This window comes from Enterococcus sp. 3C7_DIV0644 (genome assembly GCF_002141235.1).
Classification (GTDB): Bacteria; Bacillota; Bacilli; order Lactobacillales; family Enterococcaceae; genus Enterococcus_D; species Enterococcus_D entomosocium.
This window is the reverse complement of record NZ_NGLK01000001.1, coordinates 190,264-247,934: the sequence shown is the minus strand read 5'-3', so window position 1 is coordinate 247,934 and position 57,671 is coordinate 190,264. Positions and strand designations below refer to the sequence as shown.

The 57,671-nt window shown below is 42.3% G+C and carries 47 protein-coding genes and 1 pseudogene (2 of these 48 only partly in view); 36 read left to right on the top strand and 12 right to left on the bottom strand.

Translation table 11 applies throughout. From position 1 onward, the window contains the following. Positions 1-230 carry the beginning of a phosphatase PAP2 family protein gene (locus A5877_RS01185; RefSeq protein WP_005235629.1) on the bottom strand. Its footprint begins 349 nt before the window's first position, so the window shows 230 of its 579 coding nt (coding positions 1-230); its start codon is at positions 228-230; its stop codon lies off the left edge, out of view. Positions 231-352: 122 nt separating this feature from the next. On the opposite strand from A5877_RS01185, the gene truB reads away from it, so the two are divergent. From truB to iadA, 4 genes are all read left to right on the top strand, one after another. Next, positions 353-1,279, top strand: coding sequence for a tRNA pseudouridine(55) synthase TruB (truB, locus tag A5877_RS01180; RefSeq protein ID WP_086316195.1), 927 nt, complete (start codon positions 353-355; stop codon positions 1,277-1,279). Positions 1,280-1,281: 2 nt separating this feature from the next. Next, positions 1,282-2,235: a riboflavin biosynthesis protein RibF gene (ribF, locus tag A5877_RS01175; protein WP_008378129.1), complete on the top strand. Its 954-nt coding sequence runs from the start codon at positions 1,282-1,284 to the stop codon at positions 2,233-2,235. A 239-nt stretch (positions 2,236-2,474) separates the two neighbouring features. Further along, positions 2,475-4,166 (top strand): putative basic amino acid antiporter YfcC, encoded by a 1,692-nt coding sequence (gene yfcC, locus A5877_RS01170; protein ID WP_176273503.1) that lies wholly within the window; start codon positions 2,475-2,477, stop codon positions 4,164-4,166. A 30-nt stretch (positions 4,167-4,196) separates the two neighbouring features. After that, positions 4,197-5,381 carry a beta-aspartyl-peptidase gene (iadA, locus tag A5877_RS01165; protein ID WP_086316193.1) on the top strand — a complete coding sequence of 395 codons (1,185 nt, stop codon included), beginning with the start codon at positions 4,197-4,199 and terminating at the stop codon, positions 5,379-5,381. 136 nt (positions 5,382-5,517) lie between these two features. Here the strand turns inward: iadA and A5877_RS01160 are convergent, their stop codons facing one another. Next, a complete protein-coding gene (locus tag A5877_RS01160) occupies positions 5,518-6,384 on the bottom strand; it encodes an aldo/keto reductase (RefSeq protein ID WP_005235638.1) in 867 nt (288 codons plus the stop codon). Positions 6,385-6,501: 117 nt separating this feature from the next. Here A5877_RS01160 and A5877_RS01155 point away from each other — a divergent pair, with 117 nt between their 5' ends. From A5877_RS01155 to A5877_RS01105, 11 genes are all read left to right on the top strand, one after another. Then, positions 6,502-7,149: a hypothetical protein gene (locus tag A5877_RS01155; protein WP_005235640.1), complete on the top strand. Its 648-nt coding sequence runs from the start codon at positions 6,502-6,504 to the stop codon at positions 7,147-7,149. A gap of 443 nt (positions 7,150-7,592) precedes the next feature. Beyond that, positions 7,593-8,783, top strand: coding sequence for a radical SAM family heme chaperone HemW (gene hemW / locus A5877_RS01150; protein WP_086316192.1), 1,191 nt, complete (start codon positions 7,593-7,595; stop codon positions 8,781-8,783). Between the two features lie 182 nt (positions 8,784-8,965). Beyond that, complete coding sequence (gene hrcA, locus A5877_RS01145) at positions 8,966-10,009, top strand: heat-inducible transcriptional repressor HrcA (protein WP_005225934.1); 1,044 nt, start codon at positions 8,966-8,968, stop codon at positions 10,007-10,009. A gap of 38 nt (positions 10,010-10,047) precedes the next feature. Further along, the gene (gene grpE, locus A5877_RS01140) at positions 10,048-10,635 is read left to right on the top strand and encodes a nucleotide exchange factor GrpE (protein ID WP_005235647.1); all 588 of its coding nucleotides are present in this window, start codon (positions 10,048-10,050) and stop codon (positions 10,633-10,635) included. A 52-nt stretch (positions 10,636-10,687) separates the two neighbouring features. Further along, the gene (gene dnaK / locus A5877_RS01135) at positions 10,688-12,517 is read left to right on the top strand and encodes a molecular chaperone DnaK (RefSeq protein WP_005235649.1); all 1,830 of its coding nucleotides are present in this window, start codon (positions 10,688-10,690) and stop codon (positions 12,515-12,517) included. Between the two features lie 126 nt (positions 12,518-12,643). Then, entirely contained in the window at positions 12,644-13,813 is a 1,170-nt protein-coding gene (dnaJ, locus tag A5877_RS01130) for a molecular chaperone DnaJ (protein ID WP_086316191.1), read from the top strand. 187 nt (positions 13,814-14,000) lie between these two features. Then, positions 14,001-15,101, top strand: coding sequence for a glycerol dehydrogenase (locus A5877_RS01125; protein ID WP_086316190.1), 1,101 nt, complete (start codon positions 14,001-14,003; stop codon positions 15,099-15,101). 409 nt (positions 15,102-15,510) lie between these two features. Next, positions 15,511-16,476 (top strand): PLP-dependent cysteine synthase family protein, encoded by a 966-nt coding sequence (locus A5877_RS01120; protein WP_086316189.1) that lies wholly within the window; start codon positions 15,511-15,513, stop codon positions 16,474-16,476. Continuing rightward, a complete protein-coding gene (locus tag A5877_RS01115; RefSeq protein WP_086316188.1) occupies positions 16,466-17,611 on the top strand; it encodes a cystathionine gamma-synthase in 1,146 nt (381 codons plus the stop codon). The genes A5877_RS01120 and A5877_RS01115 overlap by 11 nt, the downstream gene beginning before the upstream one ends. A gap of 2 nt (positions 17,612-17,613) precedes the next feature. Then, complete coding sequence (locus A5877_RS01110; RefSeq protein WP_086316187.1) at positions 17,614-18,258, top strand: class I SAM-dependent methyltransferase; 645 nt, start codon at positions 17,614-17,616, stop codon at positions 18,256-18,258. Between the two features lie 12 nt (positions 18,259-18,270). Continuing rightward, positions 18,271-18,726 carry an S-ribosylhomocysteine lyase gene (locus A5877_RS01105; protein ID WP_008382180.1) on the top strand — a complete coding sequence of 152 codons (456 nt, stop codon included), beginning with the start codon at positions 18,271-18,273 and terminating at the stop codon, positions 18,724-18,726. Between the two features lie 94 nt (positions 18,727-18,820). Here the strand turns inward: A5877_RS01105 and A5877_RS01100 are convergent, their stop codons facing one another. Together A5877_RS01100 and A5877_RS01095 are read right to left on the bottom strand one after the other, a co-directional pair. Continuing rightward, positions 18,821-19,576 (bottom strand): Tat pathway signal sequence domain protein, encoded by a 756-nt coding sequence (locus A5877_RS01100; protein ID WP_086316186.1) that lies wholly within the window; start codon positions 19,574-19,576, stop codon positions 18,821-18,823. A gap of 105 nt (positions 19,577-19,681) precedes the next feature. Beyond that, positions 19,682-20,224: a hypothetical protein gene (locus tag A5877_RS01095; protein WP_086316185.1), complete on the bottom strand. Its 543-nt coding sequence runs from the start codon at positions 20,222-20,224 to the stop codon at positions 19,682-19,684. Positions 20,225-20,614: 390 nt separating this feature from the next. Between A5877_RS01095 and A5877_RS01090 the strand changes: the two are divergent. After that, positions 20,615-20,854, top strand: a pseudogene (locus A5877_RS01090) (hypothetical protein). Positions 20,855-20,906: 52 nt separating this feature from the next. Here A5877_RS01090 and A5877_RS01085 read toward each other — a convergent pair. Beyond that, positions 20,907-21,644: an amino acid ABC transporter ATP-binding protein gene (locus A5877_RS01085; RefSeq protein WP_005235668.1), complete on the bottom strand. Its 738-nt coding sequence runs from the start codon at positions 21,642-21,644 to the stop codon at positions 20,907-20,909. A 1-nt stretch (position 21,645) separates the two neighbouring features. Beyond that, positions 21,646-23,799 carry an amino acid ABC transporter substrate-binding protein/permease gene (locus tag A5877_RS01080; protein ID WP_008382186.1) on the bottom strand — a complete coding sequence of 718 codons (2,154 nt, stop codon included), beginning with the start codon at positions 23,797-23,799 and terminating at the stop codon, positions 21,646-21,648. A gap of 270 nt (positions 23,800-24,069) precedes the next feature. On the opposite strand from A5877_RS01080, the gene uvrB reads away from it, so the two are divergent. From uvrB to whiA, 7 genes are all read left to right on the top strand, one after another. Beyond that, positions 24,070-26,061, top strand: a complete 1,992-nt coding sequence (gene uvrB, locus A5877_RS01075) for an excinuclease ABC subunit UvrB (RefSeq protein ID WP_086316184.1) — start codon at positions 24,070-24,072, stop codon at positions 26,059-26,061. Positions 26,062-26,074: 13 nt separating this feature from the next. Beyond that, positions 26,075-28,891 carry an excinuclease ABC subunit UvrA gene (uvrA, locus tag A5877_RS01070; RefSeq protein ID WP_086316183.1) on the top strand — a complete coding sequence of 939 codons (2,817 nt, stop codon included), beginning with the start codon at positions 26,075-26,077 and terminating at the stop codon, positions 28,889-28,891. Between the two features lie 308 nt (positions 28,892-29,199). Beyond that, on the top strand, positions 29,200-30,453 hold the full coding sequence (locus tag A5877_RS01065; protein WP_086316182.1) for a carboxylate--amine ligase: 1,254 nt from the start codon (positions 29,200-29,202) through the stop codon (positions 30,451-30,453). Positions 30,454-30,456: 3 nt separating this feature from the next. Next, positions 30,457-31,167: an amino acid racemase gene (locus tag A5877_RS01060; protein ID WP_005235674.1), complete on the top strand. Its 711-nt coding sequence runs from the start codon at positions 30,457-30,459 to the stop codon at positions 31,165-31,167. Between the two features lie 113 nt (positions 31,168-31,280). Further along, a complete protein-coding gene (gene rapZ, locus A5877_RS01055) occupies positions 31,281-32,171 on the top strand; it encodes an RNase adapter RapZ (protein ID WP_005235675.1) in 891 nt (296 codons plus the stop codon). Further along, a complete protein-coding gene (gene yvcK / locus A5877_RS01050) occupies positions 32,168-33,169 on the top strand; it encodes a YvcK family protein (protein ID WP_008382192.1) in 1,002 nt (333 codons plus the stop codon). Before rapZ ends, yvcK begins: the two co-directional genes overlap by 4 nt. An 18-nt stretch (positions 33,170-33,187) precedes the next feature. Next, positions 33,188-34,123: a DNA-binding protein WhiA gene (gene whiA / locus A5877_RS01045; protein ID WP_005235679.1), complete on the top strand. Its 936-nt coding sequence runs from the start codon at positions 33,188-33,190 to the stop codon at positions 34,121-34,123. A gap of 88 nt (positions 34,124-34,211) precedes the next feature. Here whiA and A5877_RS01040 read toward each other — a convergent pair whose 3' ends face one another. Beyond that, complete coding sequence (locus A5877_RS01040) at positions 34,212-34,727, bottom strand: DsbA family protein (protein WP_005235682.1); 516 nt, start codon at positions 34,725-34,727, stop codon at positions 34,212-34,214. A gap of 227 nt (positions 34,728-34,954) precedes the next feature. On the opposite strand from A5877_RS01040, the gene nifJ reads away from it, so the two are divergent. From nifJ to glmM, 4 genes are all read left to right on the top strand, one after another. Then, positions 34,955-38,638, top strand: a complete 3,684-nt coding sequence (gene nifJ, locus A5877_RS01035) for a pyruvate:ferredoxin (flavodoxin) oxidoreductase (protein ID WP_086316181.1) — start codon at positions 34,955-34,957, stop codon at positions 38,636-38,638. Between the two features lie 270 nt (positions 38,639-38,908). Continuing rightward, complete coding sequence (cdaA, locus tag A5877_RS01030) at positions 38,909-39,790, top strand: diadenylate cyclase CdaA (RefSeq protein WP_005235688.1); 882 nt, start codon at positions 38,909-38,911, stop codon at positions 39,788-39,790. Beyond that, positions 39,787-40,878, top strand: a complete 1,092-nt coding sequence (locus A5877_RS01025; RefSeq protein ID WP_086316180.1) for a YbbR-like domain-containing protein — start codon at positions 39,787-39,789, stop codon at positions 40,876-40,878. Before cdaA ends, A5877_RS01025 begins: the two co-directional genes overlap by 4 nt. A 39-nt stretch (positions 40,879-40,917) precedes the next feature. Further along, positions 40,918-42,273, top strand: a complete 1,356-nt coding sequence (gene glmM / locus A5877_RS01020) for a phosphoglucosamine mutase (RefSeq protein WP_008382200.1) — start codon at positions 40,918-40,920, stop codon at positions 42,271-42,273. A gap of 289 nt (positions 42,274-42,562) precedes the next feature. On the opposite strand, the gene glmS is transcribed toward glmM, so the two are convergent. Next, complete coding sequence (glmS, locus tag A5877_RS01015; protein WP_008382201.1) at positions 42,563-44,374, bottom strand: glutamine--fructose-6-phosphate transaminase (isomerizing); 1,812 nt, start codon at positions 44,372-44,374, stop codon at positions 42,563-42,565. A 445-nt stretch (positions 44,375-44,819) separates the two neighbouring features. Between glmS and A5877_RS01010 the strand changes: the two genes are divergently transcribed. The 8 genes from A5877_RS01010 (at position 44,820) to A5877_RS00975 (ending at position 52,573) form a co-directional block, all read left to right on the top strand. Beyond that, entirely contained in the window at positions 44,820-45,110 is a 291-nt protein-coding gene (locus tag A5877_RS01010; RefSeq protein WP_005235701.1) for a hypothetical protein, read from the top strand. 32 nt (positions 45,111-45,142) lie between these two features. After that, complete coding sequence (gene sppA / locus A5877_RS01005; protein WP_005235703.1) at positions 45,143-46,174, top strand: signal peptide peptidase SppA; 1,032 nt, start codon at positions 45,143-45,145, stop codon at positions 46,172-46,174. Between the two features lie 2 nt (positions 46,175-46,176). Next, entirely contained in the window at positions 46,177-47,007 is an 831-nt protein-coding gene (locus tag A5877_RS01000; protein WP_086316179.1) for an RDD family protein, read from the top strand. A 37-nt stretch (positions 47,008-47,044) separates the two neighbouring features. Next, positions 47,045-47,992 (top strand): hypothetical protein, encoded by a 948-nt coding sequence (locus A5877_RS00995; protein ID WP_086316178.1) that lies wholly within the window; start codon positions 47,045-47,047, stop codon positions 47,990-47,992. Positions 47,993-48,111: 119 nt separating this feature from the next. Next, positions 48,112-49,395: a trigger factor gene (gene tig, locus A5877_RS00990; RefSeq protein ID WP_005235710.1), complete on the top strand. Its 1,284-nt coding sequence runs from the start codon at positions 48,112-48,114 to the stop codon at positions 49,393-49,395. Between the two features lie 226 nt (positions 49,396-49,621). After that, complete coding sequence (gene clpX / locus A5877_RS00985; RefSeq protein WP_005235713.1) at positions 49,622-50,866, top strand: ATP-dependent Clp protease ATP-binding subunit ClpX; 1,245 nt, start codon at positions 49,622-49,624, stop codon at positions 50,864-50,866. Positions 50,867-50,936: 70 nt separating this feature from the next. Then, positions 50,937-51,521 (top strand): ribosome biogenesis GTP-binding protein YihA/YsxC, encoded by a 585-nt coding sequence (gene yihA / locus A5877_RS00980; protein ID WP_008382206.1) that lies wholly within the window; start codon positions 50,937-50,939, stop codon positions 51,519-51,521. 170 nt (positions 51,522-51,691) lie between these two features. Next, positions 51,692-52,573, top strand: a complete 882-nt coding sequence (locus A5877_RS00975) for a helix-turn-helix transcriptional regulator (RefSeq protein ID WP_086316177.1) — start codon at positions 51,692-51,694, stop codon at positions 52,571-52,573. 111 nt (positions 52,574-52,684) lie between these two features. Here A5877_RS00975 and A5877_RS00970 read toward each other — a convergent pair whose 3' ends face one another. After that, complete coding sequence (locus A5877_RS00970; protein ID WP_008380128.1) at positions 52,685-52,864, bottom strand: SPJ_0845 family protein; 180 nt, start codon at positions 52,862-52,864, stop codon at positions 52,685-52,687. Between the two features lie 130 nt (positions 52,865-52,994). Between A5877_RS00970 and A5877_RS00965 the strand changes: the two genes are divergently transcribed. Next, positions 52,995-54,326, top strand: a complete 1,332-nt coding sequence (locus tag A5877_RS00965; RefSeq protein WP_086316176.1) for a hypothetical protein — start codon at positions 52,995-52,997, stop codon at positions 54,324-54,326. A gap of 42 nt (positions 54,327-54,368) precedes the next feature. On the opposite strand, the gene A5877_RS00960 is transcribed toward A5877_RS00965, so the two are convergent. The 3 genes in view from A5877_RS00960 to A5877_RS00950 are tightly spaced (at most 12 nt apart) and all read right to left on the bottom strand, a layout consistent with a single transcriptional unit that may run on beyond the window. Continuing rightward, positions 54,369-56,294, bottom strand: coding sequence for a fructose-specific PTS transporter subunit EIIC (locus A5877_RS00960; protein WP_005235722.1), 1,926 nt, complete (start codon positions 56,292-56,294; stop codon positions 54,369-54,371). 12 nt (positions 56,295-56,306) lie between these two features. After that, the gene (gene pfkB / locus A5877_RS00955; RefSeq protein ID WP_016620054.1) at positions 56,307-57,224 is read right to left on the bottom strand and encodes a 1-phosphofructokinase; all 918 of its coding nucleotides are present in this window, start codon (positions 57,222-57,224) and stop codon (positions 56,307-56,309) included. After that, positions 57,221-57,671, bottom strand: partial view of a DeoR/GlpR family DNA-binding transcription regulator gene (locus tag A5877_RS00950; RefSeq protein WP_005235726.1) — the 3' portion only. The gene runs 305 nt beyond the window's last position; the window shows 451 of its 756 coding nt (coding positions 306-756); the start codon falls outside the window, past its right edge; its stop codon occupies positions 57,221-57,223. The genes pfkB and A5877_RS00950 overlap by 4 nt, the downstream gene beginning before the upstream one ends.

Below are 57,671 nucleotides of genomic sequence, written 5' to 3'. Positions count from 1 at the left end.
GCAAGATCCGCCCGCGATGATGGAAAGACAAACAATAGTAAAGCGATCGCAACTGTCGGAAAGGCTTTTCCTAAATTGGTAAAAAAGTGCATCATGCGCGTCAAAGAAGGCGTACGGCTTTGGATGATCTGCAAAGCAAACGCTTCTTCCCAACGCTGCATCGTGCCGAGCTGAATCATGATCAAAAAGATGGCAAATCCAATAAATGACCCTATCGTTAAAACAACCATTTTAGGACCTCCTTATATGCTTAGTTTATCATGTAATGAGAAGGAGCGAAAAGGATTTTGTCGTGCAATGAATTTTTTTTATATGTTATAATAAGCAAGTTGAAGTGAAATGGAGGAATACGATGGACGGGATTTTACCATTATGGAAAGAGCGTGGACAAACAAGTCACGACTGCGTGTTTAAATTACGAAAAATATTAAAGACAAAAAAAATCGGACACAGCGGCACACTAGATCCTGACGTGGATGGTGTCTTGCCCATTTGTATCGGAAAAGGAACGAAGATCGTCGAATACTTGGTTGATTCTGGAAAAGTCTACACCGGGGAAATCACCTTGGGCTTCAGTACCACTACAGAAGATCGGTCGGGGGATATCGTTGAACAACAAGCACTAACTCGTCCGTTAACGAAGACAGAAATCGATCAGGCAATGAAACAGTTGACGGGGACGATTACCCAGATCCCGCCGATGTATTCGGCGGTCAAAGTCAATGGCAAACGACTTTACGAATATGCTCGCAACAATGAAACTGTCGAGCGACCACAGCGCAAAGCAGAAATTTATTCCTTCAAACGAATTTCAGAGCCGGTTTTTCATGAGGACAATATGCAAAGCTGGCGTTTTGAAGTTTCTTGTGGAAAAGGGACTTATGTTCGCACGTTAGCGGTCGACACAGGAAAATTGCTGGGTGTACCCGCGCATATGTCTGATTTGACTCGCTTAAAAAGCGGTGGTTTTTCTAAAGAACAATCTTACACGATTGCAGAGGTGCAAAAGGCAGTCGATGAACAACGTGTTTCGGAACTACTGCTACCGGTGGAATATGGGGTATCGGAGTTTGTTCAAGTGACGATCGATGCGGACCTCTGGCAGAAAGTAAAAAATGGCATGCGCTTGCCTTTCAGCGTGTTTGGATTACAAGAGCGCCCAGAGGAATTAGTGGCGATTTTTTATCGAGAACAATTGATCAGTATCTATAAAGCTCATGACAAATACCAAGATATGATGAAACCGGTAAAAGTCATCCGTACAGAAATAGGAGAATGAACATGGAAATCATTGAAATGAGACACCCTTATGATCACGAAACGATTCCTGATGAGGAGATCGTCTTAGTGTTAGGCTTTTTCGATGGCGTACATCTAGGTCATCAGAAAGTCATTGAAACAGGACGAAAGATCGCAGAAGAAAAAGGGTTAAAATTGGCATTAATGACCTTTAATCAACATCCCTCGATCGTTTTTCAAAAAGTCGATCCTGAAAAAATGCAATACCTGACCAGCTTGGCTCAAAAGGAAGCGCATATGGAAAAGCTTGGAGTAGATATTCTTTATATCATTGAGTTTACTTCTGCTTTTGCAAATCTGGCACCACAGGTGTTTGTGGATGAATACATGATCGGTCTGCATGCAAAAGTTGTTGTTGCTGGATTCGACTATACCTACGGCAAGAAAGAGATAGCCAACATGGCGCTGTTACCAACATATGCAGAAAATCGTTTTGAAGTTGTGACTGTCGCGCAAGAATCGTTTGATGAAGAAAAGGTTAGCTCCACACGCATTCGCTCTGCCCTACAAAATGGCGATATGGCACAAGTCAATCGCTTGTTAGGGTATATTTATGAATTTGAAGGAACCGTCGTTCACGGTGATGCTAGAGGACGAGAACTTGGGTTTCCAACCGCGAATATCAAAGTAAAGAGCACCGTTCGGTTGCCAAAAGAAGGCGTCTATGTGACGGAAATCAAAGTCGGTGACAAGTGGTATCCATCGATGGGATCGATTGGTCACAATGATACGTTTGGTCAGGGGCGCCAGTTAACAGTTGAAATCTATATTCTCGATTTTCACCAAGATATCTATGGTGAAACCGTGGCGATCCGCTGGCATCATTTCTTACGTGATCAAGTCGCTTTCAATGGCGCACAAGCGTTGATCGAACAATTAAAGCAAGATGAACGAGACACTGAAACTTATTTTGATGGGCTTTCTGAAGAAAACTAAGCATTCGTAGTGAAAAGAAGCGTTTCTGGCTTCTTTTCATTTTTTCTTTTTCTTTCTTTTTATAACGTAGTTTATTTGAATTCTAATGCTTTCCCCATGAGGAAAAAACGTTTTTTCGATATACTAAAAAATAGGCAAAAATGATAATTTATGCAGAACGCTGCAAAGGGAAAGGGAGAGAAAAAGTGACAATTGGAAAAAAAGCGAAAAAGGGGAAAGAAAAGAAAGATTTAACTAAAATGAAAACGCCTCATACGTATGTCATCATCTTTGGGGTCGTATTGTTGGCGTGGTTGCTGACTTTCTTAGTTCCCGCTGGAAAATTCAGTACACAAGAAATCGAGTATACCGATGCAAATGGGGAAATAAGTACCAGAACGGTCTTGATGCAAGATTCGTTTCGTTATGCCTACCCGTTAGATAACGAATACGTCTATCAACAGTTGAATCAATTGGAAGACGATCCACAAGAGTTGGAAGAATTAGATGTCGATCCTGAGGCTTTAGCAGCTGTTCTAGCTGAAGGGCCTAAAGAGTTGTCCCAGAGTCAATTAGATGAGGTGGGACTGACCGATGACACGCTTTACAGTCTTTACGGCGAAAAAATTTATGATACTTCTGAAAAACTGCACAAAACAGCCAAGGTTTGGGGAACTGATGACTTTAACGGTTTCGGCTTCTTAAATTTTGTTTTTGAAGGATTGGTTTCTGGTGATAAATACGGCTCAGCAGTTGGGATCGCAGCACTGATCCTAGTGGTCGGTGGTGCGTTTGGTATTATCATGCAAACCGGAGCGATTGATGCGGGGATCTTTGCATTTATCAGCAAAACTCGTGGATTAGAACGCTTGGCATTGCCGCTGTTGTTCTTTGCTTTTTCATTTGGGGGCGCTACCTTTGGGATGGCAGAAGAAGTCATTCCGTTTTCGATGGTCATGGTGCCTTTCGTGATCGCATTGGGGTATGATTCGATCGTGGCGGTCACCGTCACCTATGTCGCCTCCCAGATTGGAAATGCCACCTCGTGGATGAGTCCGTTTAGTGTGGCAGTAGCTCAAGGGATCGCAGGTATTCCCGTTCTTTCAGGCGCAACGTTCCGAATCATCATGTGGGTCGTGGTTACCGCACTATCCGCAGGGTACCTCATGATCTATGCCGAAAGAATTCGCAAGAATCCTGAGAAATCGCTAACGTATCAATCGGATGCGTATTTTAGAAATCATCTTGAAAAAACCTCCAGTGAGCAAAAACCATTTTTATTAGGTCATAAATTGATCTTGGTTGAAATGCTGGCGGTTTTGATCTGGATCGTATGGGGTGTGACGCAGAAAGGCTACTATATTCCCGAGATTGCTTCTCAATTCTTTGTTATGGGCTTAGGGGCAGGAATCATAGCGGTTCTTTTCAAATTAGAAAATATGGGCTTGAATGATGTGGCGAGTGCCTTTCAATCTGGTGCCTCAGAATTGGCAGGAACTGCAATCGTTGTAGGGATGGCCAAAGGGATTCTTCTGGTTCTCGGCGGTTCTGATGCCAATGTGCCGTCAGCGTTGAATACGATTTTGCACAGCATCGGCGGATTGTTAAGCAATGTTCCAGCTTTTATTGGTGCCTGGTTCATGTACATTTTCCAAAGCTTCTTCAATTTGATCGTGACTTCAAATTCAGGTCAAGCTGCATTAACCATGCCGATCATGGCGCCATTAGCCGATCTTTTAGGTGTCTCTAGACAGATCGCTGTCTTGGCTTATCAATTAGGCTCGGGCTTTATGGATGCCTTCACTCCAGTATCGGCAAGTCTGATCGGTGTCTTAGGTGTCGCAAGAATCGAATGGGTGAAATGGGCGAAATTCCAGATCAAAATGCAAGGTTTCTTATTTGTATTAGGAACGATTTTTATCTTTATTGCGGTCGCAATCGGCTTGCAATAAGAAGTAATCAGCCACAAGGAGGAAGCACTTATGAAGGTGATACGACAAGCAGAGGTTTACGCTCCTGACTATTTAGGAAAAAAAGATATTTTATTAAATGAAGACAAGATCATTGCTATTCAAGATTCGATTGAAGGAGGATTCTCAGGTGTTCCTCTTGAAGAAATCGATGGCACAGGGTTACTCGCTGTGCCCGGCTTTATTGACTGCCACTTTCATATCTTAGGAGGTGGCGGGGAAGGCGGCTTTCAAAACCGGACACCAGAAGTGAAATTGAGTCAATTGACCTCTGCAGGAGTAACGACAGTGGTTGGCTGTTTAGGTACTGACGGAGTAGGCAGAGATATGACTGCCTTGATCAGTAAGGCGCGTGGACTAGAGGCGGAAGGCATCACGACTTATCTTTATGACGGTTCGTATCGATTGCCTTTGGCGCCCGTCACGGATTCCATCATCCAAGATTTTTTGACTATCGATAAAATTATTGGTATCGGTGAAATTGCCGTTTCTGACCATCGTTCTTCACAACCGAGTTTCGAAGAATTTACCCGTGCGGTGGCGGATGCCCGTGTTGGTGGGATGCTTTCTGGAAAAGCAGGTATCGTAAACATCCACTTAGGTGGAGGAAAGAAAAAATATGAGCTGCTTTTACGAACCATCGAAGAGACAGAGATTCCAATCAGCCAATTTTTACCGACACATGCCAATCGGACCAGCGAGCTTTTCGAAGCAAGTATTGCTTTTGCAAAAATGGGTGGAACGATTGATTTTACGGCGAGTGAAGATCCTGATTTCTGGGAAAAAGAAGACGATGAGGTTCGCTTCAGTAAAGGATTGAAACGTTTGTTAGCAGAAGGGATCGGCCTGGATCAATTTACCATGACCTCTGATGGGCAAGGCAGCCTCCCGTACTTTGATGAAAACAATCAATTCATAGGTCTGGGTGTCGGCAGTTCGCGAGCGCTGATGGTAGGCATTAAAGAAGCAGTCCAAAAAGAGCAGATTCCATTGGAGATCGCCATTCGAGCAATCACTTCCAATCCAGCGAAAGTATTGAAGCTTGATCAAAAGGGACGTCTTGCAGCAGGGATGGATGCTGATATTTGCTTGCTGAACAAAGACTCATTAGCAGTAGAAACGGTTCTAGCAAAAGGCAGAACAATGGTAGAAGAACAAGAAGTAAAAGTGTGGGGTACCTTTGAACAACTAACATAAGAAGAATTCAGTTTTAACAGACTAAGAAACGGTTGTTTTTCTAAACAGAGTTGTAGAAGAAAATAAGCAGCCCGATCCATGACCAGCATTTACTGGACTTGATCGGACTGCTTTTTTCAATTAAACGCAAGTATTCTTAAGCTTGCAACTCATCCAATTTCTTCATGTCTTCTTCAGAAATTTCAAAGTCAACTTTGGCATTGTCAGCAATGTATTCTTCATGAACGGATTTTGGCAATGGCAGAATGTCTTTTTGTAGCAAGTAACGAATTGAAAGTTGTGGAATAGATTTTCCATAGGCTTCAGCAATCGTCTTCACTGCATCGTTATCGAGTAAACGACCAGTAGCGATTGGTGAATAGCCTTCCACTAAAATTTCGTGCGCTTTGCAAAATGTCAATAGTTCTTCATTTGTGCGGCCAATATGGTAAATAAACTGGTTGACCATCGGTTTCACATCGCAATGATCAAAAATATTTTGCAAATCTTTTTGATCGAAGTTGGAAACACCAATCGATTTTACTTTTCCACTTAAGTAGGCTTCTTCTAATGCTTTCCAAACATCGATGTTTTCAAGATAAAAATCTTTGTTTTCTGGATTGTTTCCCATGATTTTCCAAGGACGAGGGGCATGGATCAAAATCAAATCGATATACCCTAAGTCAAGTTTTTTTAGAGAAGCATCAATGCTATCAACCGCTTCTTGGTAGGTCTTTAACTCAGCAGGTACTTTCGTGGTAACAAAAATTTCATCGCGGGCAACGCCTGAATCGCGCACAGCTTTCCCAACCGCTTCTTCGTTTTTGTAAGCTGCCGCTGTATCGACATGTCGATAACCATTTTGAATGGCAAATTTTGTTGCGTTGTAAGCATCTTCTGGAGAAGATTGCCAGGTTCCAAGGCCAATCTTAGGAATTGCCAGTTTGTTCTGCAAGGTAAATGTTTCTTGTAATATCACGTATCTCAACCTACTTTCATCGCTTTTTTTTGTTACATCTTCCATTATAAAACGTTTTCTTGTTTGAAACAAATCAGACGCTGAAACTTTTGAGGGAAATTGACTTTCAAAAGGATCTTTGATACATTATCAGCAACCTAAACACAGAAAGATGTGGAAAAAATGGATTTTGTTAAAGAAGATTTTGCCTATTATCGGCGCTCTTTTGAATTGATGTATCGCAGTTATTTCCGTAGAAGAATGATTGCCCTTGGTGTGGCGATTTTGATTATCTTAGGTTATTTACTTTTGTTACAAGAAAGTTTGCTTTTAAATATCATTTTGCTAGTTATATTGCTAGGCATAATGGCGTGGTTGGTTTCACTTTATCAGCGAGCGAGTGAGGTCGTACTTGCTTTCGAAGAAGAAAATCAGGTGCCGCAAATTCATCAACTGACAGAATTTGAGGATCATTATGCGTTCCAAATGAATGATGGAACAACGATGCGCGTGAAGAAAAACGGCAATCGCAACTTTCCTTCCAATAATAAGCAGTACACGTTGATGGCAGGCTATAAAAAAGTTTTCTTTGTGCAACAACCCTTGATGATTTTTTATTATGACCTCTTGGAGATGAAGTATGATGAAGCGTATCGTTTGAAACGAAACCGCCAAAACGGGTTCAATCGTTGGTCGCGTTATTTCAGTTTTCGCTCCTTTAAGGGATCGATTGGCAATGTCTTTCAATTCTTGCTGGGAAATATTTTCTTCTTATTTATTGCGTATCGGTTGATCCGCTATCTGATCGATATTTTGCTGCACATTTTATAACTGTTACCAAGGTGAAGATTCTCATCGTTTTCATAGACTGGTGAAAAAGATGATAGGACTTAATTTTTTTAAAAAGGTATACTTAAGTCAGATAAGACAAGCAATTGTCTTTCATGAATAAGAGTCCTGCTCTTGTTAAGTAAGCCGTCAACAACAGCTTATCTATTGTGGCGCTAACAGTTTGGGGGAAGTGTTAGTTCTTGTAACAAACAGATTTTTTTCTGGGCGGGATAAGAACAAAAGCGGTATTTTACCGTACTTAATAAGAGTAGTGCTCTTTATTTTTTCTATGAATATTTGAAGACATCACTTCTTGGAAGTGGTGTTTTTTCTTGCTTAAAAATAGTCCAAGTGATAGGAGAATTCTAAGAACTATGCTACAATGAGTGCCGGTGCTCTCAGCGGTGGGAGCAAAAAAGAAGGTAGAGGAGAATTACTTAGGAATGCCTGAAGGTCAAACAATAAACGATCCATCTACAAAAAGCGCGCAAAATATTTCTGCGTATATACATATACCTTTCTGTGAACATATATGCTACTACTGTGACTTCAACAAAGTGTTTTTAGAAGGGCAGCCAGTGGATGAGTACATCGAAGCGTTACTAAAAGAAATTGAGCTGACCCTCTTGCGTCAGCCTCTCAATGAGGCGAAAACGATTTATATCGGCGGCGGGACGCCAACGTCGCTTTCGGCGAACCAACTGGATCGATTGCTGTCAGGTGTGCATGAATTGCTGCCAACACACACAACCAAAGAGTTTACAGTGGAAGCAAATCCTGGTGATTTGAGTGAAGAAAAAATGCTGGTTTTGAAAAACCATCAAGTCAATCGCTTGTCGATGGGGGTCCAGACCTTTGATAATCGCTTGCTTAAAAAAATTGGCCGCAAGCATACCGCTGAAGATGTTTATTCAACTATTCAGCTGCTGGAAAAACATGATTTTCAGAATGTGACGATCGATTTGATTTATGCACTTCCGGGACAAAGCATAGAAAGCTTCGGTGATACACTGACGCGAGCGATTGATCTCGGGTTGCCTCACTATGCGATGTATTCTTTGATTTTAGAAAACAAAACCATGTTTATGAACTGGGTTCGCCAAGGGAGAATGGCACTGCCTTCTCAAGAAGCTGAAACGCAGATGTTTGATGAGGCGATCGCCGCGATGACAAAAGCTGGATTGAACCAATATGAAATCAGTAATTTTGCACGACCAGGGTATGAGTCCTTACATAATCTAGTGTATTGGAACAATGAACATTATTTTGGCTTTGGGGCAGGCGCCAGCGGGTATCTTGGACAGACTCGCTACAAGAACAAAGGTCCAATCCAGCATTATTTGAAACCATTACAGGAAAATCAGTTGCCAATCCACGAAATCGAAGAATTGACAACCAGCAATCAAATGGAAGAGGAACTGTTTTTAGGCCTTCGTAAAAAGGTCGGCATTTCAAAAATACAGTTTGCAGAAAAATTCGGGAAGTCTTTTCAGGAAATCTATGGTTCAACGAGCGAACAGTTGATTCAAAAAGGCTGGTTGGCTAGTCAAGGTGACCGTGTCTTTTTAACGAAAGCTGGGATGTTTATTGGCAACGAAGTGTTTGAAGCATTTCTCTTGGATGCAGAAAAATAAGAAAGAACGAGTAAGAGAAGTAGCCATTTCGTGCTGCTTCTTTTTTTGATTTCTTTTTTAGCACTCTCTTAGAAAGAGTGCTAAAAAAGTGATGCAAATACTTGACATTCCTAGCAAATATGGTATATTTATAATCGTGTTAGCACTTAATAGGAATGAGTGCTAACGGAGGAGTGGATAAAATGTTGACACCTAGACAACAAATGATTTTACACCTCATCATCCAAAATTATACGAATACTGGTCAGCCCACGGGCTCGAAGCGATTGATGGAAGATGGGGTTGAAGCTAGCTCTGCCACCATTCGTAATGAGATGAAGGCGCTGGAAGAAGCTGGACTTCTGTTAAAGACACATTCATCTTCAGGGCGTGTGCCGTCAATAAAAGGGTATCGCTATTACGTTGATCACTTATTGAAGCCATCGGAAGTTGACCAAAACGAAATTCAAACCATTCGTCATTCTTTTGGAAAAGATTTTCATGAAATCAATGAAATCATCCAGCAGTCTGCCACGATCTTGTCCAACTTGACTAGCTATACAGCGTTGTCTCTCGGGCCAGATATGAAGGAAAGGAAATTGACCGGTTTTCGAATCGTCCCATTGAATGCACGACAGATCATCGCGATCATCGTGACGGATAAAGGGAATGTCGAAAATCAAGTCTTTACTCTTCCTGAATCGATGAGCAGCGAAGATTTGGAAAAAATGGTAAGGATCATCAACGACAAATTGATCGGTGAGCCTCTAATGACGGTCTACCATCGTTTAAGAACAGAGATTCCTATGATTCTGCATAAGTATTTTCAAACGACTGACGGAATCGTTGATCTCTTTGATACGATGCTGAGCCACATTTTTGAAGAAAAAATCTTCGTCGGCGGGCGAATGAATCTTCTGGATTTTGAACCGACGCAAGATGTTAGTCAGTTCAAATCGATGTATTCATTTATGAAAAATGCAGATCAGCTGACACAGCTGCTGGCGCCAAGAGATTCTGCGATTCAAATCAGAATCGGCTCTGAGCTTGGCAATGACTTGTTACAAAATATGAGTCTGATCCAAGCTAGCTATGAAATCGAAGGTCATGGACAAGGAACGATCGCTTTATTAGGTCCATCAAGTATGCCGTATTCACGGATGTTTGGTTTGATGGAAGTTTTTCGAGGCGAGTTAGCAAAAAAATTGGCCGATTATTATCGCGCATTAGACGCTGCCAATGAATAAGCGGCAATGAAACAAATCGTAGAAGGGATGGTTGAAACGTGACGGAAAAAGAAGAGCGTTTAGATGAAGAATTAGATAAAACTGCTGAAGAAACCGCAGAAACAACTGAATCTTCAAATGAATCAACTGAAACTGAAGCACAGACTCCTCAACCAGAGGAAGAAACAGTGGAAAAAAGCGAATTGGAACTTTTGCAAGAAAAGAATAATGAATTGGAAGATCAATTCCTGCGTGCTCGTGCAGAGATCGCAAATATCACTTCACGTAACCGCAACGAGCGGGAACTTTTACAAAAATACCGCTCGCAAGATCTTGGCAAAAAACTGTTGCCAGCAATCGACAATTTGGAACGAGCGATGGCAGCAGATGTCGATCAAGACCAAGCGGCGAATTTGAAAAAAGGCGTTGAAATGGTTCTTGAAAGTCTGCGTCAAGCCTTAAAAGAAGAGGGAATCGAAGAGATTCCTGCTGAAGGTGCAATGTTCGATCCGAACTTGCATCAAGCGGTGCAGACTGTACCTGCCTCTGATGAAACACCGGCAGACACAATCGTTACTGTCTTGCAAAAAGGGTATAAATTGCATGATCGTGTCTTGCGTGCAAGCATGGTCATCGTTGCACAATAGTTCTTTCTATCTATAAGTAGATGTTTAAATTAAAAAAGGGAGTGTATTACTTATGAGTAAAATTATCGGTATCGACTTAGGAACAACAAACTCAGCTGTTGCTGTCCTTGAAGGCGGCGAAGCAAAAATCATTACGAATCCAGAAGGAAACCGTACCACACCTTCTGTTGTCTCATTCAAAAATGGTGAGATCCAAGTAGGGGAAGTTGCAAAACGCCAAGCAGTGACAAATCCTAATACGATTTCTTCTATTAAACGCCATATGGGTGAAGCTGGATACAAAGTAGAAGTTGAAGGCAAATCGTATACACCACAAGAAGTTTCCGCAATGGTTCTTCAATACATCAAAGGATTTGCTGAAGACTATTTAGGGGAAAAAGTTGAAAAAGCAGTCATCACTGTTCCTGCATACTTCAACGATGCACAACGTCAAGCAACCAAAGATGCTGGTAAAATTGCCGGTCTTGAAGTAGAACGGATCGTCAATGAACCAACTGCCGCAGCTTTAGCTTATGGGTTAGATAAAACAGATAAAGATGAAAAAATCTTGGTCTTTGACTTAGGTGGCGGTACTTTCGACGTATCGATCCTTGAATTAGGTGATGGCGTCTTTGACGTATTATCAACTGCTGGGGACAACAACCTAGGTGGGGATGACTTTGATAACAAAATCATCGATCACATGGTAGCAGAATTCAAAAAAGAAAACGGCATTGATCTTGGAAAAGACAAAATGGCTTTGCAACGTTTGAAAGATGCTGCTGAAAAAGCGAAAAAAGACTTGTCAGGTGTAACAAGTACACAAATCAGCTTACCGTTTATCACAGCTGGCGATGCTGGTCCATTGCACTTGGAAATGACCTTGACTCGTGCGAAATTTGATGAATTAACAGCAGACTTAGTAGAACGTACAAAAATTCCAGTACGTCAAGCTTTGAAAGATGCTGGTCTATCACAATCAGAAATCGACGAAGTGATCTTAGTTGGTGGTTCAACTCGTATTCCGGCAGTAGTTGATGCTGTACGTAAAGAAACCAATAAAGAACCAAACAAATCAGTAAACCCAGATGAAGTGGTAGCGATGGGGGCTGCGATCCAAGGTGGCGTGATCACTGGGGATGTGAAAGATGTTGTCTTACTAGACGTTACACCATTATCATTAGGTATCGAAACGATGGGTGCTGTCTTCACAAAACTGATCGATCGTAACACAACGATCCCTACAAGTAAATCACAAGTCTTCTCAACTGCAGCAGACAATCAACCAGCCGTTGATATCCATGTCTTGCAAGGGGAACGTCCAATGGCTGCTGATAACAAAACATTAGGAAGATTCCAATTGACGGATATTCCACCAGCACCTCGTGGCATCCCTCAAATCGAAGTAACATTTGATATCGATAAAAATGGGATCGTTAATGTTTCTGCAAAAGATTTAGGTACACAAAAAGAACAAAAAATCACGATCAAATCATCTTCAGGTTTATCAGATGAAGAAATCGAACGTATGGTAAAAGATGCTGAAGCAAATGCTGAAGCCGACAAACAGCGCAAAGAAGAAGTTGATCTACGCAATGACGTCGATGCATTGTTGTTCACTGTTGATAAAACATTGAAAGAGCTTGAAGGCAAAGTGGATGCAGACGAAGTCAAAAAAGCGGAAGAAGCTCGTGATGAGTTGAAAGCTGCGGTTGAAGCAAACAACTTAGAAGAAATGAAAACGAAACGTGATGCTTTGAATGAAATCGTACAAAACTTAACCGTTAAATTATACGAACAAGCAGCACAACAACAAGCACAAGAAAATCCAGAAGCTGCACAAGGCGGCGCAGACGATGTGGTTGACGCCGACTTTGAAGAAGTAGACGGTGACGATAAATAATCGCTGTTTGTGAAAAAGCCAAAGTCACCGCTTTGGCTTTTTCTTATGAATTTGCGAAACGTATTTTTCTAGAGCGAATTATATGCTAAAATACGAGAGACGCAAGAATAGAGTGGAGGGAAGCCAATGGCAGACAAAAGAGATTATTATGAGGTCTTAGGTCTACAAAAAGGGGCTTCGGATGACGAAATCAAAAAAGCTTATCGTAAGCTTTCAAAACAATATCATCCAGACATCAATAAAGAACCTGATGCAGAAGCAAAGTTTAAAGAGATTTCTGAGGCCTATGAAATATTAAGTGATTCCCAAAAAAGAGCTGCTTATGACCAGTATGGTCATGCTGGTACCGATCCGAACTACGGAGGCGGTTATGGCGGTGGATTCGGCGGCTTTAACAGTGGCGGATTCTCCGGTGGCGGTTTTGGTGGATTTGAAGACATTTTCGAATCGTTTTTTGGTGGTGGAGGCGGCAGAGCAGCCAATCCTAATGCACCTCGACAAGGAGCAGACTTGCAATATGCGGTTGATCTTTCCTTTGAAGAAGCGATTTTCGGAGTGGAAAAAACTGTTCAATACAATCGTGAAGAAACCTGTCATACCTGCGGCGGGAACGGGGCAAAACCAGGTACTTCACCAGAAACCTGTCATAAATGTCATGGTGCAGGTACTATCAATGTTGAACGTCAAACACCGCTTGGTCGTGTAATGAGCCGTCAAACCTGTGATGTTTGTCATGGAACTGGGAAAGAAATCAAAGAACCATGTACAACCTGTCATGGTACTGGCCATGAAAAGAAAAAACATAATGTAAAAGTCAACGTGCCTGCAGGTGTCGAAGATGGACAACAAATGCGTTTATCTGGCCAAGGGGAAGCTGGAACCAATGGTGGTCCTTATGGGGACCTATACGTTGTTTTCCGTGTGGAAGAAAGTGATATTTTTGATCGTGACGGTTCAGAGATTTATTACGAGTTGCCGTTGAACTTTGTCCAAGCAGCTTTAGGAGATGAGGTCAATGTGCCAACCGTTCACGGGAATGTGAAGTTAAAAATCCCAGCTGGGACCCAAACAGGTACGAACTTCCGCTTACGCGGTAAGGGAGCCCCTCGCTTACGGGGAGGCGGCAATGGCGATCAACAGGTCAAAGTGAAGCTGATCACACCTAAGAACTTAAATGAGGAACAAAAAGAGGCATTGCGGGCTTATGCAAAAGCCAGTGGCCATGAAACGAACGAACAACAACCAGAAGGATTTTTTGATAAAATGAAAGATGCTTTTGGTGGGAAAAAGAAATAACCATGAAAAAATCCAACTCATGCCCTTATAAAACCATCCGTTTTATAAGGGCATGAGTGTTTGTATGGCTATAAATGTGCAGTATGGGCAAGAATCGAATCTTCTTGGCCATCTTTTTTTCTTTTCCTTTGAAATCGCTTGCTTAGTGTGTCACAATAAAAGTAGACCAATTAAAGGAGGAGATACAATGGAAAGAATATTTGCGAGTCCGTCACGATACGTTCAAGGAAAAGGGGTCTTGAAGCATGGGTTATCCCATATCAAAGATTTAGGAAAGAAAGTGCTTCTTTTGACCGATGAAACTGTTTGGAAAATTGCCGGTGAAGAACTATTTGAGAACCTGAAAGCAGCCGAGTTAGAACCGGTAAAAGAAATTTTTGGTGGAGAAGCTTCTGCAAATGAAATCGATCGTATCGTCTCTAAAGCCAAAAGTGAATCAATCGAAGTGATTGCCGCATTAGGTGGTGGGAAAGCCATCGATACTGGGAAAGCTGTTGCGGATGAATTGAAAATACCGATTGCTGTTTTGCCAACGATTGCCTCCACTGATGCACCAACTTCGGCACTTTCTGTTATTTATACTGATGAAGGTCGTTTTGAAAAGTATCGTTTTTATAACAAAAATCCTGAACTTGTCTTAGTGGATACCGCTGTGATTGCCAAAGCGCCTGCCAAATTGCTAGCCGCTGGTATTGCGGATGCACTCGCAACCTATGTCGAGGCACGTGCTGTTGCTCGAAGCCATAGTAAAAATATGGTCGGCGGGGTGCAACCAATTGCCAGCATGGCGATCGCTGAAAAATGCGAAGAGATCCTTTTTGAGAATGCCTTAAAAGCCTATCAAGCGAATAAAAAACAAGTCGTTACCGAAGCTTTTGAACAAATCGTGGAAGCCAACACTTTGCTTAGTGGATTAGGCTTTGAAAGTGCAGGTCTGGCAGCAGCTCATGCGATTCATAATGGCTTGACAGCCCTTGAAGGAGACGTTCATGATCTGACCCATGGTGAGAAGGTTGCTTACGGAACACTCACTCAATTGATGATGGAAAATGCAGATCCTGAAGAGCTCGACCAATATATAGAATTGTATCAGGCATTAGAATTACCGACGACATTATCCGACATGCATCTTGCGGAAGCCAGCGATGCAGACCTATTAAAAATTGGCGAGCAAGCAACCATCGAAGGGGAAACGATCCACAATATGCCATTTCCGGTTTCTGCAGAAGATGTTGCAGCAGCGATCAAAGCCGTGGATGCCTATGTGAGTGCTTACTATCCTCTATGATGTTATTTTATTAAAGATCATCAATGTGTGCTCGGTGAGTTCAAAAAACGTTTGACAATAAAAAAGAGTCGTGCTATTTTGATAACAAGCAAATTAAAGGAGGGAACAAGACATGACAAACGTCAACACACAAACTACCTGTTGTTGTTGTATGGTGCAAAAAGCAGCATACCGATTTGTCATGCCTATTATTAGTTCCTTTGTCGCAGAAGATCGCTGAAGTTTCTTTAGTGATTCACTTCTATCCGGATAAGACGACATTTTTTTGGGGTACTGATGTAATAGTCAGTACCCCTTTTTGTTTGCTGTTTTTTACCGCTTTCATTGGCGACGGCTGATGATTGCAATTGAAAATGAGTACATGAAGCATACGAGTTGTGCCAAACAAAGTTGAGCGAGGAGTCGAGCGATGATCGTTAATAATATAAAAGCATTGATTGGGCACACCCCATTCTTTGAATTTGATGCCGCAGCATTTGGCGGCAAAAAGGGAAGTACCATCTATGCGAAACTTGAGTATTTAAATCCTGGTGGAAGTATCAAGGACCGCTTAGGAAAGTATTTGATCGATGAAGCGTTTCGCGAGCATGTGATCGATCATGAGACAACCGTTATCGAACCGACAGCCGGAAATACCGGGATTGGCTTAGCTATTGCCGGGATCGAGCATGGACTAAAAATGATTTTTGTTATTCCAGAGAAATTCAGCATTGAAAAGCAGCAATTGATTGAGGCATTAGGCGCAACTATCGTTCATACACCAACGGAAGCTGGCATTCAAGGGGCAATCGAAAAAGCAAAGGAATTAGCAAAAGGACAGCCGAATAGTTTTATGCCATTGCAGTTTCATAATCAGAACAATCCTGCAGCCTATCAAGCAACATTGGGGCCTGAGATCTATCAGGAATTACATGGGAAAATTGACAGCTTTGTTGCAGGCGCTGGCAGTGGTGGTACTTTTGCGGGTGTCGCGACGTACTTAAAGAAGCAAAAATCAAGCACTCGTCTTGCTGTTGTTGAACCGGAAGGATCAATCTTGAACGGCGGTCCTGCCCATGGCCACGAGATTGAAGGGATCGGTGTTGAGTTCATTCCACAATTTTTTGACGATTTGCTTATTGATAACATTTATACGATAAGTGATGCCGAAGGCTTTGCCTTTACTCGTTACTTGGCAAGAAACTATGGTCTGCTTGTTGGAAGTTCAAGTGGAGCCGTGATGGCAGCAGCAGTAAAAGAAAGCCTCGAATTACCAACCGGAAGCTCGATCGCCACAGTCTTTCCCGATGGTGGCGACCGCTATCTATCAAAAAAGATTTATGCTGGCCAATCAGCAATCACACCATTCATAGGAGGAACAAACAATGCATTTTAATACAAAAGTAATTCACGGCGGTATCAGCGAAGACGAACTCACCGGTGCAGTCAGTGTGCCAATCTACCAAACATCTACCTATCGGCAAAATGCTCTTGGTCAGCCAAAGCAATATGAATACAGTCGTTCAGGCAACCCAACTCGTTTTGCCTTAGAAGAATTGATTGCGGATCTTGAAGAAGGCGCTCAAGGGTTTGCTTTTGCCTCTGGATTAGCAGCCACCCATGCGATCTTCACGCTTTTTCAGACAGGAGATCATGTCATTTTAGGAGATGACGTTTATGGCGGGACATTTCGTTTGCTTCATCAAGTATTAGAAAAAAGCGGGTTGACTTATTCACTTGTCAAAACCGATGATTTAGTTGCTATTGAAACAGCAATTCTTCCGGAGACCAAAGCGATTTTTCTGGAAACACCGACGAACCCGCTGTTAAAAATCACGGATATCAAATCGGTTGCGAGACTAGCTGCCCAGCACGATCTCTTGACGATCGTGGATAATACCTTTGCGACGCCATATTTTCAAAAGCCGCTACAATTAGGCGCAGATATTGTGATTCACAGTGCTACCAAGTATCTCGGTGGACACAGTGATGTAGTAGCTGGATTAGCGGTTGCCAAAGAGCCGCTAATCGCCGAAAGAATTGCCTTTTTACAAAACGCTATTGGCGGTGTATTGGGGCCTCATGATAGCTGGTTGATCCAACGAAGCATCAAAACACTTGCTTTGCGGATGAAAGCACATCAAAACAATGCGATGAAAATTGCCCACTATTTACAAGCACATCAAGCTGTCGCAAAGGTCTATTATCCAGGATTGATTGACCATGAAGGTCATGAGATCGCCAAATCACAGATGTCTGGGTATAGCGGTATGATATCTTTTGAACTAAACGATGAAACGAAAACAGCCGGCTTTGTTGAATCATTAAAGATTTTTACTTTAGCAGAAAGTTTAGGTGGGGTGGAAAGTTTGGTTGAAGTGCCAGCCGTGATGACTCATGCCTCGATCCCTAAAGAAATCCGCCAGCAATCAGGGATCAAAGATGGCCTGATTCGGTTGTCGGTTGGCATCGAAGACAGTGAGGATCTTCTGGCGGATTTAGAACAAGCGTTTGAAAAGGCAGGTAGCTAGTGATGGGCAGAGAGTTTATTCCAATTTTTTCTGACTGGGCAGCTGAGTACGATGAAACAGTTGCAGGTAAGGATGAAGAATATCGAGCGGTTTTTTTCAAATATGAACAGTTACTAGCTGAAATTGCTGAAAAGGCAGGGCGGTCTGTGGTAGAATTTGGTAGTGGAACTGGAAATCTAACACAAGCTCTACTTGATCAAGGGAAAAACGTGCTGGCAATCGAGCCATCGCCAGAGATGCGGCGGATCGCCAAGTCAAAACCCAGTCTTTCTAAAGTGACTTTTGTAGATGGTGATATGGAGATTTTTCCTGAAATCACGGATGTAATCGATACGATCGTTTCTACCTATGTTTTTCATCATCTTACGGAGGACGAAAAACAACGGGCAATCGGCAAATATGCGGCGATGCTGCCAAAAGGCGGGAAAGTGCTTTTCGGGGATACGATGTTTCTTTCCCTAGCCCGAAAAATGGAGCTAATCGATGAAGCGCGGCAAGCTGGACACCAGCGACTAGCCGCTGATCTGCAACGGGAGTACTATCCAGTTACTGCGGATATCGAACGATATTTTCGCCAACATGGGTTTACCAGTCGTTTTAAGCAAATCAATGAGTATGTTTGGCTTGTGGAAGCACAAAAAGAGTAGGAGAGAAGTACAATGAAAATGAATGTTGAAAGCTTTAATTTGGATCATACGAAAGTCAAAGCACCTTATGTACGGGTTGCCGATAAAAAACAAGGAACAAATGATACCATCATCAAATATGATGTTCGTTTGAAGCAGCCGAACCAAGCACATATGGATATGGCAAGTCTGCATTCTTTAGAACATTTGACGGCAGAGTTGATTCGTAATCATGCAGATTATATCGTGGATTGGTCACCCATGGGATGCCAAACCGGCTTCTATCTGACTGTCTTGAATCATGACGATTATGAAGAGATTTTGACAGTCCTAGAAAAAACCATGAAGGATGTTTTGCAAGCAACTGAAGTACCTGCCAGCAATGAAGTGCAATGCGGTTGGGCGGCGAACCATACCTTAGAAGGTGCGCAAAAATTAGCGCAAGAATTTCTTGATGAACGTGACAATTGGTCGACCGTTTTTGCCTAAACAAAATAGAAGTAGAAAAAAGGTGCCTGCGTTTGTATTCGCGGACGCTTTTTTTGTTAATCCCGCAAAGAGAGGGGGATTCACTATTTTTCGTTTATGGTTCTACCGCTTGGACGGTGATGCCGACTCCATTCGGATTGTAGGTATGACTAATGTAAAACTCAAATCCTTCATGAACAAAGAAAAGTCTCCGAATGGCGCTAACGTCCCTGATGTGAGCATCTAAACCATACTGTACGATCAATGTCTCTTTGATCTCCTCAACATCAGCCTCTTTCTCGAATTGTGAGAAATCAATACCGAAAAATTCTGGGACATCAACCAATGTGATTTTCGCTAATCTTTCATTACCAGAATCATCAAAGTCAAAATCAAAGCTGATTTTGGACAGTTTGTCCCGTGAACCTAAAGGCACTCTTTTTGTCTCGAGAGCGCTGCTATCAACCATCATTGATAACAAATCAATGGCTGAATCAGGTAAGCGAGTGGTTACTTTTCTTACTTCATCAACCATTGCTCCTTGATCGGGAGAAAAAACTTTTCTAGTCTCTTCTGTGACGATCACATTTTCGCGGCGCCGCTTTCGGTTGATGGCACTGCGCTCTTGGTTTACCCGATCACTACGTTTGATGAGATCGAGGCCAAGATCGCTGATGGACTCAGGGGAAGGTCTTTCTTCCAGTAAAGCAGTTAAGTAATCGATCTCTAAAAACTGCTCGTAGGCAGCTGCCGGCTGGTTTTCGCTGTAGAAGAGGGCAGCGCCAAGCAAAAAACAACTGATACCCAAAGAAAGCAAAAGGCTTCTTCTGCTATGCTCCCGGATTTTTTTTCTAAGTCGACTCAGTTTCATTTGATCCTTCAACTCCCAAGTTTTTTAGATGACTTCTGATAAAAGTGGTGATTGAATTTCATCCTGCGTTTTACCAATATCAGTCACGTGAGATCGCTTAATGGATTACTCAATTTCTGATTCAGAAAACTGATCATGCCAGGCCACATCAGAAACGGTTCGGTTAATAAGAGTGACAATGATTGCTCCACCATCGGAATTGATCCAGGCATTGGATTCCACACCTACGACTGCTAGTCGCCAAGAAGGAAGGCCACCCATGGTTTCAAGAACTTGATCGCAAGACATTCCTATTTGCAGTTGATGGAGCAAGTCTTTGTTGACTGTTCGATTCCACCGTCGCGGCAGCCCGATCTGCAATTGTTCACAATACGAAAATTGAGGGGCAGCTGTTTCGGTACTGCTCTGAGCTTGTGCAACGTCATCAGGAGAATGAGTTGTTTCTGATGCGGGTTCTGATGCATGGTTCTCAGTTCTGGAAGAAGAAGCTCTGGTTTCTGAATCAGCTGACAAAGATTGAGAAGACGACGTTGCTTCTGGTGAAAAACTGCTTTTGGTGTTGTCATCCATGATTTCGTCAATCAAGGTACAGCCAGTGAGAAAGAGGGAGAGTATCATTAGTGGGAAAAATAAAATGATGGTTTTCATAAGATAGGTTCCTCCAAAATGATTTTATTGGCCTTACTTTGTTATTTTAATGTTGGTTTTTTATTAGGAAAACCCCGTCATTTGCTATAAAATAAAAAAGAAAAATGTTTGTATACCTATTTTGGTTTGGAGGGAGTGTTGTTTAATAAGTGTAACATGTTGCTTCTGATCTGGCTACTTGATTTCAAATGTCCTTTCATGGTTTTAGTAAAATTAGTATCTGCAGCTTACGATGGTGAAAAGGAAATGTTATAATAGATTTAACTACTCAATAAAAATTTGCTATTTTAAAGGTGAACCCTGTTTACTCTTACCAGGTCAACAGGAATCAGCATACCGTTTGCTAAGAATTTATGTAAGGATTCATAACAAGGAGAGGAGGGAATGAAGATGAGCATCTTAAAGCAGTGGCAAGCAAAACATCAAGCGAAAAAAGAAGCAAAAAAACAAGCGTTACGTTAAAAAAATGCGCAACTTCGTGCAGCAGGGAAAGAGCCATTGAAGGGTTGGGGAAAGATGGTTGATACTGGCGTCGGAGGGGCGAACAAAGCCAACCCTATCGATACAAAAGTATTTTTAGGTGAAAATCAAAAGCGGATTTCAGAAGAAACCAAACGAAAAAATCAATAAAAAAAAAGACCTCTGCAACAGTCCGAGAAAAGAGCTGTTGCAGAGGATTTTTTTAGATATTCAATACTTTGTCTAAGAAATCTTTCGTACGATCGTGCTTAGGGTTGGAAAAGATTTGCTCAGGTGTACCGTCTTCCAAGAAATTACCGCCATCAATAAACATCACACGGTTTGCTACTTCTTTGGCAAAGCCCATCTCATGAGTAACGATTACCATGGTCATTCCTTGTTTTGCCAAATCCTTCATAACATTGAGTACATCTCCAACCATTTCTGGATCGAGGGCGGAGGTTGGTTCATCGAACAACATCACATCGGGATTCATTGCTAAGGCTCTAGCGATTGCCACCCGTTGTTTTTGTCCTCCAGACAGATTGTCCGGGTACATGTCTTTTTTATCTGCCAAACCCACCGTCTCTAATAAACGAATCGCGTTTTGTTCCGCTTCTTGCCGAGAAGCATTTTTTAGATCCATTGGAGCTAAAATAATATTTTCTAAAACCGACAAGTGAGGGAAGAGATTGAAATGCTGAAACACCATGCCGATATGTTGACGAACAGCATTGATATTGGTGTTTTTATCCATCAGATGTGCGCCGTCAACGATAATATCGCCGCTGGTTGGTTCTTCTAAGCGGTTCAAACAGCGTAAGAACGTCGATTTCCCAGATCCTGAAGGGCCGATCACACAAACGACTTCTCCTTCAGCGATTGAAACATTGATATTGTTCAATACGGTATTGTCGCCGTATTTTTTTACAAGATTTTCAACTAAGATTTTTTCTTTCATGCTATTTCACCTTCTTTTCTAAAACTTTTGCAAGTTTCGTTAAAGCTGTGATCACGACTAAGTAAATAATTGCGATGATCAAGTAGACATAGGTACTTTGTGTGGTTCGTGCAACGATGATTTTCCCAGTTTGCAATAATTCTACGACTCCAATAACCGAGATGATCGTTGTATCTTTCAACGAGATAACGAATTGGTTAACGAAAGATGGAATCATGATTTTGATCGCTTGCGGTAAAATGATTTTCTGCATTGTCCGAGTGTAGGTCATCCCCAAACTACGAGAGGCTTCCATCTGACCTTTTGGCACCGCGTTGATCCCACCACGGACGATCTCAGCGATATAGGCACTGGCATTTAAGGTCAATGTAATGACCCCAGCAGCAAAGTCCGGAATCGTGATACCAATCGCATCGGAGAGGCCGAAGAAGATGAAGAAAGCCAATACCATCATAGGAATACCACGAATGATGTCAACATAGATTCCTGCAAAAACCCGCAATGCTTTGATTGGAGCAACACTAAATAGTCCAAAAATGATTCCGATCACTAATGCTAAGGCAAAAGAAATCAATGCTAGTAAAAGGGTATTCCATAATCCTTTTAACAAGACGTTATAGTTGTTGCTGATCAAACCAGTGATCGTTGATTCATCCACTCGTTTTTCTGTGGCAGATCCATCTTCAATGTATTTATTGATGATTTGATCGTACTCCCCAGTCCGTTTCATTTCTTTCAATGCTTCATTGAACATTTGGATCAGTTCAGGATTTTGGCCTTTTTTCACCGCAAAACCGTACTGACCACCAGATTCTTTTTCAATCGGTGTCACTAGTTTTTGTCCTTGGCTGATGGCATAACCAATCACTGGATAATCATCCATCATGGCATCAATTTGTCCGCCGTTAACAGCCGCATATAATTGATCGGCAGCATCATAATATTTGATCGAATAGCCATATTTCTCTTCGTTGGCGATCAAGAAGTCTGCACTTTCTGTCCCAACTTTTGCACCGACGGTTTTTCCATCTAAATCTTCATAGGATTTGATGGAATCATTGCCTTCTTTTACAGCAATCTGAATACCACTTTCAAAGTAAGAATCAGAAAAGTCATAGGATTGACGACGCTCATCAGTGATTGTCATCCCAGCGATCATCCCATCTGCTTGGTTACCATCCAACGCTTGCAAAGCTCCGGAAAAACCGATGAAATTGAATTCGATGTTGAACCCTTGCAATTCTGCCGCCCGGTTCATTAAATCAACATCGATCCCTACATACTCATTGTCTTCATTTTGGAATTCAAATGGAGCGAAGGCTGAGTCACTGGCAATTCGGTAAACATCTTTCTTTGGTTCGACTTTCACCATTTCACTAGTGCCTGCATCTGTATCAGACGTTGTGATGTAAGTATTGACGATTTCGTCGTATTTGCCGGAAGCTTTCATATTGGCTAAACCAGCGTTGAATTTTTCAAGGAGTTCTTGATTTTGGCCTTTTCTGACGGCAAATCCGTAAGAAGCGCCTTTTTCAGGTTCGCCGACAAGCTTCATTGGTTCGCCATTGTTGATAGCATAGCCAAGCACTGGATAATCATCAAAAGCGGCTGCCACAGTACCATTGCGTACAGCGCCATATAGTCCAGTAGCGTCATCATATAATTTGATGTCGTAGCCATATTGGTCTTTATTGCTTTCTAGAAAGCGGGCACTTTCGGTACCAACCTTTGCACCGACCGTTTCGCCTTCAAGATCCTCGTAGCTAGTAATACTGTCATTGTCAGCAGCTACTGCCATTTGAATCCCACTATCGAAATAAGGATCAGAGAAATCAAAGGTTTCTTTACGTTCATCTGTGATACTCATCCCAGCGATCATGCCATCTAACTGATTTGATTGCACGCCTTGAATGGAGGCGTCAAAACCTAAAGGACGTAAATCAACTGCAAAACCTTGATCTTCTGCGATCGCATTTAATAAATCTATATCGATCCCAACGTATTCATTATTTTCATTTTGGAATTCGAAAGGAGCAAATGTTAAATCTGTTCCTATCTTATACGTAGTTTCCTCCGCACTTGCTGACTTTACTGATAGCGTAAAAATGCTGATAATCAGCGCGATTAAAGCGAAGGACATGTGTTTTCTTTTCAAGAAAATTCCCCCTTTAGATATAACGTATTTATAGATTATATGGATTTTTTCTTCAACACACAAGTCTTTCTCTTTAAAAATATGACAAAATCGTTTAAACCTCACATCAGATGTTAGAAAATCAAACATGTTAAGTTATGCTTAATCGCATGAAACTTTCATAGCAAATGATGGCGAAAGTATGTTCGCTATGATATACTTATTTATGGAAAAGCGGCAGCGAGTTTTTCTTTTTTTGTTGTCGTTTAGAATAATCGAGGGGGAATGAAGATGATCGAAAGAACAACTTCCCATGAATTTGACTTAGTATCAAAATATCAACCAGCTGGGGATCAACCAGAAGCGATCCATCAATTGGTTGACGGGGTGGTCGGTGGAAAAAAAGCACAGATTTTGTTGGGAGCCACTGGGACCGGTAAGACTTATACGATTTCTAATCTAATCAAGGAAGTCAATAAACCGACATTGATCATTGCCCATAATAAAACACTGGCTGGACAATTATATGGCGAGTTCAAGGACTTCTTCCCAAATAATGCAGTCGAGTACTTTGTCAGTTACTATGATTACTATCAACCAGAAGCGTATGTTCCTTCCAGTGATACATACATCGAAAAAGACTCCAGTGTCAACGATGAAATCGATAAGCTCCGTCACTCGGCGACAAGTTCTTTATTAGAGAGAAACGATGTGATTGTTGTAGCTTCTGTCTCTTGTATTTTCGGTTTAGGTTCGCCGATCGAGTATGCAAGACAAGTTGTTTCTTTACGAGTAGGGATGGAAAAGTCTCGGGATCAACTATTAAAAGAATTGATCGAGATCCAATTTGAACGAAACGACATCGATTTTCAACGGGGGCGTTTTCGCGTGCGCGGCGATGTTGTGGAGATTTTCCCAGCTTCTCGTGATGAGCGAGCGTTACGCATTGAGTTTTTTGGCGATGAAATCGATCGGATTCGTGAAGTCGATGCCTTGACGGGCGAGATCATGAGTGACACCGAACATGTGTCGATCTTTCCGGCAACCCACTTTGTGACCAATGAAGACCATATGGAACATGCGATCGCTTCAATCCAAAGTGAACTCGATGAACGACTGAAAGTTTTGCGAGCAGAAAATAAGCTGCTGGAAGCACAGCGTTTAGAGCAGCGAACCAACTATGATATTGAGATGATGCGAGAAATGGGGTATACCTCAGGAATCGAAAACTACTCTCGCCACATGGATGGACGAAAAGAAGGCGAACCGCCTTATACGTTATTGGATTTCTTCCCAGATGATTTTCTATTAGTAATCGACGAATCACATGTAACGATGCCCCAAGTTCGTGGGATGTATAATGGTGACCGTGCTAGAAAACAAATGTTAGTGGATTATGGCTTCCGTTTGCCTTCTGCACTGGACAACCGTCCGTTACGCTTGGAAGAATTTGAGAAACATGTCAATCAAATCGTCTATGTGTCAGCGACACCTGGCCCCTATGAATACGATCAAACCGATACCGTCGTTCAACAAATCATTCGACCAACTGGTCTGTTAGATCCGGTGATCGAAGTACGACCGATCATGGGTCAAATTGACGACCTCGTGGGAGAAATCAATGAGCGCGTCGAGCGAAATGAACGGGTCTTTGTGACGACCTTGACGAAAAAAATGTCTGAAGATTTGACGGATTACTTCAAAGAATTAGGGATCAAAGTCAAATACTTGCACAGTGACATCAAAACATTGGAACGAACAGAGATCATTCGAGACCTGCGCCTCGGTGAATTTGATGTACTGGTCGGAATCAACTTACTGCGAGAAGGGTTAGACGTGCCGGAAGTTTCTCTGGTTGCGATTCTTGATGCCGATAAGGAAGGCTTCCTGCGCAGCGAACGCTCCTTAGTCCAAACCATTGGACGGGCAGCTCGAAACTCTGAAGGAAAAGTAATCATGTACGCTGATAAAATGACTGATTCGATGCAGCGAGCGATCGATGAAACGGCGCGACGCCGAAGTATCCAAGAAGCCTACAACGAAAAACATGGGATCGTACCGAAAACCATTATTAAAGAAATTCGCGATCTGATCGCGATCACAAAAGTGGCAGAAGAGACCGGTGAATACACCACGACTTCTTATGAAGAACTGAGTCGTGAGGAAAAAGCAACCTTGTTGCTGAAGCTAGAAAAAGAGATGAAAGATGCTGCGAAAGCATTGGATTTTGAAACGGCTGCTACCTTAAGAGATACTATTCTTGAGCTAAAAGCTGCTGATTAGAAGGAGAAACACTATGGCAAATGATAAAATCGTGATCCATGGGGCACGGGCCCATAATTTAAAAAATATCGATGTGACGATTCCCAGAGACCAACTCGTTGTTGTTACTGGTCTTTCGGGTTCAGGGAAAAGTTCCTTAGCTTTTGATACGTTGTATGCCGAAGGACAACGCCGATATGTAGAAAGTCTATCGGCGTATGCCCGTCAGTTTTTAGGTCAAATGGATAAACCAGACGTAGATAGCATTGATGGACTTAGTCCAGCGATTTCTATCGATCAAAAAACCACCAGCAAGAACCCGCGATCAACAGTAGGGACGGTTACTGAAATCAATGATTATCTGCGGCTTCTTTACGCTAGAATCGGTCACCCGATTTGTCCAAATGATCACATCGAGATCACTAGTCAGTCGGTTGAGCAAATGGTGGATGAAGTTTTGGTATTACCAGAACGTACCAAGATCCAATTGTTGGCACCGATCGTTTATCAAAAGAAAGGGCAGCACAAAAAAGTCTTCGAACGTATCCAAAGAGAAGGCTATGTAAGGATGCGCGTAGACGGTGAAGTCTATGATGTTTCTGAAGCGCCTGAATTAGAAAAAAATAAAAAGCACGATATTGCCATCATCATCGACCGGATTGTTGTGAAGGAAGGCATACGTTCACGCCTGTTTGATTCTTTTGAAGCGGCATTACGGTTAGCGGACGGCTATGCGGTAGTCGATGTGATCGGCCAAAAAGAAATGCTCTTCAGTGAACATTATTCTTGTCCTTATTGCGGTTTTACGGTTGGAGAATTAGAACCACGCCTCTTTTCATTCAACGCGCCTTTTGGTGCTTGTCCAGACTGTGATGGTCTTGGCGTGAAGCTAGAAGTCGATGTCGACTTAGTGATTCCCGATCAAAGCAAAACGTTGCGTGAAGGCGCACTATTGCCATGGAATCCAATCAGTTCACAATATTATCCGCAAATGCTGGAACAAGCCTGTCAAGAATTCAATATCGATATGGACACACCATTTGAAGAATTGCCAGAAGAACACAGAGATATTATCTTGAATGGTTCGAATGGGGAGATGTTCCATTTCCATTATGAGAATGATTTTGGTGGGGTGCGTGATGTTGAGGTCGCTTTTGAAGGGATCTTACCAAATATCAAACGCCGTTATCATGAAACCAACTCTGATTTTACCCGTGATCAAATGCGTTTGTATATGACAGAGTTGACTTGTAAAACCTGTCATGGCTATCGCTTGAACCCTCAAGCGCTGTGCGTGCAAGTCAATGGGAAGCATATTGGTGAAATGAGTGAGATGGCGATCAACAATGCCTTGAACTTTGTCGAAGAATTGAAACTAACGGAACAAGAGCAAATGATTGCACGTCCGATCGTGAAAGAAGTCGATGATCGTTTAAGCTTCTTAAAAAATGTCGGATTGGACTATTTGACCTTGAGTCGTGCGTCAGGCACACTCTCTGGTGGGGAAGCGCAACGAATTCGCTTGGCAACACAAATCGGCTCCAATTTGTCTGGGGTGCTTTACATTCTTGATGAGCCATCGATCGGTCTTCACCAACGAGACAATGATCGCTTGCTAGATTCATTGCGGAAAATGCGTGATCTCGGGAATACCCTGATTGTCGTTGAGCATGACGAAGACACGATGCGGGCAGCAGACTACTTGATCGATGTCGGTCCGGGTGCAGGACATGCAGGTGGCGAGATCGTCGCTGCAGGCACTCCCGATGAAGTCGCTGCCAATGAGTCTTCTTTAACAGGTCAATACTTATCTGGAAAACGAGAAATCCCAACACCGACGGAACGCCGCAAAGGCAATGGTGAAAAGATTCGTGTGACCGGTGCCTCTGAGAATAACTTGAAAAACATTTCGGTCGATTTTCCATTAGGAAAGTTCGTCGCAGTTACAGGGGTCTCTGGCTCTGGTAAATCAACATTAGTCAATGAAATTTTGAAAAAAGCCTTGGCGCAAAAAATCAATCGGAATTCGAACAAACCTGGCCGCTTTAAAACCATTACTGGTTATGAAGCTATTGAGAAATTGATCGATATCGATCAGAGCCCGATTGGTCGGACACCTCGAAGCAATCCGGCAACATATACCAGTGTCTTTGATGACATTCGTGATTTATTTGCTAAAACCAATGAGGCGAAAGTCCGTGGTTATAAAAAAGGACGCTTTAGTTTTAATGTAAAAGGTGGACGCTGTGAAGCATGTAAAGGGGACGGAATCATCAAGATCGAGATGCACTTCTTACCTGATGTCTACGTACCTTGTGAGGTTTGTCATGGCAAACGTTATAACTCAGAAACGTTAGAAGTTCATTACAAAGGAAAAAACATTTCGGAAATCTTAGATATGACCGTGGAAGATGCAGTGGAATTTTTCCAACATATTCCCAAAATCCATCGAAAATTGCAAACGATCGTCGATGTCGGTTTAGGTTATGTCACTATGGGACAACCAGCGACTACTTTGTCTGGTGGGGAAGCGCAACGGATGAAGCTTGCCAGTGAACTGCACAAAAATTCCAATGGCAAGAGTTTTTATATCTTAGATGAACCGACGACTGGTCTGCATACGGATGATATTGCCCGTTTGTTGAAAGTTTTGGAACGATTTGTCGACGCTGGCAACACCGTTTTAGTGATCGAACACAACTTAGATGTCATCAAATCAGCGGACCATGTGATTGACCTAGGTCCAGAAGGTGGCGAAGGCGGTGGCACGATCATTGCAACTGGTACACCAGAAGAAATTGCTGCGGTTTCAGACAGCTACACCGGTCATTATTTGAAAAAAGTCCTTTAAGCAGATGAAAAAGCACTCACTTTTTCACTTGTCTGTCAATAGGTTTCGCTAAAGTTTAAGGAAGCGTGAAATATCTGCAAATTTCATGATAAGGGCTTGAAATCAAAATTTTATTTGATAGAATAGCAATAGGTATACGTATATTCGCATTGAATAAACTGCCTATAAGTTCTATCCGTTCAAAGTGGGAGAAAGCAATCAAAGATAGATACTTTGATTGCTTTTTTCTTTGTGGTATTATAATTCTATTGTAATCAAACGAAACGAGAGAGGTCGTTTTTCGTATTCAAAAGAGAGAGTGATTTTTGATGAGTCAGGAAAATTTTCTTCCCATATTATTAGGAAGCGATATGAATGTTTATGGTATGGCCAGAGCGTTCCACGAAGCATATGGTATTCAATCAGTTGCCTATGCAGGCGCCGAACTTGCACCAACCCGCTTTAGTAAAATTGTAAAAATCAATCAAGTGGAAGGTTTTGACCATGATCCCGGATTCACTGAGACGTTGATCAAGTTAGGAAAAAATACTTACAATGATCCTGCAATGAAATATTTGTTGATTCCTTGCGGCGATGGTTATGCGGAACTGTTGGCGAAGCATAAAGAAGAATTGGCGCCCTATTATACCTTTATCGCTAACGATTATTCTTTACTAAAAAGGTTGATCAACAAAGTAAGCTTTTACGAAGTCTGCGAGGAATATGGCTTGCCTTATCCTAAGACCTTCATTTTAATGCCTGAACTGTTGACGGAAGGAACGTTCAAAGGAGAGCTGCCTTTTGATTTTCCTGTGGCATTGAAACCGGCAAATAGTGTAGCATGGCTGTCAGTTGATTTTGAAGGACGCAAAAAAGCCTTTATTATTGATAATCGAATAGAATTTGAAGAAATCGTTTCTCGCATTTATCAAGCGGGTTATCAATATGAAATGATCGTCCAAGATTTTATTCCCGGTGATGACAGCAACATGCGGGTTTTAAATGCCTATGTTGATGAGAATCACGAAGTTCGCGTGATGGGCTTAGGTCATCCTTTACTAGAAGACCCAACCCCTGGAGCTGTTGGGAATTACGTAGTGATCATTCCAGACGAAAATGATCAAATTTATCAAATGATCCGTAAGTTTTTAAAAGAGATCGAGTATGTTGGATTTGCCAATTTTGACTTGAAATATGATGCGCGAGACGGGCAATATAAACTATTTGAAATCAACTTGCGTCAAGGAAGAAGCAGTTTCTTTATTACCTTAAGCGGATTGAATTTGGCAAAGTTTATCACTGAAGATTTAGTCTTCGAAAAACCTTATACAGAAACGGTTTATGGCAAAGCTGACGCGCCAGAAGCGAAATTATGGCTAGGGGTACCAAAAAACATCTTCTTGACTTATGCAAAAGAAAATCCTGCGAAAGAACGAGCAAAAAAATTATTAGCAGAAAATCGCTGGGGAACGACCGTCTTTTATAAAGAAGACTTATCTCTGAAGCGTTGGATTCTGTTAAAGAGAATGTTCCATCTATACAACAAACGATTCAAAACGTATTTCCATACGAAAGAAGGCTAGAAGATGGAGAATTTTTTTAGTATTTTAGGCGGCATGGGAACGTTAGCGACGGAAAGTTTCGTCCGCATTTTAAACCGACGGACACAGACCCATAAAGACCAAGATTACTTGAACTATGTTTTATTCAATCATGCGACAGTCCCGGATCGGACGGCATATATTTTAGACAATACGTTAGAAAACCCTGTTCCTTATTTAATGGACGACATCGAAAAACAAAATTTATTAAAGCCAAATTTTATTGTGTTGACTTGTAACACAGCGCATTATTTTTTTGATGAGTTGCAAGCGGCTACTGAGATTGAGATTTTGCATATGCCTCGTGAGGCAGCGAAAGTCGTTTTTGAAAAAGGCGTCACTGGAAAAGTGGCCTTTCTTGGGACAGAAGGCAGTGTCAAAGCCGGCATCTATGAGAAAGAATTGCGCCAGTTGGGACTTGATGTCTATCTCCCAGAGCCAGCGATCCAAAAAAAGGTCAATACATTGATCTATGATCGAATCAAAGAAAATGATCATCTGGATCAAGAACTTTACTTTGAGATACTGGAAGAAGTCACCGAACGCATCGGCTGTGAAAGCGTAGTACTTGGATGTACCGAGTTATCCTTGATGGATGAATTTGTGACTGACAATCCTTATCCAGTCGTGGATGCCCAATCCATTTTAGTTGATCGGACGATTGAAAAAGCATTGGCAAATCGCCAAGCAATCTAAAGCTGATAGCGACGTTAGCGGCATTTTTTGAGCTAACGTCTTTTTTTATGCCGGTGTTCCAATGATACGCCCGGCATGATATAATAGAGTTGTTTCAGAAAGGAGTTTTACCTATGACTGAAGTGGATCATTTAGAATTGGTCATTATTACTGGGATGAGCGGAGCCGGCAAAACGGTCGCGATCCAGAGTTTTGAAGATATGGGGTACTTTTGTATCGACAATATGCCCCCAAGCTTGATCCCTAAATTTTGGGAACTGATCAAAGAATCAGGAAAAGTGACAAAAATTGCCTTAGTTGTCGATCTGCGTTCAAGATCGTTTTTTGAAGAAATCCAAAGTATGCTGATCGATATTGAAAACACGAATTTTATCGACACACGGATGCTCTTTTTAGATGCATCGGACAATGAATTGGTGTCAAGATATAAGGAAACGAGAAGAGCACATCCATTAGCGATGGATGGCTTAGTTACGGAAGGCATTCGCAAAGAGCGAGCGATCTTAAACGATTTGAAGACGCGTGCCAGTATTGTTATCGACACAACGACGTTGACCCCTCGGCAACTGAGAGAAAAAATCAATCAAGAATTTCGTGCTTCTCATGAGACAGGGTTTCGTATTGAAATACTTTCGTTTGGCTTCAAGTATGGCTTGCCGATCGATGCTGATATCGTGATGGATGTTCGTTTCTTACCGAATCCCCATTACATTCCAGAGTTGCGTCCTTTAACGGGTAAAGATGAACCCGTGTATGATTACGTCATGTCTTTTCCAGAAACGGAAGAATTCTATCAGCAATTTAGTACACTGTTGCAAACGATCATGCCAGGCTATGTCAAGGAAGGTAAAAGCAGCTTGACGGTGGCTATCGGCTGTACTGGGGGTCAACACCGTTCGGTTGCATTATCGGAGCGCATCGGGGCGGTTTTGGCAGAAGACTATCGCGTCAATATTACTCATCGCGACAAAGATAAGCGCAAAGAGACGGTGAATCGTTCATGAAAATGAAAACGTACCGGATCAGAAAGCCGAAGATCGTTGTGGTAGGTGGCGGAACTGGGTTACCAGTCATCCTGAAGAGCTTGCGGAATCAAGGTGTCGACATCACAGCGATCGTTACGGTCGCTGATGATGGCGGTAGCAGCGGCGAGATCCGCAATTTGGTTTCCTCTATTTCACCACCGGGGGATCTGCGCAATGTTCTGGCGGCTCTATCTGATATGCCGCAATTATATAATGATATTTTTCAATACCGTTTTAAAGCGGAAGACAAATTTTTAGCCAATCATGCCCTTGGGAACTTGATTATTGCGGCGATTGCTGAAATGCGTAGCAGTACCTATGAAGCCATTCAAATTTTGTCGAAAATCATGCATATCGATGGACGAGTATATCCTTCCTCAGATCTGCCATTGGTGTTGCACGCTGTTTTTAAAGACGGCACCGAAGCGGTAGGAGAGTCCAAAATCGCGGTTGATCGCAAAACGATCGAACGGGTCTTTGTTCGTAATCAAGAAAATAATGATGAGCCGAAAGCAGCTCGTAAAGTTGTTTCTTCAATTATGGAGGCAGATATGATCGTCTTGGGTCCTGGTAGTCTCTTTACTAGTATTTTGCCCAATCTCATGATCAGCGAGATCGGCCAAGCAATGTTGGAAACACAAGCTGAAACGGTTTATATTTGTAATATCATGACCCAAAAAGGTGAAACCGAACACTTTAGTGATGCCGACCATGTGCGAGTCTTGCATAAGCATTTAGGCAAACCCTTTATTGATACGGTGTTAGTCAACACCGAGAAAGTTCCAGAAGGATATATGGACCCAGAGATTTATGATGAATATCTTGTACAAGTGAAACACGATTTCCAAGGACTGCGAGAAGAAGCCAGCCGTGTCATTTCAGCTGACTTTCTGGAGCTTAGAGATGGCGGAGTTTTTCATGACGGAGATAAAGTGATTGAAGAACTTCTACGTATCGTTTACGGGGCCAAAATCTAAGAAAGGAGGGATTTTTTTATGTCCTTTGCAGCAGAAGTAAAAAAAGAATTGACTGCATTAGAAGTTCATCGCGAACATGCCAAGGCAGAACTGGCAGCTTTGATTCGGATGAATGGGTCATTAAGTATCAACAACCAGCAATTTGTTTTAAACGTTCAAACAGAAAACGCGGCGATTGCCAGACGTATTTACTCTTTACTAAAAGATCATTACGACGTGCGCAGCGAGTTGCTGGTCCGTCGCAAAATGAAATTAAAAAAGAACAACGTCTACATCGTTCGTTTGAAGCAAGAGACAAAGCGCGTGCTTTTGGACTTAGATATCATGGATGGGCTGATGTTTCAAAGCCATGTTTCTGATGAGATCATGGGCAATACTCAAAAAATGCGTTCCTATTTACGAGGGGCTTTCATGGCATCAGGATCGATCAACAATCCAGAAACCAGCCGCTATCACTTAGAGATTTATTCCATCTACGAGGAGCATAACCAAGATATTTGCGATATGCTAAACGCATATGGTTTGAATGCCCGTGCATTAGAACGTAGAAATGGGTATATTTCTTACTTGAAAGGCGCTGAGAAAATCGCTGATTTTTTGACACTGATCGGTGCCACCAATTCCATGTTGAAATTCGAGGACGTGCGGATCGTGCGAGACATGCGTAACTCAGTCAACCGTTTGGTGAATTGTGAAACCGCCAATATGAACAAAACGATCGACGCTGCTTCGAAGCAGATCGACAATATCGAGTTTATTCAAGATCGAGTTGGCTTGCAAGCTCTACCTGAAAAGCTGCAAGAAATCGCCGAATTACGTTTGGAACATCCCGAGGTCAGCTTGAAAGAGCTAGGAGAAATGATTCCATCAGGAGCGATCTCGAAATCAGGGATCAATCATCGCATTCGAAAAATCAACGAATTTGCCGATCATCTTCGTGAACAAGTCAGCTAGTCGAATGGAATAAAAATGAATCAAAAGAGCAGGAGCAGATTTGACGTGGATGTTCGCGTCAAATCTGCTCCTGCTCTTTTATTTGTGGTTACTCATTGATCAATGCAGTTAATTCCTCAGCAGTGATCGATTCATCAAAAATGTGCCCATCTAAGATAATCGTTGGCACAAATTGAATGTTGGCGTTTTTCGCTTCTTCCACAATTTCTCCGGCGATCGCAGGATGATTTTGTTCAGATAGCCCTAAGGTATTTTTCGCATATTCTGCCACTTCATTTAAAGATAAATGACCCCATTCGTCTTGTGTTTGATAAATTTTTGTAATCTCAGCGATCGTTGCCTGAGGATCTGTACTGGAAACAAACCGATGCATCACATTGCCTCGTTGCAATGATTCTTTTTCTTTGTCGAATAATTTGATGACACGGCGTAGTTTCCCAGCTGTGACAGCTTCACTTAAGGTCGGTAACGATTCCTCAAACCATTGCCGACAATAAGGACAACGCAAATTCATAAATTCGACGATCGGTTTAGCGGAAGGGTCTCCGATATGTATCCCTGTTACCGCATTTGTTTCTTGTGCTTTGATGATTGAAATATCCATTAAGATTCCTCCTTTTTCTTTTAGTTTACCGAAGTTTCTACTGAAAGAAAAGCCTCAGGTCTTTTGATCCGAGTCTGTGAAATGAGGAGGAAAATTAGCTAAATACTATGTATTTCGTTTCACGAAATAAAGAAAATTACCCAGCCGGTGCTTTTATATTCCTTGATTTTCAGCTATAATGAATTGTGTTTTATTGTGCAAAATGATGATTAAAGGAAGTTATATAGATGAGAAAAAGAAAAACAATGGATGGCAATACGGCAGCTGCCTATATTTCCTATGCCTTTACGGAACTTGCGGCGATCTATCCGATAACCCCTAGTTCAACCATGGCTGAATTAGTGGATCAGTGGTCTGCTCAGGGAAAGCATAATCTTTTTGGGCAGCCGGTGAAAGTGGTTGAAATGCAATCTGAAGCAGGGGCGGCGGGTGTGGTTCACGGCTCATTAAAAACCGGCGCCTTAACGACGACCTATACGGCATCTCAGGGACTTTTGTTAATGGTACCAAATATGTACAAGATTGCTGGGGAAATGCTGCCAGGCGTCTTTCATGTCGCCAGCCGAGCAGTAACAACCAATGCCTTGAATATTTTCGGAGATCATACCGACGTAATGGCCACTCGACAAACAGGCTTTGCTATGCTAGCGGAAAGCAGTGTTCAAGAAGTAATGGATTTAGCGCCAGTCGCTCATTTAGCAGCAATTGAAGCCAACATTCCATTTTTAAACTTTTTTGATGGTTTCCGAACCAGTCACGAGATTCAAAAAATCGAGGTGCTGGACTATGAAGAACTCGCACAACTGGTTAATCATGAAAAGTTGGCTGCTTTTCGTCAAAAAGCGATGAATCCGAATCACCCAACAACGAGTGGGACGAATCAAAATCCTGATATCCATTTTCAACAGCGGGAAACGATCAATCAGCACTATCAAACATTGCCTGAGATCGTTCGTTTTTACATGAAGAAAATCAATGCTTTAAGAGGAACCAACTATGATTTAGTGGATTATTATGGTGCTGCGGACGCCGAAGAAGTTATCGTTTCGATGGGGTCCTCGACGCAAACGATCCAGCAAACGGTGGATCATTTGTGCGCTTCTGGACGCAAGGTGGGAGTCTTGTCGATCCATCTGTATCGACCATTCCCATTAGAAGTCTTCTTAGAAAAAATGCCTGCTACCGTCAAAAGTATCGCTGTATTGGATCGCAGCAAAGAACCTGGTGCCAACGGAGAGTCTTTGCTTTTGGATGTGCAAAGTGCCATGTATGATGCAGCGATTCGGCCGACGATCATTGGTGGACGCTATGGTCTTGGGTCAAAAGATGTAACGCCTGATCAAATCGTTGCCGTTTATGACGAATTGATTAAGCCAAAAGCGAGCCAAAAGAAACGCTTCACCATTGGGATCACGGATGATGTGACGCAATTGTCGTTGCCCTCAAAAGGCACGCTAGATCTAACTGATCCATCCACCTTCCAAGCGAAATTCTGGGGATTCGGCTCTGATGGGACCGTTGGGGCGAATAAGTCAGCAATCAAAATCATCGGTGATCATACCGAAAAATATGTGCAAGGCTATTTCCACTATGATTCGAAAAAATCTGGTGGTCTAACGGTTTCCCATCTGCGATTTGGGGATACCCCCATTCGTTCTACCTATCTGATCGAACACGCGGATTTCGTTGCATGTCATACGCCTGCGTATTTGCATACGTATGATTTGCTGAAAGGACTCAAAAAAGGCGGAACCTTTTTATTAAATACGACCTGGTCACAAGAGCAAATTTTAAATAATCTACCGAAGAAGATGAAACGTTATCTTGCTGAAAACGAGATCCGTTTTTATACCATCAACGCCATGCAGTTGGCAATGGAAGTTGGCTTAGGTGGGCGGATCAATACCGCGATGGAAACAGCCTTCTTTTACTTGGCAAACATCATTCCGACCGAGGAAATCTTGCCGATTTTAAAAGAAGAGGCGCTGAAAAGTTATCGGCACAAATCGATGGCGATCGTTGAAAAGAACCAAGCAGCCATTGATCGCACCATCGAATTATTACAAGAAATCCCTGTTCCAAGCGAGTGGGCAACAATCGAAGTGCCGGAAAGGACATCCACTGCTATGACACAATTTGTGCGGGAAATTGTGGAACCCATCAACCGTCAAGAAGGCAATCAACTATCCGTCGGCACCCTCGTAAGGAACCAAATGACTGAAGGGGTGATCCCTGTCGGGACAACAGCGGTTGAGAAGCGGGGCATCGCTGTTGAAGTGCCCGAGTGGCTATCAGATCGCTGTACCATGTGCAATGAGTGTGCCTTCGTCTGTCCTCATGCGGCGATCCGCCCGTTTTTGGCAGATGAAGATGAATTAACCGAAGCACCGGAAGGCTTTATCGTTAGAGAGATGCGAGGAGCGAACGGCCAAAAATATCGAATTCAAGTTTCCGTTGAAGATTGTACAGGTTGCGGCCTTTGTGTGGAGGCATGTCCCGCCAAAGGGAAAGCCTTGACGATGCGTCCTTACGAAGAACAAAAAGAGCAAGCTGTAAATTGGGCTTTTGCGATGACTTTACGCCAAAAGGAAAATCCAGCAAAACCAGGAACTGTTTTGGGCTCCCAATTCAATAAGCCCTTATTGGAGTTCTCTGGTGCTTGTGCGGGCTGTGGGGAAACCCCTTATGTCAAACTTCTGACCCAAATGTTTGGTGATCGCATGATGATCGCCAATGCGACCGGTTGCTCTTCGATTTGGGGTGGAACCTCACCAGTATCCCCTTATACAACCAATCACTTAGGACAGGGTCCAGCTTGGTCAAACTCGCTGTTTGAAGACAATGCCGAATATGGCTACGGCATGTTCTTAGCCAACCAAACCCGACGGGAGAAATTAGCAGCCCAGTTGCAGTCATTGAAAGCCGCTGTATCAGAAGAATTGCAGGCTTTGATTGATGATTGGGACCTTCATCGAGAAGAAAGTGCTGGGACACAGCAGCGAGCAGCAAAATTGATCGCCGCCTTAGAAGCTGAGGCTTCCACGACACCTCAGCTGAACAAAATCCTGCAGGAAAAAGATTTGTTTGTTAAGCCAAGCCAATGGATGATAGGTGGCGATGGCTGGGCATATGATATTGGGTTTGGCGGTATCGATCATGTTCTCGCTTCTGGTGCAGATGTCAATATTCTTGTGTTAGATAATGAAGTTTATTCCAATACGGGGGGGCAAGTCTCCAAAGCGACACCAACTTCGGCTATTGCTAAATTCGCTGCTAGTGGCAAGTTTGTTTCCAAAAAAGATTTAGGAATGATGGCGATGACCTACGGACATGTCTACGTCGCACAAATCGCATCTGGTGCTAATCAAATGCAAACGATCAAAGCCTTTGAAGAAGCCGAGCGGTTCCCGGGACCGTCAATCATCATTGCCTATACGCCATGTATCACTCACGGTCTTGCTGGCGGAATGCGTCAATCCTTGAAAGAAGCGCAAGAAGCAGTTGCATCAGGGTATTGGAGTCTCTACCGCTATAACCCGCTGTTGGCAGAAAATGGGAAACAGCCAATGACGCTCGATTTCAAAAAGCCAGCATTTGATCAAATGCCTGCCTTTATGCAGACCCAAGTCCGATTTGCTTCCTTGCAGTCTGCCAATCCCAATGCGGCGGAAGCCTTGTTTGAAAAAACCGTTTCAGATGCGAAAACTCGTTTCTATAACTATGCCCGCTTAGCAGGTCAAGAAGAAAAAATTCGAGCAAAGCTTGAAAAAAATGTAAGTACTGATACAGAACAACCAATGGCAGTAAAAACGGAGCGTGTGCGAAGAGAAAAACAGCCGTTAAGCGAAGAACAGCTCGCTGAAAGAGCAGCACGGCGTGCAGCGCGCGCAAAACGTCGTCAGCAAGAATAATCGCTAGCTGAGGAACGACCCTGGAAAAACGCTTTATCACGTTTTTTCAGGGTCGTTTGTTGTTTTTCCTATGAAATGCGTGCAAGAAGCTCTTTTAGATGAAATCTTCTAAGACCTTTGACAAACAATGATTTCAGGATAATGGTAAACTAAATAAAAGAGCTGTTTATTTTTTCAAAACTTTTTCATAAATTTGTTTTTTTTCAAATCTTTGAAGAGGTCCTATGTTATACTATTATCTGAAGTCTTAAGAATAAAGGAAGGCTGTTTATGTTGATAAATTTCAGGGATTTTTTTAATTTAGATTATTGGAGAGAATTGCTCTCATTTGATATATTTTCTTGGTCTTTTTTAGTAAATGTTTTAGATGTGATCGTTGTTTGGTACTTGGTTTATAAGCTTATCCAGCTTGTGCGAGGGACAAAAGCGATCCAGTTGTTCAAAGGAGTCGGACTGTTCATTGTTCTAAGGTTTTTGGCTGGTATCGTAGGATTAAAGACGCTATCTTGGTTGATGGATCAAGTCATTACTTATGGGGTGATCGCCGCAATTGTTATTTTCCAACCAGAAATTCGACGGGGGCTAGAGCATCTTGGACGCAGCTCTTTCTTCAAGACTTCTAAAAACGAAAAACGGCGGGATGAAGTTTTGGTCCAAGCACTGGACAAAGCTGTTCAATATATGGCAAAACGAAAGATCGGTGCATTGATCACGATCGAGCGGACGACTGGTTTAGAAGAATACATCGAAACTGGGATTCCCTTAGATGCGGATGTGACGGGCGAACTACTGATCAATATTTTCATTCCTAATACACCGCTGCATGATGGTGCAGTCATTTTAAGAGATGATAAGATCGCTGTTGCTAGTGCCTACTTGCCATTGTCAGAAAGTCCACTGATTCCGAAAGAATTCGGGACACGTCATAGAGCAGCTGTTGGGATATCAGAAGTCAGTGACGCATTGACCATTATCGTCTCAGAAGAAACCGGCGACGTTAGTATTACGCTAAATAATCGCATGTTGACTGAACTTTCTCGCCAAGAGTATCTCGACGTGTTGAATCGCGAATTAGTTCCGGAAGAAAAACCTGGCAAACGCAACTTGCTGCAATCTTTCTTTGAAGGGGTCAACAAAGGAGGAAGAAAATGATCAAGAAAGAGCGTCGTCAAAACGTATTTTATGGTATACTAGCGCTGTTCTTTAGTCTGGTTTTGTTTTTCATCGCCAGCGGATCAAGCCTGCAAGTCAATCTTGCGGGAACATCAAATCCTTATGAGGAAGAGATCGAAAATGTACCGATTCAGACCACCTACGACACGGATGAATACTTCATCCAAGGATTTGAAACAACAGTGGATGTGACTTTATCTAGTCGAAATCGGGTACAATTGAATGCAGAACGTAGTGAGGAAACACGGAGCTTTCGAGTCGTAGCTGATTTGACTGGGCTCGATGAAGGAACCCATGAGGTCCCTTTAGAAGTAAAAAATCTTAGTTCAAGCGTCACAGCTGAAATCGAACCAAAAACAGTCACTGTGACGATCGAGAAAAAAGTGACCCAAACGTTTACCGTTGAACCCGTCATCTCCACTGACGGAGCAACGAGTGGTTACGGCGTCGATTCAATGAGTGTCGATCCGCAGAAAGTAGAAATCACAACTGGCGATCAAACATTAGCTGAAATCGACCGAGTGGTAGCGATCGTAAATCCAGATGATATCACTGGGGATTCGATCACTGTCAATGGAACCATCGAAGCCTGGGATAGCGACAACAATCCATTAGCGATCATCGCGGATCCTGATTCGGTAGATGTTGCATTGGTGATGGAGGCTCCAAGCAAAGAAATTGAATTGTTTGTTACACAACAAGGGACAACTCCAGACGGGATCTCCCATTACATTTATCGCATGAGCAGTATCAGTGCCGTTCTGACAGGACCACAAAGAATCTTGGATGAAACCCAACAGATCGGTGTGCCGGTGGACGTTAGTGAGATCACGACAACGACGGAACGGACAGTAACCATTCCAGTGCCTGAGGGGACAACAATCAATCCAACGGTCGTGACGATCCAAATCACACCGGTTGCAGAAGCTACTACGGAGAATCAATCAAACAATGATAGCAATGAAGCAGTGAATAGTGAGAATTCTCAAGACAACTCTTCAACAGACGACACGACGAACGAACAAACAGAGAATTCCGCAAGCAGCACGACGACAAGTAGTTCTTAGTCGTTTGACTGTAGAGAATGAATAAGAGAGGTTATTAAAATGGGAAAATATTTTGGTACTGATGGTGTTAGAGGAGAAGCTAACAAGGAATTGACACCTGAGTTAGCATTTAAATTGGGGCGTTACGGCGGCTATGTACTAAGTCAACATGAAACCGGGGACCGTCGTCCTCGCGTATTGGTTGGGCGAGACACACGAATTTCTGGACAAATGCTAGAAAGCGCATTGATTGCTGGTTTGTTATCCGTTGGGATCGAGGTATTTCAATTAGGCGTTATTTCCACACCAGGAGTGGCATACTTGACGAAAGTACAAAAAGCAAGCGCAGGTGTGATGATCTCTGCCTCTCACAATCCTGCACAAGACAATGGGATCAAGTTCTTCGGAAATGATGGCTTTAAATTAGTCGATGAACAAGAAGCTGAAATTGAAGCATTGCTTGATGCGCCGGAAGATACACTTCCTCGACCTTCTGCCGATGGCTTAGGAACGGTGGATGAGTTCCCAGAAGGGTTATTGAAATACTCTCAATTTCTACGTCAAACGATTCCTGACGATTTAGAAGGGATCACGGTTTGTGTCGATGCAGCAAATGGCGCAACAGCTACAAGCGTTAATCGTTTGTTTGCCGATCTAGAAACAGAATTCTTCACAATGGGAACTTCCCCAGATGGGTTGAACATCAATGATGGTGTTGGTTCGACTCACCCCGAAACATTAGCCGAATTCGTCGTTGAAAAAGGGGCCGATGCTGGTCTTGCATTTGATGGAGATGGCGATCGGGTCATCGCAGTTGATGAACTAGGAAATATCGTTGATGGCGATAAGATCATGTATATCTGTGCAAAATATTTAGCAGAACAAAAACGCTTGAACCAAGGAACGATCGTTACAACAGTCATGAGCAATTTAGGGTTCCACAAAGCAGTGGAAGCAATTGGTCTGAAAGATGTGATCACACAAGTCGGTGACCGTTATGTCGTAGAAGAAATGCGTAAAAACGATTATAATTTCGGTGGCGAGCAATCAGGGCATATGATTTTCTTGGATTTCAATACGACAGGTGACGGTTTACTATCAGGAATTCAACTATTGAATATCATGAAACAAACGGGCAAGAAACTGTCGGAATTAGCAGGAGAGGTAACGATCTATCCACAAAAACTTGTCAACATTCGAGTGACAGATAAAAATGGTGCGATGGATGTTCCAGCTATCCGTAAAATCGTGGAAGAGACAGAAGCAGAAATGAACGGCGAAGGCCGTATCTTGGTTCGTCCTTCAGGAACAGAACCATTGCTTCGGGTGATGGCAGAAGCACCAACCATTGAAAAAGTCGATTACTATGTTGAAAAAATCGCAGCGGTCGTTCGAGAAGAAATCGGTGCGGAATAAATGAAGAAGTAAGACGATCAAAGATATTCTTTGTTCGTCTTTTTTGTCTACTTACCAGCAAGAAGTCAACTTGCGAACTAGAGAAACTTGTCAACGAATTTGTCGACAACGCTTAAAAGGGAACACGCCGTGGGCAAGCCTTGCGAAGTATAGTTGCTTTTAAAAGTCTTTTCGGATTTGTTGTGCATAAAACAAGAAAAAAGAACCCCTATGAACGATCGAGTCATCGAACGAGGAGTTCTTTTTATTAAACAGAAGATAACCAATTCGGTTTCAGTTTTTTTAAAAACTATTCAACGGTAACGGATTTTGCTAAGTTTCTTGGTTTATCAACATCGAATCCGCGTTGTAAAGTGGCGAAGTAAGCCAGCAGCTGTGTTGGAACGACTGCCACTAAGCTGGTTACCAATGGATGAACATTTGGCAAAATGATTTGATCAGTCGCTTTTGCTAACTCTTGACTAACGATCACAAGGGTGTGAGCCCCACGAGATTCGACTTCTTTCAAATTGCCTCGCGTATGAGAGCCAGTCACTTCTTCCGTGATCACACCGATCACTGGTGTACCTTCTTCGATCAACGCGATGGTGCCGTGTTTTAATTCACCAGCCGCAAAGCCTTCCGCTTGGATATAAGAAATTTCTTTTAATTTCAATGCCGCTTCCATTGATACATAGTAATCATTCCCACGACCAATGTAAAATGCATTACGGGTTTCGGAAAGAAAATCTTCAGCAAATTGACTGATAACAGCTTTTTCATCCACTAAAGCCTCCATTGCAGAAGCAACGATGCTTAGTTCATGGAACACGTCAAAATCCAATGCTTCAGGGACAGCTTTTTCATCACCAATGGCTTTTGCTAATAAGGTCATGACAGCGATCTGTCCGGTATATGCTTTTGTAGAGGCAACGGCGATTTCTGGACCAGCATGAAGCAATAAGGTATGGTTCGCTTCTCGAGAAAGAGTAGAACCAGCAACATTGGTAATCGTCAGACTAGGAAGACCTAACTGGTTGATCGTCACTAATACTTGACGGCTATCTGCCGTTTCACCACTTTGTGATAAGAACAAGAAGAAGGGTTTTGCTGACAACAATGGCATGTTGTAGCCAAACTCACTAGATAAGTGAACCTCAACAGGGATCTGTGTTAGCTTTTCTAGAATGGATTTTGCTGCCCAACCAGCATGATTACTGGTACCACATGCGATGATGTAGATTCGATCGCTCGCTAAAAGTTCGTTTTTTAACGCTGGATCGATTACTACTTCACCGGATTCTCCTTGATATTCTTGGATCAAGCGGCGCATCACGGTTGGTTGATCATCGATTTCTTTTAACATGTAGTAAGGGTACGTTCCTTTTTCGATGTCAGTCAGATCTAGTTGTGCTTCATAAGATTCACGGTACACAAGGTTTCCTTTTGGATCTTCGATTTCGATCGCATCGGCTGTTACGGTCACCATTTCGCCATCTTCGATCTCAACAAAATGAGTCGTTTGATCGAGCATTGCTAAGGCATCGCTGCAAATGACATTAAATCCATCTCCCAAACCGATCAATAAGGGACTTTTATTTTTAGCAACATAAATGGTTTCTGGATCTTTTTTTTCTACTAAAGCAAAGGCATAAGAGCCGCGAATCAAGGACAAAGCTTTTTTAAAGGCCGCTTTGGTCGTGCTGTTGTCTTGCTCTTTCAACACTTCAATCAAATGAACAACGATTTCGGTATCTGTTTGACCTTCAAACTGGTGGTTGCTTAAATATTCTTGATGAAGCTCTTCAAAGTTTTCGATCACACCATTATGAACCAAAACGAGTGCTTGGTTTGCCGAAGTGTGAGGATGAGCATTCATTTCTGATGGCTTGCCATGGGTCGCCCAACGGGTATGTCCGATACCGATCGTTCCTGTTACTTCAGAAGTCACTTTTTCTTCCAAGTTTTTGATTCTTCCTTGGGCTTTCACTAAATGATCCGAAGTCCGATCAGCGACATAAAGGCCTGCTGAGTCATAGCCCCGATACTCTAAGCGTTCCAATCCGTTTAAAATAATTCGTTCTGCATTTGATTTTCCTACGATTCCTACAATTCCACACATAATGATAATCCTACTTTCAAAAAATTTAGTTTGGCATTATGTATTTCTATCTGCGCAGCAAGTCTTTGTCATCATCTTACGATGAGATTTGTTCTTGCCTGTAGAGTGCAGTCCCTAGAGTCATCCGCCGAATGTTTCGATAAACTCTTTCCTCGTCATCTGTTTCCAGATCAGGCGCTATCCATATTGGTCTATCTATCCTCCTTGTGAAATATTTTATAGAAATACAAGCAATATCATAATATTTATTCCTGTTTCTGTCAACTGTAAGTTATATGAAAATAATTGGTATAGTTATTGGTAAGGTTGATTTGAACCAGTCTATAGGGAATCAAAATAGCTGACATAGCTTTGTCGAATAAGATTCCCAAGAAATTTCCTCATAAAGCTATGCTTTTTTTTTTAAGTTCGCTACAATAAAAAAGTAAGAAAGTGAGGGAATGAAATGCCAGAATTTGTAAATTGTATGACTTTTTCAGAGCTAAAGAAAATAGTAGCTGCGATAGAAAAAGATCCTAATGTCACAGATGAAACAAAGGTCATGTTGGATACGGGCTGGGACAGCTTGCAAGAAATTTTACCCGGATCAGTCACCGTGGAAACCGCGCAAACATTCAAAGTCCAGGATGAACTAACAAAGGAATTTTTTGGCGGCTACGTTTTAGCTGAAAAAAGCGAGAAATTTGATGCGGTTGGAGACGAAGAAGCAGTGATCGTCATCAAAAATCTATACTAAATTATGGGAAAGGTGAAAAGTTAGGTGGGAAAATGAATAAAAGAAGATGGATCGCAGCGGCGATCGCAGCAGGGTTATTTATCTGCTCGGGGGTTTTTTCAGTAATCACAAATCGTCCAGAGCAAGAGGAAACTCAAACGCTGCAAGGTTTAAATGCTTTGTTCTACGGAAGTAATGCGATCGAAGAGACAACGTTAGTTGCCGGAGATCAAGACAATCGCATTGTTCGCTTATCTTTAGAAGGAACGATCGCCAGCAGCTCCAGTGGCGGCTTATTCACAACAGAATCTTATGATCATCAGCGATTTTTAGAAGAACTACGGATGATCCAAGAAGATCCAACTATTGGGGGCATCTTGATGGAAGTCAATACCCCAGGAGGCGGCGTCTATGAAAGTGCCGAGATTGCTCGTGAATTAGCAAAAATCAAAGAGTTAGGGATTCCGATGTATGTCAGTATGAAAAACATGGCAGCCAGTGGCGGTTATTATATTTCGGCAGGTGCTGATAAAATTTTCGCAACGGATGAAACGATTACCGGTTCGATCGGAGTGATCATGTCGGGGCTCAACTATGCCGGCTTATTCGAAAAGCTAGGGATCGAAGACAATACGTATAAAAGTGGTGCACTAAAAGATGTAGGTTCAGCAACGAGAGAGCCAACAGAAGCCGATAAAGAAGTCTTGCAGACCTATGTCGACAATGCTTATGGTCGGTTCGTTAAAATTGTGGCTGAAGGACGCGGCATGACAGAAGAAGCCGTTAGAAAGATCGCTGATGGCCGCATCTATGATGGTCAGCAAGCAGTGTCTGTTGGCTTAGTGGATGAAATCGGTTTTCCTGAAGATACATTAGCAGCAATGCAAGCAGATCTAGGCTTGGAAGATGCAGAGATTTTCAGCTATGACGTTTCATCTACTGGATTTGCTTCTACTTGGTTAGGTTCAAGTTTAGCCGAACTGCAAGGACTAAAAGAATCAAATACAGAACGAGTGATCCAATTGATGGAAAGCCTAGGAACAAGCGATGCCCCTAAACCTCTTTATTACTATGGAGGTGAATAACTATGACAGAGAAAAACAAGTATTCCGCTGCCGCATCGTCAACGGATGACAATCACACAAGTACATCAATCGATCAAAGGGAACAGCGCGAAACCTCCACACCGTCAACTGGTCATACGGATGTACGAACTGAAGCGCAGGTTTCAGAAACAGCCGAACCAGTAAACGCCAGCAAAGCGATGAAGAACGCACAAGTAAACCATCCCGATGATTTTTATCAACAAGTCTTGACGTCTTTTCAAGAAGAAGAGTATAACCAAAGTGAAATCGAAGAAAGACAAAAAGCGTGGCAGCATTTTGAAGAACCTGAAAAACAGACCGAAGACAAACGGTTCTTTAATGACTTTCCTAGCTACTTTTTTGCCGGTTTTTGGATACGTCTGTTTGCTTTTTTAGTGGATCTTCTAGTGATCCGGGCAATCACGCAAATAGCGATCGGCAGTATCTATAATCTAGCGAATCTAACGGCAACTAACCAGCGGTTTGGACTTTACAACGTCTGTGCCTTAGCGATCTATCTGGGCTATTTTGTTCTGATGACGAAGCTGAATCATGGCCAAACAATTGGGAAAATGCTCTTTGGCATCCGCGTTATTTCTTTTGTAGAAGAAGAACTCAGTTGGCAAACGGTCTTGATCCGCGAACTTTGCGGGCGCTATGTGCTGCAATTCAATGTTTTCTTTTATCTCGGTTATTTACCAATCGTCTTTAATAAAAATAAGCAGCAGGCTGCGGATTATTTTGCAGAAACAAGTGTGATAACCATCAATTTGATCAAGGCCTTTAATAAACAGGTGGATGCCAATCACGTAATGATTGGTGCACAAAACTAACTAGCAGATCAAGCAATTAGTAAAGGAGGGGTCGTGAATGGGTGAGACGATTGATTTCCCGGGACCAAATGAGCGGCTTCGTCTGGCGGCAGAAAAAGCCTACCAGTCAAAAGAGTTTTTGCAGGCTTTTCGTTTGTACAATGAACTTTATCAAAAAAACGCCAGTTTTGAGATCAATCAATGGCTCGTGGAATGCTTGCAACAGCTGAATGATTTTGCCAAAGCGTTAGATCTTGCGGAAGACTATCTAGATGATTATTTGAAACAAACTGATGGTTTTTTACAAATTGGTCATCTGCTGATCTTGGATGGTCAATACTTAAAAACTCGGCGCTGGCTTACATTAGGTCAGAAAACAAAAATTCCAAAACGCTATCAGGAACAGTTGGCTAGTGAACTAGCTAAAGTAGAAGAAGTACAACAAATTTTAGGATTGGAAGATTTTCATGGGAAACGCAAGCATTTACGCGCATTAGATGAAGCCAATCAACCGGTGAGTGCAACAGAGTGGCACGTTTTTACCCAAGCAATTACCAAATCACAATTTATCTCGCTGATGCATGACACGTTGGCTTCCATCAAAAATCCGTATTTGCTACCTAAATTAGTGGATGAGCTCGTGCGTCTTGAAGTGGACGAACCTTTTGACCTAATCGATTACCTTGGGAATATGCAGCAAATCGTTCCGAAAGAATTGAAACTTTTACAGGAGGATGACGCTGTTAAAGCGATCCATAAAGCGATCGAAGAAACGATCGCCCAAGAGGACCCGATTTTAGCGGAAAGTGTCTCAGCAGAAATCGATGATCATTTAGCGATAAGTTACCCGTTTTTACCGGCAAAAGAAGAGGCAAGCGCATGGGTGGCAAGCTACATTGAAGATTATCGCGGGTTATTTGAAGAAAAAGAACAGCCAAAAGCAGACAATGAAATAGAAGAACGCAAACGACACTTGCGTAATATCCTACGTTTGAGCATTCGCTGAAAGAAAAATTCGCAACTTTCATGGTAAAATGTTTACAATTAAACAACGTTAGTGTACTATTTAAAGGTATGCATGAAGCTATTTCATATGTAAATCAATTAATATTCGGAGGGAAATAAATGACTGCAAAATGGGAAAAAACAGGCACCAATGATGGTGTTTTGACATTTACGATCGCTCAAGCGGAAATCCAAAAAGGCTTGACGACTGCATTCAATAAAGTGAAAGGCAATCTTAACGTACCTGGCTTCCGTAAAGGGAAAGTTTCACGCCAAGTATTTAACCGTATGTACGGCGAAGAAGCGTTGTATGAAGATGCATTGAACGCTGTTCTTCCAGAAGCTTATGAAGCTGCTGTAAAAGAAGCAGGGATCGATCCTGTTTCGCAACCAAAAATCGACGTTGACAGCATGGAAAAAGGTCAAGACTGGGTAATCAAAGCAGAAGTTACTGTAAAACCTGAAGTAAAACTTGGTGATTACAAAGATTTAACTGTTGAAAAACAAGACCGTGAAGTAACAGAAGAAGACGTTGATGCACGCATCAAACGCGAACAAGAAGCACAAGCTGAATTAGTTATCAAAGAAGACGAAGCAGCTGAAAATGGCGACACAGTCGTTATCGACTTTGAAGGCTTCTTAGGAGAAGAAACATTTGAAGGCGGCAAAGGTGAAAACTACTCACTTGAACTTGGCTCAAACTCATTCATCCCTGGTTTTGAAGAACAATTAGTAGGAACAAAAGCTGGCGATAGCAAAGACGTTACCGTGACTTTCCCAGAAGATTATCAAGCAGAAGATTTAGCTGGTAAAGAAGCAGTCTTCAAAGTAACGGTTCACGAAGTAAAAGCAAAAGAACTTCCTGAATTAGATGATGAATTCGCAAAAGACGTTGATGACAGCGTTGAATCATTAGCGGAATTAAAAGAAAAATATCGTGCTGAATTGACTGAAACAAAAGAAAAAGCAGCAGAAGATGCAAAAGATGAAGCTGCGATCCGTCAAGCAGTTGAAAACGCAGAAATCGTTGAATTACCACATTCAATGGTACATGATGAAGTACACCGTTCAATGGATGAGTTCTTGAACAATATGCAACGTCAAGGAATCTCACCTGAAATGTATTATCAATTAACTGGTTCAACTGAAGCAGATCTTCACACACAATTTGAAGGCGAAGCAGAAACACGCGTGAAAACAAACCTTGTCATTGAAGCAATCGCTAAAGAAGAAGGTTTGGAAGCAACAGAAGAAGATATCGAAAAAGAAATCAAAGAACTTTCTGAAGCTTACAATATGCCAGTGGATCAAATCAAACGCGTCTTAACAGAAGACATGTTGAAACACGATATTACAATGAAAAAAGCAGTTGAACTTGTAACAGGCACTGCAAAAGAAGCGTAGTCAAAACTCTTAAAAACGGCGAACATCTAGTGGTGTTGGCCGTTTTTTCATGGGAGTAAATAGGGGATATTTCGGAATTACTAACAAATGATAAGAAAACGTTAGGCAAAGTAAAAATGACTTTTTCTTTCAAAAAAGTTATGATATGATTGTTTAAGACTGCAAAGTTAGTAAACCAAATTCCACTCCTTTAAATAGGTTGGAAAATTTTCAAGGGGTGAACAGTATGTACGATAATACAAACGGTAATGAAGCTGTTCGTTGTTCTTTTTGCGGAAAAACGCAAGAAGAGGTGAAAAAGATCGTTGCAGGGCCTGGGGTCTATATCTGTAATGAGTGCATTGATTTGTGCAAAGAAATCATTGATGAAGAGTTTTACGAAGAAGCAGTTCGGGAGTTTACCGAAGTGCCGAAACCGCAAGAACTATTGAATGTCCTCAATGAATATGTGATTGGACAAGATCGTGCCAAACGAACATTGGCTGTAGCGGTTTATAATCACTATAAACGGGTCAATGTAGAAACGACAGCTGAAGATGTGGAGTTACAGAAAAGCAATATTTGCTTGATCGGGCCAACAGGTTCAGGTAAAACATTTTTGGCACAAACGCTAGCACGTTCACTGAATGTGCCTTTTGCAATCGCTGATGCAACCAGTTTAACAGAAGCCGGCTATGTCGGTGAAGATGTGGAAAATATTCTTTTGAAGCTTTTACAAGCTGCTGATTATAATGTAGAAATGGCTGAAAAAGGGATTATCTATATTGATGAGATCGATAAAATCGCCCGTAAGAGTGAAAATGTATCGATTACTCGTGATGTCTCCGGTGAAGGTGTTCAGCAAGCTTTGCTGAAAATCCTAGAAGGAACCACTGCTAGTGTGCCGCCTCAAGGGGGACGGAAACATCCGCATCAAGAGATGATCCAAATCGATACGACCAATATTCTCTTTATCGTTGGTGGGGCGTTTGACGGGATCGAAACAATTGTTAAAAACCGCTTAGGTGAAAAAACCATTGGGTTTGGTACAAACAACAAACGTCTTGAAGAAGGCGAGAGCGTGATGCAACAGATCATTCCTGAAGACTTGCTTAAATTCGGTTTGATCCCTGAATTTATCGGCCGTTTGCCAGTGATGGCTGCTTTAGAGAAATTGACGGTAGATGATTTAGTGCATATTTTGACTGAACCAAAAAATGCCCTTGTCAAACAATATCAAAAATTGATGGCATTAGATGACACAGAACTCGAATTTGAGCCAGAGGCTTTACGTGCGATTGCTGCGCAAGCAATTGAGCGAAACACCGGTGCTCGTGGATTACGTTCGATCATCGAAAATATCATGATGGAAGTCATGTTCAATGTTCCTTCTGATGAGTCGATTCAAAAAGTCACTATTACGGAAGAAGCTGCGAAAGGACTTGGCGAACCAAAAATCATTTACAATGAAGAGACAAAAAAAGCAGTCTAATCGAGACCAAGTCGGATAGTTTCATTGCTATCCGGCTTTCTTTTTGAAAAAAATGAAAAGGAGCGATCCAATGAAAGTACATGAAGCTGAGATCGTCATTAGTGCTGTTTCACCAGCACAATACCCAGATACACCCTTACCGGAGATTGCCTTAGCAGGGCGCTCCAATGTCGGTAAATCTTCCTTTATCAATACATTGATTAACCGTAAAAACTTAGCCCGAACCTCGTCAAAACCGGGGAAAACCCAAACATTGAATTTTTATTTGATTGAAAATACGCTGCATTTTGTCGATGTCCCTGGCTATGGCTATGCAAAAGTATCAAAAACCGAGCGAGCAAAATGGGGAAAAATGATTGAAACGTACCTCGAACAAAGAGAGCAGCTGCGAGCAGTAGTATCTTTGGTAGATTTGCGCCATGCACCTTCCCAAGAAGATGTTCAAATGTATGAATTTTTAAAGTATTATGAGATCCCTGTGATCGTTGTTGCCACCAAAGCAGACAAAATCCCTCGTGGGAAATGGAATAAGCATGAAAGTATGATCAAAAAAGCGTTGTCCTTTGATCCAGCTGATACGTTCATTCTTTTTTCTTCCATTACCAAACAAGGAAAAGAAGAAGCATGGAAAGCCATCGAAGCAGCAATCAAATAATTTTGAATAAAGAAACGAAGCGAGCAAGTCGCTCCCTTCGTTTTTTTGCTTTTTAAAAGTAAAAATTGGGGATTTAGGCTATTCTACGGAGCGTAGAGTGCCAAATTTGCCCAATTTTAGCGAAAATCTCCTTAATATTTGTTAAACTTGTAACAAGGAGGTGTGGTCGAATGCATGAAACATTAAGTAAAAAATTAAAAGAGTATCGATCAAGACATAACTTAACCCAGAAGGAATTAGCTGCGAGGTTATTTGTTTCTGATAAGGCCATTTCAAAATGGGAACGAGGAAATGGGTTGCCAGACATCGAGACATTGGTTCGTCTCGCCGATATATTAGGCACTCCAGTGGAAGAGCTATTAAAAGAAAAGAAAGAAACCTACTATTATGAATACAAAAGTGAACGGAGGGTTCTACGGCTTCCGTTAATGCACATTTTGATTCCCAATTTATTCTTATTACTGAATCAAGTGACGAGCGTTCGAGAGTTTTTTGTTCTGATGAAAGAGGTACCCACTGCGTCTGGCTGGTTCTGTCTTGGCGTTAAAGCCAAAGGGGTCATTGCTATGGGGCTTATCAGTTTGGGACTGCTATCGATCGGTGTTATGTCCTTTGGCGCGTTGGCAATCGGGACCATCAGCATCGGCGCGTTCGCTTTTGGTCATTTCTGTTTTGCCTTGCTCGTTGGTATAGGAAATATCGCCGTTGGATCGGTTGTTGTTGGAAATGTTGGTATCGGATTACTTGCATTAGGAAATGTTGCTGTTGCATGGATTGGAGTTGCAAATTATGGTGTAGGGAGTTTTATGGCTGTTTTGCCATCGAGTGCAACGGCAAAGGATTTCAATCATGCGATTCAGCAACTGCTAGCGACAGACATCCCGGATTTGATCAAAACCACTTTTTTTGAACCAATGATTCGCTTTACTCAATCCCCAATCGTGGTAGCTGGCTTTGTGGTCACGATCCTAGCAGGCGTCGTTTTCATTCTTTGTCTGGTGATTATCGGCTTGATTCGCTTACGGCAAAGTGTTTTATATGAAGAGTTGTAATGTGAGAAGGAGGATCAGATTCTAATTCTCCCAGATAAGTTGATTTGGTCGCTCATTTCTTAGCTTAAAAGGTAAAAAAGGCAAGGACCTCACAGTCCTGTGCCTTTTTTGTTAGTCTGCTTTTTTTATATTATTTGCTTTTTTTTGCTCTTTTTCATCATCAGGTTCGTTTTTTAAGAAACGCTCAATGTCCTTTTCCTGCTTTTTATTGTCTTTGTCGTTATCGGGAAGAAAGGCAAAATCATCAAACATTTTATCTAGCGAGTCTTCTCGTTGGAATTTTAAGCCCATAAGGTTCACCTCCAAGCGCCTTTAGTTTACCACGAACGGTCGTAGATTTCACCAAAAAAAAGCGAAATAGTGTTCAATCGTTTCTCCCTTTACTATAATTAAAGAAAGGGGATAGAAAAGAGGGATAGCGATGATCAAAACTGAAAAAATTTACGGCTTTCTACAATCGACACAAATGGAAGCATCACAGTTACGTTTGTTGATTGAAAATTGGTTCGCTTTGGTTCGTCTTAGCTATCAGCCGACGGAATACTATTACAATCAGCAAGAAAAGAAATCTTATGATTTTGATGAGGTCAGTCAACTGCTGCATAGCGCCCCTGAAGAAATCAATACTGAATTGATTGTGACGGACGGCCAAAATGAGTCCAGTATCCATATCATTCAAGAGGCTGTTTTACAACGGCACCTGTTTACGAAAGACGTATTTTCCACACAGAAAACAGTGATTTTAAGTTACTTCGATGAAACGATGCAAAGAGATGGATTGTTTGGCTATTTGCGTTCATATGATGAGTACCTGATGCATAACGTCGAGCGAATCGAGAAAAGACAAAATTTTCAATCGATTGCTGAAATCAACGCGTTACCGAAGCGGAAAAATTTTGAACAAGAGATCGTTATTGATTGCAATCAATTTGCTGGGTACGATGTTTTTTACAATGGCTACACACTGACCTCTTGTTGGCGAATGTACTTTTCGGTATTCTATGCCCGTATTATTCCTCAGGTGATCATTACGGATGCGCAACAAGTCGAGCAGGTCCAAGTTAGAGATCAGGGAATCGTGATGGTGGAATTGTATCGCGATCCGTTTCAGTGGGATCACGAGTTGAATCTTTCATACCAGCGTTTGTTTCGCGATCAAACTGGGATCGATCAATTGACATGGGATAATGGCGTCGGTATTTTGAGGGAACCATATATTGAGTACGCCTTTGGCGACCAATTGATCCAAACCATCCAGTACCAAAATGATCGGCTGCAGCCGACGACTAAGCGTAACGCGACACATTTCGTCACTCGAAGCTTCGATTTGGTGAACGAAGAGTACCAGGAGCGACGGGTGAAAGGTTACTTGAATGCACAAGCGTATTTTCCTTGGATCGACCAAGACCGGTTGCGCATGATGGATTATATTGTATTAAAACCGGAATTGACTATAGATGATGGAATTGAGGCATATGCCTTTTATATTCGGAATCACCTCGAAATTGATTACTCAGAGGATCGCTTTAAAGACTATACAGCTTGCTTACAATTTTATTTACCAGAAACAGCCTTGAAGGAGCTGCCGATAGACGGATTGAAAGCAGCGATGCCGGATGTTCATTTTGGCTATTTGCACCGCACGCGCAAATATACGTGGGTTAACCTAAAGAAGGATGGGAAAAAACTACGAGTGTATTTTATGAATACCCAAAAGCTAGTCGAACAGCAGCTCTTTACCAATCAAGAATGAAAAAGACCCGCAAGATCACGAGGATCTTGCGGGTCTTTTCAATTAGGCAGCTTGTTCAGGCGCTTTTTTCAACAAACCGAATACAACGCCAGAAACGATCGCACCGATTAAGATGAATAGCAAGAACAAAATTGGTTTAGATAATAATAGAACAACGAAGATCCCACCATGTGGTGCCATTAATTGGATATCAAAGGCACCGACAAGCGCACCAGTCAGTGCAGAACCAACGATAAAGCTTGGGATCGCCCGCAATGGATCTGCTGCTGCAAATGGGATCGCACCTTCTGTGACGAAGGATAGCCCCATGACGATGTTTGTTAAACCAGCTTCTTTTTGGTCTTTGGTGAATTTATTTTTAAACAATAACGTTGCGACAAAGATTGCCAATGGAGGAACCATTCCGCCCGCCATTACAGATGCCATCACGACGCTACCACCTTCAGCAACGGTCGTTGCCAATGTTGCAGTACCGAAAACATAAGCGGCTTTGTTGATTGGGCCACCTAGATCGGCTGCCATCATTGCTGCTAACAAAGCACCAAGTAAAGCGGCGTTGGTACCACTTAAACCAGTCAAGAAGCTATTCAAACCGTCATTGATGGCTTTCATTGGCACGTTGATCAGTAACATCAAGAAGCCAGTGATCAATAGGCCGAAAACAGGGTAGAAAAGGATCGTTTTGATTCCTTCTAATGATTTTGGTAAACCTTTGAATAATGAACGCAAGAACTTGATGACATAACCAGCTAAGAAACCGCCAATCAATGCTCCTAAGAATCCAGCACCACCCGTATTTGCTAGGGCACCTGCTGCGAAACCGACGATCAATCCAGGTCGGTCACTGATACTTGAAGCGATGAAACCAGCTAAGACAGGTAACATAAAACCAAATGCCGCGCTACCGATTTGATTGAACCAAGAAGCGGCTTGGTTGTAGTTTCCTAATTGACTCAAGGCATCTTGAGGGACACCCATGAACTGGTCCACCATGAAGGAAATAGCGATCATGATTCCACCGGCAATAACAAATGGTAACATGTGAGAAACACCATTCATCAAATCTTTATAGATTCGTTGACCGACTGAACCATCAGCAGAAGCGTCCTCTTTATCAGAAGCTTGGCCACTACCGTGAAAAACAGGAGCAGTTCCGCTCAATGCTTCATTGATTAATTGCTCGGTTTTACGGATACCATCGCTCACAGGACGGTTTACTAAATGTTTGCCGTCAAAGCGATCCATTTCAACTTTTTTATCGGCAGCTACGATCACACCAGCAGCTCGGGCGATATCAGCTTCTGTTAAACGATTTTTGATTCCTTCTGAACCATTTGTTTCGACTTTGATGTCAACACCAAGTTCTTTGGCTTTCTTTTTCAAAGCATCTTCTGCCATGTAGGTGTGGGCGATCCCTGTCGGGCAAGCTGTAACTGCGACGATATAGGGACGTTCGCTAGCAGGTGCTGCTTCTTGGTTTGCCGCTTCTTCTGCTAAAGCATCGGCTTCTTGCTGTGCCTCAGCTTCTGAGAAAAGTTGTTGTACTTGATCAGCAGTTGTCGCTGTTTTTAGTTTAGCAACGAAATCTGGATCGATCAATAAGCGAGATAGAGCTGCTAACGCTTGTAAATGAGTATCATTTGCTCCTTCTGGTGCTGCGATCATAAAGAAGAGGTACGTTGGTTGTCCATCTAACGCCTCATAGTCGACACCCGCATTACTCTTTGCGAATAAAACCGTCGCTTCTTTGACTGCACTGTTTTTGGCATGGGGCATTGCGATGCCGTCACCTAACCCTGTTGAGGTTTGGGCTTCTCGGGCAAGAATTCCTTCTTTGTAGATTTCGACATCTGAAATCCGTCCGACAGCATATAATTTTGCTACCATTTCATCAATGGCACCTTTTTTGTCTGTTGCTTGCAAGTCCATGATCATGGCATCTTTCAGCATCAACTCATTGATTTTCATTTTTCCATCCTCCTATAGATTCACTTGTTTAATAATGACTTCCGGTAGTAATTCTTCGATAAATGACGCCTCAGCTAAATCATCTGAGAACGCAGTGGCACTGCCACAAGCGACCCCCCATTTGAATGCTTCAACCACATCTTTGGTCTTTGCGTAACGCCCAATGAATCCAGCAATCATGGAATCTCCAGCGCCAACTGAATTTTTCAAAGGTCGTTTCAACACATTGGAGCGATAGATCTCATTGCCAGTAAAGAGCAGGGCACCATCACCACCTAGAGAGACGATGACATTTTTAGCGCCATCCTTTAGCATTCTTTGGCCATAAGGCAAGATATCTTCGATCGTTGAAAAAGAAGTCTCATAAAGTTCCGCTAATTCATGATTATTTGGTTTGATCAGCAAAGGCTGATCGGATAAGGCATCAAATAGTTCCGCACCAGTCGTATCAATGACAAATTCTGCACCAGCTTCTTTAACGATTTTGATCAATTCTTTATAAAAGTCGGCTGGAAGACCAGCTGGTTTACTTCCTGATAGGATGACGATGTCTTCGGCAGAAAGAGCGGCTAATTGGTGTTTCAATTCAGCGATTTCTTGCTCTTGAATGACTGGACCAAGGCCGTTGATTTCTGTTTCTTCGCCGGATTTTAATTTGATATTGATCCGGGTATCGGCAGCGACTTGCGTAAAATTGCTGTTGATTTCCTCTTTGGTCAGCCACTCTTCAATAAAACGACCAGTAAATCCGCCAACAAAACCAAGGGTAGTCGAGGAGATGCCAATTCGCTTCAAAATCCGTGAGACATTGATTCCTTTGCCACCAGGTAGTTTAAAGTCTTGTTTCATTCGATTAAGGGTACCGATCTCCAAATGATCGACGTGGACGATAAAGTCGATCGATGGATTGAGTGTTACTGTGTAAATCATTGTATTACCTCCATAATGGTTGTTTTTGCTCTGAATTTCGCTAAATAGTTTTTTGGGCAATAATCGGTGATGATCGTTGCACCTTCAATAAAAGCAACTTGAGCAAAAGTTGTTTGCTGAAACTTGGAATGGTCTAGCAAGACATAGGCTTGTTGACTGTGCTCTAGTGCAATCTGCTTGATCAGGGCTTCTTCAGGATCGGGTGTGGTGAAACCAGCTTCCGAATGAGCACCGTTCATGCCCATAAAACAGCGGTTAAAGCGCAATTTACGCAACTGTTCACCGGCATTGATTCCTAAAACAGCGTTCGTAGCTATCTTAATGGTTCCCCCTAAAATCATGGTGTCGATCCCGTGATCAATCAGTAGGGAAGCGTGCTTGACGGAGTTCGTGACAACTTTCAGCGCTGTGATGGACGATAAGAAAGGAATCATTTCAAGGGTCGTT

What these genes read in the sequence shown, in the direction of transcription:
- A5877_RS01115 (WP_086316188.1), top strand. Translation starts at nt 16,466, where the DNA reads ATGCATTTTAATACAAAAGTAATTCACGGCGGTATCAGCGAAGACGAA.
- A5877_RS01125 (WP_086316190.1), top strand. Translation starts at nt 14,001, where the DNA reads ATGGAAAGAATATTTGCGAGTCCGTCACGATACGTTCAAGGAAAAGGG.
- truB (WP_086316195.1), top strand. Translation starts at nt 353, where the DNA reads ATGGACGGGATTTTACCATTATGGAAAGAGCGTGGACAAACAAGTCAC.
- A5877_RS00995 (WP_086316178.1), top strand. Translation starts at nt 47,045, where the DNA reads ATGGGTGAGACGATTGATTTCCCGGGACCAAATGAGCGGCTTCGTCTG.
- A5877_RS01085 (WP_005235668.1), bottom strand. Translation starts at nt 21,644, where the DNA reads ATGAAAGAAAAAATCTTAGTTGAAAATCTTGTAAAAAAATACGGCGAC.
- dnaJ (WP_086316191.1), top strand. Translation starts at nt 12,644, where the DNA reads ATGGCAGACAAAAGAGATTATTATGAGGTCTTAGGTCTACAAAAAGGG.
- uvrA (WP_086316183.1), top strand. Translation starts at nt 26,075, where the DNA reads ATGGCAAATGATAAAATCGTGATCCATGGGGCACGGGCCCATAATTTA.
- A5877_RS01040 (WP_005235682.1), bottom strand. Translation starts at nt 34,727, where the DNA reads ATGGATATTTCAATCATCAAAGCACAAGAAACAAATGCGGTAACAGGG.
- A5877_RS01160 (WP_005235638.1), bottom strand. Translation starts at nt 6,384, where the DNA reads ATGGAAGATGTAACAAAAAAAAGCGATGAAAGTAGGTTGAGATACGTG.
- dnaK (WP_005235649.1), top strand. Translation starts at nt 10,688, where the DNA reads ATGAGTAAAATTATCGGTATCGACTTAGGAACAACAAACTCAGCTGTT.
- iadA (WP_086316193.1), top strand. Translation starts at nt 4,197, where the DNA reads ATGAAGGTGATACGACAAGCAGAGGTTTACGCTCCTGACTATTTAGGA.
- A5877_RS01100 (WP_086316186.1), bottom strand. Translation starts at nt 19,576, where the DNA reads ATGAAACTGAGTCGACTTAGAAAAAAAATCCGGGAGCATAGCAGAAGA.
- A5877_RS01000 (WP_086316179.1), top strand. Translation starts at nt 46,177, where the DNA reads ATGACAGAGAAAAACAAGTATTCCGCTGCCGCATCGTCAACGGATGAC.
- A5877_RS01110 (WP_086316187.1), top strand. Translation starts at nt 17,614, where the DNA reads ATGGGCAGAGAGTTTATTCCAATTTTTTCTGACTGGGCAGCTGAGTAC.
- A5877_RS00960 (WP_005235722.1), bottom strand. Translation starts at nt 56,294, where the DNA reads ATGAAAATCAATGAGTTGATGCTGAAAGATGCCATGATCATGGACTTG.
- A5877_RS01105 (WP_008382180.1), top strand. Translation starts at nt 18,271, where the DNA reads ATGAAAATGAATGTTGAAAGCTTTAATTTGGATCATACGAAAGTCAAA.
- ribF (WP_008378129.1), top strand. Translation starts at nt 1,282, where the DNA reads ATGGAAATCATTGAAATGAGACACCCTTATGATCACGAAACGATTCCT.
- hemW (WP_086316192.1), top strand. Translation starts at nt 7,593, where the DNA reads ATGCCTGAAGGTCAAACAATAAACGATCCATCTACAAAAAGCGCGCAA.
- A5877_RS00975 (WP_086316177.1), top strand. Translation starts at nt 51,692, where the DNA reads ATGCATGAAACATTAAGTAAAAAATTAAAAGAGTATCGATCAAGACAT.
- A5877_RS01095 (WP_086316185.1), bottom strand. Translation starts at nt 20,224, where the DNA reads ATGAAAACCATCATTTTATTTTTCCCACTAATGATACTCTCCCTCTTT.
- A5877_RS01065 (WP_086316182.1), top strand. Translation starts at nt 29,200, where the DNA reads ATGAGTCAGGAAAATTTTCTTCCCATATTATTAGGAAGCGATATGAAT.
- whiA (WP_005235679.1), top strand. Translation starts at nt 33,188, where the DNA reads ATGTCCTTTGCAGCAGAAGTAAAAAAAGAATTGACTGCATTAGAAGTT.
- glmS (WP_008382201.1), bottom strand. Translation starts at nt 44,374, where the DNA reads ATGTGTGGAATTGTAGGAATCGTAGGAAAATCAAATGCAGAACGAATT.
- hrcA (WP_005225934.1), top strand. Translation starts at nt 8,966, where the DNA reads ATGTTGACACCTAGACAACAAATGATTTTACACCTCATCATCCAAAAT.
- A5877_RS00965 (WP_086316176.1), top strand. Translation starts at nt 52,995, where the DNA reads ATGATCAAAACTGAAAAAATTTACGGCTTTCTACAATCGACACAAATG.
- A5877_RS01120 (WP_086316189.1), top strand. Translation starts at nt 15,511, where the DNA reads ATGATCGTTAATAATATAAAAGCATTGATTGGGCACACCCCATTCTTT.
- glmM (WP_008382200.1), top strand. Translation starts at nt 40,918, where the DNA reads ATGGGAAAATATTTTGGTACTGATGGTGTTAGAGGAGAAGCTAACAAG.
- uvrB (WP_086316184.1), top strand. Translation starts at nt 24,070, where the DNA reads ATGATCGAAAGAACAACTTCCCATGAATTTGACTTAGTATCAAAATAT.
- A5877_RS01155 (WP_005235640.1), top strand. Translation starts at nt 6,502, where the DNA reads ATGGATTTTGTTAAAGAAGATTTTGCCTATTATCGGCGCTCTTTTGAA.
- cdaA (WP_005235688.1), top strand. Translation starts at nt 38,909, where the DNA reads ATGTTGATAAATTTCAGGGATTTTTTTAATTTAGATTATTGGAGAGAA.
- yihA (WP_008382206.1), top strand. Translation starts at nt 50,937, where the DNA reads ATGAAAGTACATGAAGCTGAGATCGTCATTAGTGCTGTTTCACCAGCA.
- pfkB (WP_016620054.1), bottom strand. Translation starts at nt 57,224, where the DNA reads ATGATTTACACAGTAACACTCAATCCATCGATCGACTTTATCGTCCAC.
- clpX (WP_005235713.1), top strand. Translation starts at nt 49,622, where the DNA reads ATGTACGATAATACAAACGGTAATGAAGCTGTTCGTTGTTCTTTTTGC.
- A5877_RS00970 (WP_008380128.1), bottom strand. Translation starts at nt 52,864, where the DNA reads ATGGGCTTAAAATTCCAACGAGAAGACTCGCTAGATAAAATGTTTGAT.
- A5877_RS01060 (WP_005235674.1), top strand. Translation starts at nt 30,457, where the DNA reads ATGGAGAATTTTTTTAGTATTTTAGGCGGCATGGGAACGTTAGCGACG.
- A5877_RS01025 (WP_086316180.1), top strand. Translation starts at nt 39,787, where the DNA reads ATGATCAAGAAAGAGCGTCGTCAAAACGTATTTTATGGTATACTAGCG.
- nifJ (WP_086316181.1), top strand. Translation starts at nt 34,955, where the DNA reads ATGAGAAAAAGAAAAACAATGGATGGCAATACGGCAGCTGCCTATATT.
- sppA (WP_005235703.1), top strand. Translation starts at nt 45,143, where the DNA reads ATGAATAAAAGAAGATGGATCGCAGCGGCGATCGCAGCAGGGTTATTT.
- A5877_RS01010 (WP_005235701.1), top strand. Translation starts at nt 44,820, where the DNA reads ATGCCAGAATTTGTAAATTGTATGACTTTTTCAGAGCTAAAGAAAATA.
- rapZ (WP_005235675.1), top strand. Translation starts at nt 31,281, where the DNA reads ATGACTGAAGTGGATCATTTAGAATTGGTCATTATTACTGGGATGAGC.
- yvcK (WP_008382192.1), top strand. Translation starts at nt 32,168, where the DNA reads ATGAAAATGAAAACGTACCGGATCAGAAAGCCGAAGATCGTTGTGGTA.
- yfcC (WP_176273503.1), top strand. Translation starts at nt 2,475, where the DNA reads ATGAAAACGCCTCATACGTATGTCATCATCTTTGGGGTCGTATTGTTG.
- tig (WP_005235710.1), top strand. Translation starts at nt 48,112, where the DNA reads ATGACTGCAAAATGGGAAAAAACAGGCACCAATGATGGTGTTTTGACA.